This is a genomic window from Faecalibacterium taiwanense, assembly GCF_036632915.2.
Lineage (GTDB): Bacteria > Bacillota > Clostridia > Oscillospirales > Ruminococcaceae > Faecalibacterium > Faecalibacterium taiwanense.
Window position 1 is genome coordinate 1,718,524 of record NZ_CP155552.1, and the last position, 57,671, is coordinate 1,776,194.

Genomic DNA, 57,671 nt, shown 5'->3' on the forward strand with positions numbered 1-57,671 from the left:
AAGGATGTCCACGCCGTGATGCGGGATACCGCAGGTCTCCTCCGGTGTCACCTTTGCCGTGCCTATGTCCAGACCTTTATAGATCTGCATGGAATCACAGCTGATGACCTCGCCGGAAAAATGTTTTGCAAGTTCTACGCCCAGCGCTGTCTTTCCGGTTGCGGTAGGGCCGACGACGGCCACCACGGGATGTTTATACGATGCGTCCAAACTGCTTTTCCAGCTCCTTCCGGGTCAATTTGAGTACGCAGGGGCGGCCATGCGGGCAGAACGGCGGCACCTCGCCGGAAAGGATCTTTTCGGCCAGCGCCAGCAGTTCCTGCGGCGAGGACTTGTCCCCCGCCTTGATGGCCGCACGGCAGGAGATAGAATGCAGCACCCACTCGGTGTGCTCGTTCAGCGCATCATGGCCGCCCTTGAGCAGCTTATTTGCGATCTCCACCAGCAGGCTTTCGGCATTCTGCGGCTCCACATCTGCGGGCACCGCGCGCAGCACCACGGTATTGCCGCCAAAGTCCGCGATCTCAAGGCCCGCATTTTCCAGCAGAGGAATGTTATCCAGCAGGGCCTGCTTTTCCTCCGCAGCAAGGTCGATGGCAGCAGGCTCCAGCAGCATCTGGCTGGGCACATTGCCATAGTTCGCGGCTAGTTTTTCGTACAGCTGGCGCTCGTGGGCAGCGTGTTTATCGATCAGGCACAGCTCGTCGCCGCGTTCTGCAAGGATATATGTTCTGAACACCTCGCCCACATAGCGCAGCGGTTCCGGCTGATCCGCCGTCGGATCAAAGTTCATCTGTTCCGGCTCGGCCAGTACAGTTTCCTGTTCTGCCGCTTCCGGCGCATCCGGTTCTGTTTCTGCACAGGGTGCACTCTCAGGTTCTTCCTTTGGTGCTTCCTGCGCAGGGTTCCACGCTGCCATATGGTCCTGAGACGAATGCAGTTTTGTCTCACCAAATTCCGGTTCCACATCCAGCTGCGTTTCACTTGCCGCCGCACGGAACGGCTCTGGTGCCTTTGTCGTTTCCAGCTTCGGGCTGTGAAGGGTCACGAATGGATCCAGCATATCCTCGTTCTGAGCACTGCCTTTCCAGCGCGGCACACTGGGTGCTGTCGGTATTTGCATTGCAGCAGCCGGGGCAGGCTGCTGCGGTGCTGCGGCGGGTTTTGCCGGTTCCCAATGCTGCTGTGGCAGAACGCCCGGGTCTGCCTGTCCCCGAATGATCGCAGAAAGGCCTGTAAAGTTATTGTTCTTTACATCATTTTTGATTATATCAGCGTCTTTTTTTGAATTTTCAGCTTTTTCTTCTTCTTTGTCCGCTTCAAAGGTAAAAAGCCGTTCACCAGTGCCGGGCTGAGCCAATGCCAGCTTGACGGCATGATACACCACATCAAAAACATCATTTTCGCGGGCAAAGCGGGCTTCGATCTTGGCCGGATGCACATTGACATCCACAAGGTCGGCCGGCATTTCCAGCAGCAGAATGCCGCCCGGGAACTTGCCCTGCATCATGGTACCCTTGAACGCCATCTCCATACCGGCCATCATGGTGCGGTTGCGCACATAGCGGCCATTGATGTAAAAATGCTGCATGCTTCGGCTGGCGCGGCAGCTTTTGGGCGGGGTAATCAGACCGGTGATGCGGTACACGCCCTCCTGATTTTTCAGCTCAATGAGGTCCCGGCTGAACTCCCGGCCCAGCACCGCATAGGCTGCACCGCGCAGCTGGCCGTCGCCGGGCGTGACATACTGCAGCTTGCCCTCACGGATGAACTTGACGCTGACTTCCGGGTGGCTGAGCGCTACATGGGTAACTGTATCCGACACAAAGGTGCCCTCGGAGGAGTCCTTTTTGAGGAACTTCATGCGGGCAGGCGTGTTGTAAAACAGATCCTTTACCCGGATGGTGGTGCCCACAGCTCTGGCACCCGGCTCACGGGAGACCTCTTCCCCGCCCTCAATGCGGTAGACCGTGGCAAACTCGTCCACCTCTGTTCGGGTGGTCAGCTCTACACGGGCCACGCTGGCAATGGATGCCAGTGCTTCACCGCGGAAGCCAAGCGTATGGATGTTGGTCAGATCGTCCGGTGTTTCAATTTTGCTGGTGGCGTGGCGGATAAACGCCGTGGAGATATATTCTGCCTCGATGCCGGTGCCGTTATCGCTGATCTCGATCAGCTTGACGCCGCCGGATTCAATGCTGACGGTCACCTGCGTGGCACCGGCATCAATGGAGTTTTCCAGCAGCTCCTTAACAACGGATGCCGGACGCTCGACCACCTCACCGGCTGCGATCAGCTCGGCTGTGTGCTTATCCAGAACATGGATCACTGCCATGGTGTTTTCCCTCCTTGTATGGTCTGGGTCAGGTAGAGCAGTTTCATCTGTTCAGGCTGCCCTTCAGGGTCTTTTTCAGCTCGTAGAGGAAGTTCAAAGCCTCAATGGGGGTGAGTGTTTCCACATCCAGAGCTTCCAGCTTGTCCATCATCTCGCTGGGCACAGCCGGAGAGTTATACTCCTGCAGGGCATCAAAATCCATCTGCTCTACTTTATTTTTAGGTGCAGTTGCTTCCAGCGCGCGCAGCACCTCATGGGCGCGGCGGGTCACACTGCCGGGCAGGCCTGCCAGCTTTGCCACCTCGATGCCGTAGCTGTCATCCGCCGGGCCGCGCACGATGCGGCGCAGGAAGGTGATGTCCTCGCCGCGTTTTTTTACTGCAATATTGTAGTTTTTTACGCCGTCCACGCCGCCTTCCAGCTCGGTCAGCTCGTGGTAGTGGGTGGCAAACAGAGTCTTGCAGCCAAGGCCCTTGGCGGGGTCTGCAATGTGCTCCACTACGGCGCGGGCAATGCTCATACCGTCAAAGGTGGAAGTGCCGCGGCCGATCTCGTCCAGCACCACAAGGCTTTTGGCGGTGGCATTTTTCAGGATCTCCGCTACCTCGGTCATCTCCACCATAAAGGTGGACTGACCGGCAGACAGGTCGTCCGACGCACCGATGCGAGTGAAAATGGCATCCACCACACCCACATGGCAGCTGGAAGCCGGTACAAAGGAGCCGATCTGCGCCATCAGCGCGATCAGTGCATTCTGGCGCATGTACGTGGATTTACCTGCCATGTTGGGGCCGGTGATGATCAGGCAGCGGTCTGCACCACAGTTCAGGGTGGTATCATTGGGTACAAACAGGCTGCCTTTCAGCATCTGCTCCACCACAGGGTGACGGCCCTCGGTGATGGTCAGCTCGTCACTGTCGTCCACGATGGGACGGCAGTAGTTGTTTTCCGCTGCCACCTGCGCCAGCGCCGTGAGCACATCCAGCTGGGCCACCGCATTGGCCGTGCGCTGGATGCGGTCCAGCTGAGCGCTGATGCTTTCCAGCAGTTCGCTGAACAGGCGGTGCTCCAGCGTGATGAGCCGTTCGTGGGCACCTAAGATCTTGCTCTCCAGCTCTTTCAGTTCCTGCGTGATGTAGCGTTCGCCGGAAGTCAGGGTCTGCTTGCGGATGTAAGTCTCCGGCACCATGCTCTTATAGGAGTTGCTTACCTCGATGAAGTAGCCAAACACATGGTTATAGCCGATCTTCAGCTTGGGGATGCCGGTCTCCTGCCGCAGGCGGGCTTCCAGCTGCGCCAGAACGCCCTTGGTATTGTCGCGGATGGAACGCAGCTCGTCCACCTCGGCATGGTAGCCTTTGGCAATGACACCGCCATCCTTGAGGGTAGAGGGCGCTTCCGGGTCCACCGCCGCATAAATACGGGCCTTGATGTCCTCCAACGGATCGATCTGTACTGCCAGTTCAGCAAGCTCCGGGCAGCCGCAGGCCTCAGCCAGCCTGCGCAGGCCGGGCAGCCGGTCGCAGGTCTGGGCCAGCGTATAGATCTCCTTGGGTGTGGCAGAGCCGTAAACCGTGCGGGTCATCAGGCGTTCCATATCCGCAATGTAACCCAGCTCTTCGGTCAGGTCGCCGCGGGCCATGGTCTGCTTGACAAGGCTCTCCACAGCGTTCAGGCGGTGGTTGATGAGTGCACTGGAAATAAGCGGCTGCTCGATCCAGCTGCGCAGCATACGCTTGCCCATGGATGTACTGGTCTTATCCAGCACCCAGAGCAGCGTGCCCCGCTTTTCGCGGCCGCGCAGCGTCTCGGTCAGCTCCAGATTGGCGCGGGTCACGGGCGAAAGACGCATGAACTGGGCCTTATTATAGGTTATGACCGTTTTCAGACGTTCCACGCCCTTGATCTGGGTATCGTGCAGATATTCCAGCAGTGCCGCCATGGCAAAGCGCACAAGGCCGTCCGCTGCAATGCCGGTGGTCTGCGCCCAGTCGCGGCCAAACTGGTTTTCCAGCGATGCCGCCACAAGGCCCGGTGCATAGCGCTCCTCTTCGATCAGCTCCACCGAACAAGTCATATTCTTTTTGATGTACGCCGTCACCTCGCGGCAGTCCAGCAGACCCGGATTCATCAGTACTTCGCTGGGATGGTAGCGGCACAGCTCCGTAATGACCGCCGGGGCGATCTTGTCTGCATTCAGCTCTGTGATATGGGCCGTACCGGTAGAGACATCCGCAAAGCACAAACCTGCTTTCTTTCCTTTGAGGAAGATACTGGCAATGTAGTTATTGCGGTCATCCTGCAGCATACTGCTCTCAATGACCGTGCCGGGTGTGACCACGCGGATGATGTCCCGCTTGACAAGGCCCTTGGCCTTGGCCGGGTCTTCCACCTGCTCACAGATGGCTACTTTGTAGCCCTTGGCGATCAGCCGCGCCACATATCCCTCGTAGCTGTGGAAGGGCACGCCGCACATGGGCGCTCGCTCTTCCATGCCGCACTGCTTGCCGGTCAGGGTCAGGTCCAGTTCCTTGGATGCCGTCAGGGCATCGTCAAAGAACATCTCATAAAAATCGCCGATGCGGTAAAACAGAATTTCGTCCTTATGTTGTTTTTTGATCTCAAGATATTGCTGCATCATGGGCGACAGCTCTGCCATGGTTTACCCTCTCTCCCGTTCTATGGTTCTGTGCACAAGTTTGCGGCTTGTAACCGCTTTTGCAAACAAAACGCGGTCTGTTTTGCACAGCCGCGTTTTGTTTTTGCCGGTTTTAGTGGCAGCCGCCGCAGGTGGAGCAGCTGCCGGTGCAGGAAGCAGAAGGCTCCTGTACCGTCATGGGGTCGCCGCCATTCATGGCAGTGTTGATGATGGCATCGATATAGTTCACGAGGTTCTCGCAGTCACGCTTGGCCTCGTTGTAAGCCACCATGCCCTCGTTGCCCATGATCTGGCCGTACAGGCTGTTCACCTTTTCGTTCAGTTCGGCGATGCGGGCATCGTTGCGCTCGCTCTTGCCGATCTCATTGTTCAGATCCATGCGGGCGAGGTTGAACTCGCCGATCAGGTTCTGCAGCTCTTCGTCCTTATCGTTTGCCTTGCGGGTCTGATCCAGAACGAGGTAGCGGCTATCGGTCTGCAGCGCAACGGCTGCGCGCTTGAAAAGATCAATGCAATCCATTTGAATGGTCTCCTTCTTATTTATACGTTCAGGGGCACTGCCCCGGAATCACTCAGGCAAGCTCACCCAGCAGCACAGTCGCCCGTGCGCCCGTGAGATGTACGTTGGCATAGCTGCCCATCAGGGAAGCATCTGCCGTGAACTCCACCGTCAGGTTGTTGTCCAGACGGCCGGAGAGGGTGCCCTCATTGCGGCCAAAGCCCTCTACCAGTACCTTCACAGTCTGGCCAACCTGCGCCTTGACCAGCGCCATGGCGATCTCGTCCTGCAGCTTGAGCAGGCGGGTCATGCGGTCGGTCTTTTCCTTGCGGGGGGTGGGGTCCGGCATATCGGCGGCCTTGGTGCCGGTGCGCTTGGAGTAGATAAAGGTGAACAGCTGCATATAGCCCACCTTCTGCACCAGTTCCAGCGTCTTTACAAAGTCTGCTTCGGTCTCGCCGGGGAAGCCAACGATGATGTCACTGGAAAAGGTGATGCCGGGCACCGTTTTGCGAGCGTATTCGATCAGCTCCATGTACTGCTCCACCGTGTAGTGGCGGTTCATCTTCTTCAGCAGTTCATCGGAGCCGCACTGCACCGGCAGGTGCAGGTGCTTGCACAGCTTCGGCTGGGCGGCAATGGTGTCGATCAGCTTGTGGCTGGCATCCTTGGGGTGGCTGGTCATAAAGCGGATGTGATAATCGCCGGGCACCGTGCACAGCAGGTTGAGCAGATCAGAAAAGTCCACCTTTTCTTCCAGACCCTTGCCGTAGCTGTTGACGTTCTGTCCCAGCAATGTGATCTCCTTATAGCCTGCCTCCACAAGACCGCGGAACTCGGCAAGGATATCGCCGGGCTTGCGGCTCTTCTCGCGGCCGCGCACATAAGGCACGATGCAGTAGGTGCAGAAGTTGTCGCAGCCGTACATGATGGGCAGCCATGCGCGGAACTCGCTCTCACGCCGGATGGGGATATTCTCCACGATGACCGGGCGCTGGGCGGGCTCCATCAGCACACGCTTATGCTTCTGCAGCTTCTGGGCAATGAGCTGCGGCAGGGTGTCGATGCCGTCCACGCCAAACACAAGGTCAACGTAAGGATAGCTCTGGCGCAGCTTTTCTACCACGTGCTTCTGGTTGGCCATGCATCCGCACAGGCCGATGATGAGATCATGCTTTTTTTCCTTAAGTCCCTTCAGGGCACCTACGTTGCCGAACACACGCTGCTCGGCATGCTCACGCACGGCGCAGGTGTTGAAGAGGATCAGGTCTGCATCCTCGGGCTTATCGCACAGGCCATAGCCGATGTCCATCAGCACGCCCTTGATCCGCTCGCCGTCGTTCACGTTCTGCTGACAGCCATAGCTGTGCACAAAGGCCAGCGGCGGCGTATCATAGAACTGCTTTACCAGCTCAGCGGCAATGTTATTATGTTCAAAACTAATGTATTCCAATCAAACCATCCTTCTCCGCCGGGCCGAAGCGCCCTGTGCGGCGAAAATCTACTTGCACTTTCTGAAAAGAGCCTTCTCTATAGTATACCCTGTTTATACGCTCCGGGCAAGAGGTTCCGTGCAAATTTTATGGTTCAGTGGGCGTTTTCCTGCGCCTGCTTCTCGCAGCAGGCCTCGCATACGCCGATCAGCACAACAGCGCAGTCCTGCACATGGCCCTTCTGGTTTTTCACCAGCTTCATTACCTGCTTTTCGTCCACCTCGGCATCGGTCACGCTGCCGCACACAGTGCAGTACAGATGGCTGTGCCAGGGCAGCGTGTGGTCAAAGCGGTCAGCCTTGCCTGGAATGGACACCCGGCGCACCCGGCCCGCATCCACCAGACTATTCAGGTTACGGTATACGGTGCCAAGGCTCAGGCCCGGGCATTCCTTGACCGCAGCATCATAAATTTCCTCGGCGGTGGGGTGGTCGCACAGGTTCTGCACCGTCTGCATGACCAGCTCACGCTGTTTGGAATATCGCATAACTTCTCCTTTGCTTTCTCCTCATACAAAAGGTCTTGTTCAGACGTTCTCTTCGCCCTTGATCTTTGCCCAGTAGGCACGGGCCGCCTGCTCATTTTTGTTATCGCCAAAGGTATAATATTTTACGTCCTTGATGGCATCTGGCAGGTACTGCTGCTCCACCCAGTGGTGGGCGTAATCATGGGCGTATTTGTAATTCTGTCCCTTTACCAGCGCATCCTCACCGTCGTAGTGCTTGTTCTGCAGTTGGCGCGGGATCGGCCCGGTACGGCCCGCCTGCACATCCGCAATGGCCGCGTTGATGGCATCATGGGCACTGTTGGACTTAGGACTGGTGGCCACCAGAATGACGGCATCTGCCAGCGGGAGCCGTGCTTCCGGCAGGCCCACCATGTTGGCGGCATCAATTGCCGCCTTCACAATGGGGATGATCTGTGGATAGGCAAGGCCCACATCCTCGCAGGCACATACCATTAGGCGACGGCAGGCCGAGGGCAGATCTCCTGCTTCCAGCAGACGGGCCAGATAATGCAGCGCCGCATCCGGGTCGGAGCCGCGCATGGACTTCTGGTAGGCTGACACGATGTCGTAGTGGTCATCGCCCTCCCGGTCATACCGCATGGCAGTGCGGCGGGTGACCTGCTGGATCATTTCCAGCGTAATGTGCTTTTCCCCATCCTCAATGGGAGCTGCCGTCACCGCAAAATCAAGACAGCCCAGCGCCTTGCGCAGGTCGCCGCCTGCGCTCTCGGCAAGGTAGGCACAGGCATCCTCATCCATGCAGACCTTTGTGCTCTCCCCTTCCGAAAGCTTTTTCAGTGCATTGTGCACCCCACGCTCCACATCCGCTGCCGAAAGTGATTTGAACTCAAACACCGTGCAGCGGGACAGCAGCGCATTATAAATGTAGAAGTATGGATTTTCGGTGGTGGATGCAATGAGCGTCACCGAGCCGTCCTCAATGCATTCCAGCAGGCTCTGCTGCTGTTTTTTGTTCAGGTACTGGATCTCGTCCAGATACAGCAGGATGCCTCCCGCACCTGCCAGCGTGCCGATATCCTTGAGCACCGCCTTGATGTCCCCGGTGCCGCAGGAAGTGCCATTGAGCTTATGCAGCGTCATACCGCTGTTTTCTGCAATGATGCGTGCCACCGTCGTTTTTCCGGTACCGGACGGGCCGTAGAAGATCATGTTCGGGATGCGTCCGCTCTCGATGGTACGGCGGAACACCCTGCCCGGTGCCAACAGATGCTGCTGACCGCAGACATCTGCCAGTGTTTTGGGCCGCAGACGCTGTGCCAGTGGTTCGTTCATCGTGTTTTCCTCCTCCCGTACCGAGGCGCGATTCCCCCAGCATTTTTCTATAGTATATCGCATTTTGGCAGTAAGAGCAAGGTTTTATCTGAAAATCATTCTCAGATAATTTTTGCTCGCAGTTTACAAAAAACGCAAAACATGGTATTATCGTATCAGCTTTTGTCGATAGGAGTGGATGAAATGCCTGTTCGCAAAAAAGCACCAGAAGACCTTACTGCAAAAAAGGCGCTGGCGCTGGAAGTGATCGACCGGTTAAAAAAAGAATACCCAGATGCCGGCTGTACATTGGATTATGACCACGCCTGGCAGCTTCTGGTCAGCGTGCGTCTGGCAGCCCAGTGCACCGATGCCCGCGTGAACATTGTGGTGGAAGACCTGTTTGCTAAATATCCCAATGTTGCTGCGCTGGCTGCTGCAGAACCCGAAGACATTGAAGCCATCGTCAAGCCCTGCGGGTTGGGACACTCCAAAGCGCGGGATATCTCCGCCTGTATGCGGGTGCTGCGCGATAAATACGGTTGTCAGGTGCCCACCACCTTTGAAGAGCTGCTCGCCCTGCCCGGCGTAGGCCGCAAGAGCGCAAACCTTATCATGGGCGATGTGTTTGGCAAGCCTGCTATCGTAACAGACACCCACTGCATCCGGCTGTGCAACAAGATCGGCCTTGTGGACGGCATCAAGGAACCGCAGAAGGTGGAAATGGCCCTGTGGAAGATCGTTCCTCCGGAAGAAGGCAGCGACCTGTGCCACCGCTTTGTGATGCATGGTCGGGCAGTGTGCAATGCGCGCAAACCAGAATGCGAAAAATGTTGTTTGAAGGATATTTGCCGCTTTGCCCGGGAAAACGCCGGGCAGAGCGCAGAGCTTTAAAATTCAGGAGGTAGAATATTATGTTTGGTTTTATTTTCAGTCTGCTGATCGGCGCTCTGGCTGGTTACATCGCCGGCCGCATTATGGGCAGCGAAACTTCCACCGTGCGCAATATCGTGCTGGGCATTCTGGGCGGTTTTGTAGGCAGCATCGTGTTCGGCCTGATCGGTCTGAGCGCTACCGGCATCGTGGGTGAGATCCTCGTTTCCGTTGTGGGTGCCTGCATCTGCATCTGGATCGGCCGTAAGCTGTTCAACTGATTTTTCTTGTGTGCAAGGCTGCTCTTCGAGTTTTTCTCGGAGGGCAGTTATATTTTTGCGTCACAGACTATTTGCACCTGTTCTGCCGCAAAATCAAATCTTGACAGCGCACAGGAAGTATGATAGAATATCTCTCGTTGCAGAACATGCAAGAAAATTTTATCTGCTACTGTGGCTCAGCTGGTAGAGCAGCTCACTCGTAATGAGCAGGTCGCCTGTTCGAATCAGGTCAGTAGCTCCAAAAATCCTACGAATTTACGTTTAGAATCGTAATTTCGTGGGATTTTTTTATTTAGTCTCGCAAGTTTTCGCAAAACCGCAACATCGCCCACAAAACAAGACAAAATAAAACGCCCCGTGACACCATTTCATAGGGCGTTATACGCATTTTTATGCTTTCTTGGGGACAGGCTCCTTGAGTTCACAATGTAGGTTTGTCAATGATGAGTTGGTCACAGGATCTTGCGCAGCTCCTGCACAAGGTCGCCGATCACGATGGGTTTGGACAAAAAGCCGGTCATGCCGCTTTCCAAGGCATTGCGGCGGTCTTCATCGAATGCGTTGGCAGTCATGGCAAGGATCGGGATCTTTGCCAGTGCAGGGTCGGCCAGTGCGCGGATCTGCCGGGTGGCGGTATAGCCGTCCATCACCGGCATCTGCACATCCATCAGCACCAGATCATAGCTGCCCGGTGAGGCAGTGCTTACCTTTTCCACCGCCACGGCACCGTTTTCCGCCGTATCGACCCGGAAGCCGTACTCCCGCAGGATCTCCTGCGCGATCTCACGGTTCAGCTCGTTGTCCTCTACCAGCAGGATGTGCCTGCCCTTGAAGTTGGTGCTCTTTTTCGGCAGAAGCTCCTGCGCCGCATCCGTCTGTGTCTGGCCGATGGCGTTCATCAGGGTCTCGCGCAGGTCGGACATGAACATGGGCTTGGAGCAGAAGGCGGTCACACCGGCAGCCTTTGCCTCCACCTCAATGTCGGACCAGTCGTAGGCAGTCAGGATGATGATGGGCGTATCATTGTTCAGGCTGCGGATCTGGCGGGTGACTTCGATGCCGTTCATATCCGGCAAGCGCCAGTCGATGATATAGGCATGGTAAGCATCGCTCATCTCGATGGACTGCCGTGCACGCAGCACCGCTTCCTTGCCGGAAAGGGTCCACTCGGCACGCATGCCCACCTTGACCAGCATCTTTGTCACGCTGTCGCAGGTGTTGAAATCGTCATCCACCACCAGTGCCTTCAGGCCTTCCAGTTCGGTGATCTTTTCCACCGGACGGTGCTCTGCCTGCGCACGCATGGGCACACGAATGATAAACTCGCTGCCCTTGCCCTGCGCCGTCTGCACCTCGATGGTGCCGCCCATCATATCCACGATGTTTTTGGTAATAGCCATGCCAAGGCCGGTGCCCTGGATCCGGCTTACCGTGGAGGTGCGCTCCCGCTCAAACGGCTCAAAAATCTTTTTGGCGAACTCTTGGCTCATGCCGATGCCGTTGTCCTTGACGCGGAACTCGTACTGCCCGCAGCCGCGCACCGCTCCGGCAAGCTGCCGCACCCGCACCGAGACCGTGCCGCCCGCCGGGGTGAACTTGATGGCGTTGGACAGCAGGTTCAGCAGTACCTGATTCAGCCGGGTCTTATCGCAGTAGACGTCCTCATCGGTCACATCCATGGCATCCATATAAAGCTCCAGCTGCTTTGCGTAGATCTGCCCGCTGACGATGGTTTTCAGGTCGTGCAGCACATCCGAAAGGTTGACTTCCACTTCTTCCAGATGGATCTTTCCGCTTTCGATGCGGCTCATATCCAGCACATCGTTGATGAGGGAAAGTAGATGATTGCTGGAAGCGAGGGTCTTGGCAAGATAATCCTTCACCCGGTCTTTATCGTCAATGTTGCTGAGTGCCAGCGTGGTAAAGCCGATGATGGCGTTCATGGGGGTGCGGATGTCGTGGGACATATTGGAAAGGAAGGTGCTTTTGGCGCGGTTGGCAGTCTCGGCCGCTGCAACGGCATCCGAAAGTGCCTGATTCACCTGCCTGTCGGCGGTGCGGTCGGACAAGACAAGGATATACTTGGTCCTGCCCTCTACCTCGCTGCCCATGGCGATGTTATGGAACCAGCGCCGCTCTTTGGTCTCCCGATGCTCAAACTCGAAATCCCATTCGCGTTGCTGCCCGCTGAGCAGTCCTTCCAGAAAGTTCTTGTCGCGATCCGGGTCATCCTTCGGGTGCAGCGCTGCCAGAGCACGGGCATCCTGCCGCACTTCTTTCCACGGGATGCCCAGCAGCCGTTCGACGTTGGGGCTGACATAATCCACCTTGGAGGTCTTTGCGTCCAGCATCAGGAAAACGTCGTCCACGTTCAGCGAAAGCTTTTGGAACAGCTCGTCCCGGTACAGGATCTCAGTGTCCTTCCGGCGCAGGGTCGTATGGCTTCTGCGCAGGATCAGCAGGATGATCAGCACAGCAAGGCCAAAGGCGATGCCCGCCACGATCTGCACCGTGTGGAACCACAGCTTATCCAGACTGGCATTGACGATGCTGACCGGCACAAGCCCCACCATCGTCCAGTTCTGGACCGCGGTATCCTCGTAGACCAGATAATAACTGGTGTCGCCCAGTTTGACCCGCAGGTTTCCGCTGCGGCCCTGCGCAAAATCATCCGAAAGGGCAAGAATCTGTTCCTCGGAAAGGTCGGAATGGTCGCGCAGCATCGCAATGAAGTTGTAAATAATTTCCTTGCGGTTTACGGAATTGTCAATCACCACCCGCCCATCCGGGTAGATCACATAGTTGCTGGCATTGCCCTGAAAAGCAGAGCTGTCCAGCAATCTCAGCACAGCATCATTATAATAGGTGATGGCAACGGCATCGTAGGCAAAGCCCCGGTAGCTGCCCTGCGTTTCGGGGCAGATGAACGCAAGCATCGGGGCTTTGCCGGGCAGCGCCGTATTCACGACGATATCCTCGCCATCGGAGAGCTTTTCGTCCAGATTGGTCTGCAGGCCAAGGTAGCCGGTTTCCCCGGTCACGGTCGTGTAGTTGCCGTCATAGGAAAGAAAGTAGAAGTTAACAAATCCGGTTGCCTGCTGTGCTTACTCGATATAGGCCTGAATTTCATCCTCATTCGAGGTGTTTTTCAGAAAGCCGTTGCACAGATGCAGATAGGTCATGTTTTTGCGCACCATCTCTTTCAGCATACTATTGGATTTATACAGCACCTCTTCCAGATGCGAGGTGCTTTCCTGATAGATGGTCTGCGACATAAACGAGATGTACCGGACGCTGAAACCGGCTGCCAGAAAGACCAAAAGAAGGATGGCAGCGGCGGCAGGCAGCCACTTGTGCCGGGAATAGCAGCTGTGTTTGGATTCGTGCTTTTCGTCTGCCATTCCGCTCACCTCAGTGTCATGTAGTTTTCCGGCTCTGCAAGCGCTGCGCCGCCGGAGATATAATCGCGCCATGTGTTCTTTACCCACGTATCTTCGCCCACAGACGTGCCGCTATCGCTCGCAAGCAGCGCTTCCATCTGCTTTTCCGTTGCAAGGCAGGTCACGGTAACGGTGTCGTTATCTCCCAGTGGCTGCCCGTTCCGGGTGATGCCGGTCAGGGTATAGCTGCCGTTATTCTCTTTTACCTCCACAGCAATGCCGCTGACCACTGGCAGAGAACCACGGTTGAAGGGCACAAACCCGCCCTCGCAGCCTTCCACAAAGGCGTGGACGGTCTCTTTCAGCTCCGCACCGGTCATGGTGCGCTGGCGGGACATCAGACCGTTCGGCATGATCATGGAAGCTGCCATTTTCTGGTTATAATCCGCCTGCAGCACACTGCCGGTAAAGCTGTTTGCGGTGGCAAGCAGTACATCCGTGCCATACACGCCGCGCAGCGTGTTTGCCATCACGGAGAAGGAAGCGCTGCCGCCGTTTGCGTGGAATACGTTGGAATAGGCCTTCCCGGAGGTCAGCACGGTCTCGTTGTCGGCAGGCTCCTCATCGGCAAGGAGCTGGGCATTGAAGGCCTGATACGCCTGCTCAGCGGTAAGCTCGCCTGCGATCATTTTGGAGACCACATCCTTGGAAACGGCAAAGAAATCGTTGGAGGCGATGCGGATATACATGTGGTTTTCTTCCACCACGCTGCGGACGTCCTTCAGATACTCGGTCAGGCGCAGGGGAACGTTCTGGCTGTAGCTCAGTATGTCCTGCCCCTCCGAGACGATGCGGTTCTGCGCCTGTTCGGAGAGCATGACGTTCAGCACCTTCATGGCTTTTTCGCGGCGCGTGGTGTCCTGCTCCAGATCCCGGTTCAGGGCAACTTGGAAATAGGGGGTGGTCATGATCCACGGTTCGCTGTTCTGGCTGAAGAAGGGCAGAAAGATCGTGTCGATGCCCTCATCCTGAAACATCTTCACGCCGGCAGAGCTGCCAAAGTACATGGCAACTTCTCCGTTCCGGAACATTCCGGTCACATCGTCGTAATTCAACGCAAGATCATCTGCTGTAAGGTGGGTATCCTGAATGAACTGCTCCATCCGCTCAAACGCCCCCGGCCATACGGTGTCGTCCAGACCCACCCGCGCGGTGCTGGCGGGGGCGCTGTAGGTAGTGCGCCACTTGCGCCCCGCGGTGGTGGTAAGCTCGGCAGCGGAAAGCCCCTGCAGGGTTTCCATGCAGGTGTAGTCGTAGGTATAATCGGAGGTAAAGCCGCAGATGCCTACCTTTTCAAAAGCCTGACAGGCAGCTGCAAAGCTTGCGTAATCGGTAGGCAGGGGAATATCGTACTGCTCAAAAAGGCTGCGGTTGACCACAAAGCCGTGGGCATCCGCGCACACCGGCAGCCAGTTCACACTGCCATCCTCGTTTTTGAAGCTGTTGAGGTAGGTGTTGTACACAGCGCCCGCCTCATTGGTCATGGCAAGGTTCATCAGGCTGTCCTTCAACGGTGCCGCATCGTGCAGCGAGAAGCGGCAGCAGGTGATGATATCCGGCAGACCGCCGTTCTGCTGCAAAAACTTGTAAAAATCCAGATCGTTGTTGCCTACGATGAATTCAATGTTCACGTCCGGCAGCTGCGCCTGAACATAGGGCGCATAGTTTTCGTACAGGCTGGTGCTCCACAGATACACCTGAATAGTCTGAGCGTCTTCCTGCTCCTGTGTTCGTTCCGCATTTTTTTCGCTGCATCCGGTGAGCAGGGATAGCCCCATCACCAGTGCCGCAAGCATGGAAAATAGGCGGCGCAATGTTTTTGTTTTCATCCGATCCTTCTCCTCACACTTCTTGGGCAGCCATCGTTTTGCGGTTGGCTGCTTTGGCTTACTGATCATACATCACCGTCCGCAAGAGTGTGCGCTGTAAAACCCACCCACGGAAAGGATGCCGCAATTTTTGCGTCTTTTCTGTTTTTACCGCGAAGGGGCACAGAATGACAGAGACATAAAAATATTTTACCACTACCATGAAAAATATTCAATAAAATTTCATATATTGGTCCATAAAAGCTGTGTGGGATTACAATAGATGTGTCACAAAGTGAAAAAAGACGAATGAGCCGTTCTGTGGTACAGTTAAATTGCTACACCAAACATCACAGAAACTGCCGTTCAGGCATAAGAAATAAAGCACCCGCAGAAATTTGCTCACCGGAGATTCAAAACCTCTGTGGCGCTTGCTGTGGGTGCTTTTGCTTTTGGGCGCTGTTTATTTCAGTACATCTGCAAGGACCTGCAGCAGGTGCGGAATATCCAGCGGCTTTGCAATATGGCCGTTCATACCGGCCTTCAGTGCGTTCTGACGGTCTTCCTCAAAGGCATTTGCCGTCATTGCAAAGATGGGGATGCCAGCCTTTGCGGCATCCGGCAGCGCACGAATCTGCCGCGTTGCCTCGTAGCCGTCCATGTTGGGCATCTGGATGTCCATGAGGATCAGGTCATACTGTCCGTCTGCCGCCTGCTTCATCTTCCGGACGGCGATCTCGCCATCCTCGGCAGATTCCACCTCAAAGCCCGCTTCCTTCAGGATCTCCACTGCGATCTCACGGTTCAGCTCGTTGTCCTCCACCAGCAGGATCTTTTTCCCTTTGAAGGCCTCCGCGTTCAGCTGCACCGGCCTGCAGGCAGGCTCTGCACCGAACGGCTCTGCCAGCACTCTGCGCAGCTCCGAGAGGAACAGCGGCTTTTCACAGAAGGCGGTAACACCGGCCGCACGGGCTTCCTCTTCAATATCGGCCCAGTCGTAGGCGGTCAGGATGATGATGGGGCGGCTTTTTCCAATCACCTTGCGGATCTGCCGCACGATCTCGATGCCGTTCATATCGGGGATCAGCCAGTCGATGATGTAAACGCTGAATTCATCCCCCTGCTCCATGGCATACCGGGTGCGGATCACCGCTTCCCTGCCGGAGATCGTCCACTCCGGCCGCATCCCGATCTTGGACAGCATGGTGCTGACGCTCAGGCAGGTGTCGGTATCGTCGTCCGCCACCAGTGCCCGCAGCCCTTCCAGCTGCGGGAGCTGCCTGAGCTCCACCTTTTGTCCGCTGAGCGCAAAGCAGAGATTCACGATAAACTCGCTGCCCTTGCCCGGCTCGCTCTCAATGGCGATGGTGCCGCCCATCAGGTCCACAATGTTCTTGGTGATGGACATGCCGAGGCCGGTACCCTGAATGCCGCTGACGGTGGAGTTTTCCTCACGGGCGAACTCCTCAAAGATGTGCTTCTGGAATTCCTCACTCATGCCGATGCCGTTGTCCTTGATGCGGAACTCATAGCAGGCCCGGCCCGCAGGCGCACCGTTTTTCTCAGCAATGCGAATGCTGATCATGCCACCTGTGGGAGTGAACTTGATGGCATTGGACAAAATGTTCAGCAGGATCTGGTTCAGCCGCAGCGGGTCGGTGATGATATCCTCGTTCTCCACATCTATGGTATCAATAAAAAGCGACAGCCGCTTTGCCGAAACATTGGGCTGAATGATGGAGCGCACATCGTGGACGAGGTCCGGCAGATGCACCGCTTTTTCCTCGATCTTTACCTTTCCGCTCTCGATGCGGCTCATATCCAGCACATCATTGATGAGGGAAAGCAGATGCTGGCTGGAGGTGGAGATCTTTTTGAGGTAGTCCAGCACCTGTTCCCTATTGTCGATATGGGTCGCAGCCAGCGAAGTGAAGCCGATGATGGCGTTCATGGGGGTGCGGAAATCGTGGCTCATATTGAACAGGAACTCCCGCTTGGCGCGGTTTGCCGCCCCTCGTGCTGAAGCGCGATCTCCAGCTTGCGGTTCTGTTCCTCCAGCTGGGTCTGGTACTTCCTCTCCTGCTCTTTTTTCTGCAGCTCCATCTCCTGCGCGGAGCGGCGGCGCAGCAGCTGAAGGATCATTACAAGCAGGATGTAGCCGACCAGAACCGTCAGGATCAGCAAAAGCGCCTCCCGGAAGATTATTTTTTCATCCGTGTACGCATAGAGATCGAAGGATCTGCCATGGCAGAACATCCCGAAATAGCAGCCGGAGCCGTTCCAGTCCCGGGTATGGGTCAGCTTCTCTGCGGCCCCGGCTTTGCGGATCCCCTGCGCCAGCGGACTGCCTGCAACATCCTGCCCAATCAGCTCCGGGCGGTTTGCGGCAACGACCTGATTGTTCTGCACGATGAACAGCGTGCCGCTGGTTTCTGCCGGGTAGCCATCCAGTATGCTCTGGATGGACAGCGCCGTTTCCTCCACAAATTCCGCCGGGGTGTACCGGTAGGCAAGCAGGAGCAGCTCTGTGCTTTCTGCCCGGTGTGCCGCAACATCCACAGCAGAGCCATCTTCCAGCAGGACGCGCTTCACATAGGTCTTTCGCGGGTAAGATAAAACGTCTAGAACAGCGTCATTTTTCAGCTGGTCGCCAAATCGGTCATAGCCGATGCCGTTGGTCGTGGACTCGCACCGGAGCGTGCCATCCGGTCCCAGAACCGAAATGCCGGTGAGCCAGAGCTTTTCTGTCTGCCTGTTCAGGCACTGCGGGTCGGAGAGGTCAAGCGCAGGATTCTCTGCCAGCTGATGGGCTGCGACCGCCGTGCGGCGGAGTGCCTTTGCCGTGATGGTATCGTTGTGCTTTTCAAAGCTGGTGGACTGGGATTTGACAAACTCAAGGGTCTGGCAAAAGCGTTCCTCTGCTGTGCGCATTGCCCGCCAGCTGGAGAAAAAAGCAACACCGGCCATCAAGAGCACGCCGATGATCAGATAGGCTGTCCATATCCTTTTATCCGGGGTGGTTCTGTTTTTACGCGCCAATTATGTCCACCTCCAGATACTGCGAAGCATTTTCAAGGTATCGGCCAATGATCCGCTCCAGCGTGCCATCCGCGCGCATCTGCGCAAGGGTATCGGTCAGCTGGCTGTCCAGCCCGCGGGTGTCGTTCTTGGCAAAGGCGATGCCCAGCCCGGTGACCAGCAGCGGTTCCTCCAAAATGCGGAAGTCTACGGCATTGTCCTTCATATATTGCAGGATGCCTGTCTCGTGGGCGGCGATGCCGTCCACATAGCCGCAGGCCAGCATTGCGTACTGCACACTGCGGTTTTCGATGCTGAGCACCTCCACCGTCTGCGGGATGCGCGGGTCGGAGCCGCTGAGAAAGATCTCTTCCGGCTTGCCGGTGCTCTGCACGGCGACGGTCTTGCCGGCAAGGTCGCTAAGGGATCGGATGCTGCTGTCGGCATCCACCGCAACCACCTGACGGCTCACCATGTAAGGCCCCGCCCAGCGGTATACCTCTTCGCGTCCATCCATGGAAAAGCAGCCCCAGATGCAGTCGATGGCGCCGCTTTCCACAAGATTTGTTTTCTGCTCCCAGTTGATCGTTTCAAACCGGGCAGCATACCCCATGCGGCGGAACGCCTCGGTGGCGATCTCCACATCGATTCCGGTGGGAACACCGTCATTATTCAGATAGATATAAGGTGGATAGCTGTCGCTTCCCACAACGATTTGTGCAAGACCGCTGTCTTTCGCTTCCTTTTCTCCGCAGGAAGTCAGACTGCTTACGGCAGCAGCTGCCGCCAGCAGCGTGCATCCGTTCAGGAATGCACGGCGTGAGATTCTGTGTTTCATTCGGGCTTTTTATACTCCTGTTTTGATCGCATCCGCAGCTCAGTTGTGCTGCTGTAATTCTTCTTTCAGGGCAGCTTGGATATCCGTCAGGCATTGCGGCAAGAGCGGCTTCCTGTTGATGAAGTTTTTCCAACAGCTGCTGCTCACGCGCTTTGTAATACTCCTCGATCTCGGAAAGTGTATTCACGTTCTAATCTTCTCCTGCATCATTCACATCGTTTGTGTGCTTCCTCTGCGGAAACGCGCTTGTCCGCTATTTATTTTCGGGGGGATAACACGGAAGCGTTTTACCGTCTGCTCCAGCGCAGCAATATCCACAGGTTTGGACAGGTGCTCGTCCATGCCGGCTTCCCTGCTCTTCTGCATATCCTCAAGGAAGGCATTGGCGGTCATGGCAAGGATGGGAATGATCCTGCCCAGCGGATTCTCGCCGCTGCGGATGCGGCGGGTGGCTTCCAAGCCGTCCATCACAGGCATCTGCACATCCATCAGGATCATGTCGTACTCGCCGGGCTTTACGCTGGCAAAGGCATCCACGATTTCCTGACCGTTGGAGCAGATGGTGCAGCTTGCGCCATTGGCTTCCAGCAGCATTTCCAGAATTTCGGCGTTGATGGCGTTATCCTCGGCGCAGAGGAACTTCATGCCGGACAGAGGAGAAGTTTCTTTCTCTTCCTCCGGGAGCATCTGTGCCTCTGGCACCGTATCTGCTTCGGCATCAACGGGAAATTCCAGCACCACCTCAAAGCGAGTGCCCTTGCCGGTGGTACTCTCCACATTGATAGAGCCGCCCATCAGGTCCACAATGTTCTTGGTGATGGCCATACCAAGGCCGGTGCCCTGCACCTTGTTGGTTCCGGAGCGTTCCTCGCGGGTAAAGGGGTCAAAAAGGGTCTTCTGGTAGGCCTCGCTCATGCCAATGCCGTCATCCTGCACCACAAAGCGGTATCGGGCGTAGTGCTCGTTTCGGGGCAGCTCGTCCACCTCAAACCGGATATGCCCGCCGGTGGGCGTATACTTGACTGCGTTGGAGAGGATGTTCATCAGCACCCGATTCAGACGGTTGGGGTCTGCCAGCACGTTTTCGTGCTGCAGATGGGTGTTTACCGTAAAGGTCTGGCTGCGCTGGCCTGCCTGCTGGCGGATGATGCTGTCCAGCTGGCTGATCTGCTGGGGCAGATTCATTTTTTCCACATTCAGGGTGGTCTTGCCGCTCTCGATGCGGCTCATGTCCAGAATATCGTTTATGATGCCCAGCAGCAACTGGCCGGAATTTTCCAGCTTGTCCAGATGTTCGGCCAGCTTTTCCGGCTGGTGCAGCTCGTTTTTCATCAGAGTAGTTATGCCGATGATGGCGTTCATGGGGGTGCGGATATCGTGGCTCATGTTGGCAAGGAAGTCCGTCTTAGCCTTGCTGGCGCGCTCGGCGGACTGTAACGCCTCTGCGGCAATGTCCTGTGCCTGCCGCAGCTCATCGTTTACCTGCGTCAGATGGATGTTGTATTGCTCCAGACGGAGGTTCGCTTCTTTTTCTGCCTGCAGCTCCTGCTGCTGCTTTTGCCGCAGGAGAAACCAGCCGACGAAAACTGTTATGACCGAGAACACCATTGCAATGACGATGATGATGATCATGACGATGCTGACCAGCTTCTGCGTATTCACGGCCACATATTTTGCCGGAACAAGGAACGCCAGTGTCCACTGGGCGTTTTCCATCTGCTTCAGGGCGTAGAAATACTCGGTCCCGTCCAGCACGGCGTTGGAATAACAGGAGCCTGTGCGGTCAAGCCGCTCCTTTGCCTCCGCAAAGGAAGAACCGTGCAGATAGGACATCCAGGATAGCACGGTGTATACATTGTGTCCCTTCAGCAGTTCGGTATCGTTGGCGTTGAACAGCTTGAAACCGTCGTTATCCAGCACATAGACGCTGTTGTTATTTTCGTAGGCATCACAGCGGAAATAATCGTTCAGTTGGGTCATGCTTTGCGAAATACCAAAGTAGCACAGGGTGATCTCTTTTTCTCCGCTTTGCAGTGTGATGGGGGTGGAGAGCTTTTCCAGAAACACCATCCGGGAGTCGTCCACGGTCAGCGAGTTAGAAACGTAGCTGACCCGCTGCGGTGCGCTTTCCAAATACTTCATTCCTCGCAGCAGCCCCATGCGGCCATTCTCAGTATAGTAATGTCCGGCAGAGTCCACGGCAATCAGTTCGATCTGTCTTTCATGGTAATTGGAAAGCTCCGACAGCTTTTTCAGATAGCGATAGAACTCGGTATCGGTCTTTAGCGGGGTGTAGTACAAATAATTGCATTGTACATTCACCTCGTCCCAGTGAGTGTCGATCACATCCTCCAGACTGCGGAACATCTGGTGGGTGACCTCTTCCATCTGGTTCAGCCGCTCATGGTAGACAAGGTTCTGGATGTAGGTCTGGCTCATGATAAAAAGGGTCAGGATGACCGCAACAATGACAAAGCCGGTGCCCCAAAGCAGCTTTTTATATAGTTTGTTGTTCACATCCGGTATCTCCTGTCCGTTCTGTTCAGCTCCATGCAGTGTCTGCCCGGCTGATGGTGGTGTATGCACCAAAGAAGGCTTTTGCAGCATCCATGCCCACCACGCCGCTGTCTGTGACCGTGGTCTCCGCAGCCAACTGGTCGCTCACACCGCAGATGGCAACCTGATAGGTCTTGCCCGCATCCGGCTGCACCGGGCTTACCAGCACATAGGGGTAGCCCTTGCCGTTGCCGTAGGCATCGTAGCCCGTGGCCAGCAGGTCGTTGATCTGCTGCCCGGTCAGGGTAACGGTCTGGATGGTGCGGTTCCAGCCGGTGGGCAGGATCACCGAAAGGTCGTAATCCGTAATGCCCTTGGCGTACAGCTTGGCAGCTACGCCGTGATGGTTCTGATCGGTGGGGTTGCCGGGGATCCATGTGCTCAGCGACACCAGTGCAAGGTCGCTGCCGGTAGCCTGTGCAAAGCAGCGGCCTACCAGCATGGCGCAGTCCTCCTGCGAAAGCTCCTCCGTAACGGTAGTGATGGTATCCGGGGTGTTGTTCACCACACTATCCTGATCCTCGTCCAGCTGACGGACCACATCCTCCATGGTGGCATTGCCCTTCATGAAGTCCAGCATTTTAAGGCCAGTGGTCACGATGGTGTTTTCCCAGCCGGAATAGATAAAGGGCGCGGTGTTGCCTGCATTCAGGGCATCGGCGATGTCGGCATAGTAGGTGCCGTCCGCTTTTGCGTCCTTGAAGGGCAGCAGGCTGCTTTTCAGCGCCGTTGCGGGCTGCAGAGCGCTGGTGCCTGCAACGGTGGAAAGCACACGCATCACCTTGAGCGCATCTTCCAGCTTCTGGGGGTCCTGCTCCAGCTTTTTATTCAGACCGTAGAAGCGGTTCACATTCAGCACAAAAACGTTCTGGGTGCCGTCCTCCGAGAGAAACGGCATCAGCCCGTATTTATCGGCGTTGCCGTCTGCCTCCACGATGCCGTTGGTGCCGCCCATCAGAAACAGGGTGTTGCCCTCGGTCATCCTCTGCCGGGTCACATTGTCGTCAAGAGCATCGCCGGTGTCGTTCAGCATCCCGATGTCCTTCCACTTCTGGACATAGGCCATCGCCCGCATCATGCCGGGGGTATTGCTGACATTCGCCTTACCGGACAGATAATCCCGCTGCCACAGCCTGCCGTCCAGTGTGCCGAGGAAATCGGCGTCCGCAATGTTGCACAGATACTGGAAACCATAGCCCGGATACTGGATCTGCGGCAGACAGAGATCGACCTCTGCTTTCTTGGCCTTTGCAGCCAGTTCTTCCAGCTCAGCGAAAGAATTGGGCAGCTCCCAGCCGTATTTTTTCAGCAGGGTCTTGTTGTAGGTGATGCCGTAGCAGTTGTAGGTCGAGGGCAGCAGGTAGATGGCACCGTTGTCGAACACGTCCTGCAGACGGGACTCCACATAGTTATCCGTAAAATCGTAGCCGGAAAGGTCCAGCAGTTTGTCGGAGACCAGATCGATCCGGGGGTCGTAGTAGGTCAAGGTGCAGACGTCCGGCAGGTCGCCCGCCGCAAACATATTCTGCAAACAGGTGGTGGTGTTATCGCCGCTGTAGGGCACGACCTCGATGTTCACTTCCGGGTAAACGCTGTGTACCTGCTCAATAAAGGCTTCTATCTCCTTATAAGGTGCCATAAAGGTGATGGCTTCGTGCACATCGTCTTTTTTAGCCGTTTCGGTCTTACCGCCGCCGCAGGCAGTCAACGCCGCCGTGGCTGCCGTAATGCCGCAGACCTGCAAAAAAGAGCGGCGGGAGATCTTTTTCATCATATAAATTATACCTCCCTCACATTATCGGAAAGTGCAGTAGCGCAGTGCTGCCCTAGCTATTCTTACACATCCCATAGGAATCCACACACCCGCAGCCTGTCCGCATGGGCTTTGCGCCGAGCTTCCATAAAATAACATTATTATTGTACCATTGCAACAAAAGTGTTTCAAGTTGTTTTTGAAGGCTTTTACATACGAAAGAACTTTTTATATCTGATTCTGCCTTTTGCATGGCATAAAATGCAAAACGACCTATTGAGGAAATAATCGTAGATGGTTAGCATGAATGGAAAAAATGTGCAGGCTCATCATCAACACTAAACCACCCAGTGTGAAGAAGAGCTTTTCACATCCGGCGGCTGCGTGGATCAGCTGCTGCCAAAGGCCCTTTTTCTGCATAAACAAGATCCAGCCCATGGAGGCAATGTAGGCCATGCCGACACCGAGATGACTGAGCATTATCTCCATGTTCTACAACACCGGCACCCGGCTGGGGCTTATCCACGAACTGAGGCTGATGCAATGCTACCTGATGCCGGACGAAACCGCCCTGCGGGAGCTGTCCGAACAGGTCATCGAAAAACTGAAACTGCTGACCGATGCAGAGTTTGCCGAACTGGAATTTCCACTGGACTGATCTTTGCCGCCTGCGGGCGGCGTACATAAAGTATTTTGTTCTTCTAAAAGATATGCTATAATCAAATTAGACAAAATTCCTCTCTTCAAGCGATTTCTCCGCAATTTTCCTGTGGCTCTGCTCGTATCAAAAATAAGGGACCGATTTTTAATTGTCAGAACGGAGGAACCATTATGGCAATCTTTGAAAAGACCATCCGAAACAAGAATTTTGACAAACTGCTTCGGAAGCTGGAACAAGAAATCCCGGACAGCAGTTGGTCGGCAGATTTAGAGGCAGGCAGTGATTTCAAAGAGGGCGATGCCCGGTGCAGTGTCCGTGTGTTTGAACGGTACAGCATGATGGGCGGCAACCGCCTGAGTCTGACACTGACCATGTTCCAGAATGCGGACAGTCCGATTCGGCTGTCTGCCATCACCGCAGGAGGCAGTCAAGCGGTGTTCTTCAAGGTGAACACCCTTGGAGAAGAATCTTTTCTGGACGATGTAAAGAACCTGCTGGAAGAAATTTTGGAGGAATAAGATGTTTTACGCTGGAATTGATATGCTGTTCAGCATTCTGTTTCCCATCCTGTTCCTTGTGGTTTTGGGTATGATCCTATACACCATCATCGGAAATATCAGCACATGGAATAAAAACAACCATTCGCCGCGGCTGACTGTTCCGGCAACGGTTGTGGCAAAGCGCACGGAAGTTTCTCGCCACCATACAGACAATACGATGGCGCATACGTTCACGACCTATTATGTAACCTTTCAGGTAGAGAGCGGCGACCGCATAGAGCTTACCGTAAGTGGTTCGGACTACGGAATGCTTGTGGAGGGCGACATTGGAAAGCTGAGTTTTCAGGGCACCCGCTATCTTGGGTTTGAGCGGAACTAAGCGTTCTCCCACATTATATAGTATCGTATCACATTCACCAATTCTCCTCGGAATGCCTGATGCTGAAATTTTTAGCTTCGACAATGGCACGATTCATCCTTGTCAGTATGAAGATACGGACAGCTACGTTATCACCAAAACATTTGTAAATAATCGGCAGCATTTTTTGAACTAGCTTCTGAACGAAGAAACGTAATGCCGGGAAAGGACATTCCATATGAGTGATTCTACGTTGAAAGAGCTTTGGCAGCAGGTCGCTGAAAAGAAAAGCTGCGAAGCAAAACAGAAAGAACTGACCGCCCAGAGAGATACGCTTGCTGATTGCCTGAAAAAGCTGGAAAAATCCAAGCTGGCAGAGCAGGCTGATGTGGACCGTCTGGAGGGACACAGCCTTGCCGCATTTTTCTATCAAGTGATTGGAAAAATGGATGAAAAGCTGGACAAAGAACGGCAGGAAGCCTATGCAGCCCGCGTCAAGTACGATGCGGCTCTCCATGATCTTTCTTCCGTTGATGCCGACTTGAAGCAGATTCAAAATAGACTGGCACGGCTGTCCGATTGCGAAAGGCAGTATCAAGCTGCTCTTTCCGAAAAAATCAAAAGCATCAAAGTCTCTGCCCACCCTGCCGCACAGCAGATTGTGGAAAGCGAAAGCCGCATTGCCGCACTGAAAGTCCAAAAGCGGGAGCTGCTGGAAGCCATCAACGCCGGAAAGACCGCCTTGCACACGGTCAATGAAGTTCTGGAAACGCTGGATAATGCCGAGGGCTGGAGTACATGGGACGTAATGGGCGGCGGTTTGATGGCTGATCTTGCCAAGTATGAGGAACTGGACAATGCACAGGAGCAGGTGGAACAGCTTCAAGTGGAACTGCGGCGGTTCAAAACTGAGCTTGCCGATGTTGAGATCACCGCAGACCTTCAGGTTGCGGTAGACAGTTTTTTGAAATTCGCAGATTTCTTCTTTGATGGCCTCTTTGCAGACTGGGCAGTTCTGGATCACATCAATCAGGCGCAGAGCAGAGTGGAAAACACCAAGAGCCAAATCAAGCGAGTCCTTGCACTTCTGAAAAAGATGCGCGAAGATGTTGATGTCCAAATCGCTGATGAAAAAGAGAAGCAGGAGCAGCTTGCGGTGGAAACTGAGCTGTAGGGCGATTCCATCAAGGCGGCGGAAACGAGGTTGGCCGAAATCGCCGTGCCGCGCTTCGCAAGTTGGTATCCTCCGTCTATCTGGAAAGCGATTTGAACCTTCCATTCAGAAAAAACGGAAAATTCTTATTCCAACTTGGGTATACTCCTGTTGTGTCCGACATGAAGAAAATCGTTCAGAAAACTGCCGCATTGTCTTTCCCCAAATGGGCGTTAGCCGTATGGGATATGGATACTTCAACATTATATATGGTCAAATACGACAGAAGTCATTGATTTTCTTTGTTTATCTGTGATACCATTCGTTACGAGACCAACGGCGTTGCTCTCTTCGCCTATGGTTGAGACTCCGGCACTCAAAGAAATTTTCCGAAAAACACAACGAGGTGACCATTTTTGAAACGTCGAACTTTTCTTGTCTGCACCGCTGCACTTTTTTGCGGTGCGCTTCTGGCAGGAGGCTGCACTCAAAAAACTTCTCAGCCCGTCCTTCAGCAAATTGAATACTCCAATTTGGCAGATTCGGATACACAAGCTCTTCTTTCCAAGCTTTTGCAGGATGCCGGCGTATCCGACCTACGGATACAGACCTTCTTTGATCATGTGCAAAAGTTCAACAATGCTGTGGACCCGGCATGGCTCACCACAGGGTTTGAAAATGCCAAGCCTTCGGATCTGAAATACGATCCTTACTCCATGCAGGACGCATGGACGGAAAAATATGACACCTTCCCCGGCTGGAACTGTCGGATCACTGCTTGTGGGCTGTTCGGTGATTTTATCACTGTCACGGGCAAGGCAGACCTTGACTCAGCCGAGGACACCCTGTTTATGGACTATGAAACACTGGATTCCGATCCAGAATCCCTTTGCGGCGACGAACGGCAAAAGTTTGATGCGCTTTTTGCCCCGGTTAAAACCACTAATACGACCGATATTCCTACCCATTTGAAAACGATTCAGCAGGAATGGAAGAAACGCGGTCTCTCCTTCGTGGACGATGATAAGATCCGTCTCGTCTCCGTAGTCCTGCACGATCAGTTCTCTGAAACGGACAATTCTCTTATGATCGGTCATGTCGGCGTTATGATTCCCACATCGGATGCGGTATATTTCGTCGAAAAGGTCGCTTTTCAGGAGCCGTATCGCTTGTTGAAGTTCAAAAATCGAACCGAGTTGAGCGATTATCTGATGCTGAAATACGACAACTCGTGGGGACAGGATACCGCCCACACCTTTATTATGGAAAATTCAGACCTGATGGACGGCTGGCGCATTCTTGACGAACAGAAAGACGCAAGCTAAAAGCATCGCATTCGTTGGGAGCCGTTTAGTCTGACAGATCATTCGCCCTCTGATGCCAAAAGGACGCTGCAACCTCTCACCCAGAGGCGGCAGCGTCCTTTTTTATATCGGAATGTTTTGTTCGCAGGGGAACTCCGGGCTTATGACAGGGTATGTATAATGTGCAGAGCCATATCAGCATTTTCTTTGTCCACAAACACCTCTGTGACATACTGCGGTTTTATGCCGAGGGTTCCAATTCTCGCTTGGTCAAATGTGTTATGCCGATTGACATCTTTGGATTTGCAATAGAATTTAATTCCAGCTGCCGCCAACGCATCCGTGATGCGATTGCATTGGTAAGGGTCAGAAACTGTTGCAACTAGCGATTTGAAAAAATGCTCTAACATAAAGAGACCTCCTTGTATACACTCTAATCTCGTACAAAGCCATCCGGCACATAATGGTCGCTGTATCCATTCGGGAGCTGTTCCAACGGTTCGCCGTCAACTTGATATGTCAGGTACATCTCAACAGGCAGGAACTTCTGAATCAAGGAATCTTTCTCATTTTTCAGTAGATTCTTCCAGATTCTTTCGGTACTGTGCCGGACTGACACCATACTCTTTCTTGAATACCCGGCTAAAATAGAGTGGGTTATCATACCCTACGATCTCTGCAATTTCTCCAATATTGTATTCGGTGTTCTCCAATAAGCTTTGTGCATTTACCATCCGAAGGGACAGGATGTATTGTGCAGGGCTTATTTTCATGTACAGCTTAAAATTACGGATAAACCAGTTCGTACTGATATGCAGCGATTCTGCGTAATCGTCCACACTGACCTTTGTGTTATAGTTCTCGTTAAAGTAGGCAACGGCGGCTTCGATTTCTTCCGGGATGCTTGTAGTTGTTTTCTCGCTTTCCTGCTGTTGCCTGCTTACTAAAAGCAGAATGATGTTGAAGAGAGAAGCAATATAGTCTTCATAGCCATATTCGCATTGTTGCAGTTCCCGGATGATCTTTCGGAACAGCATTTTGTAATCCGGCAGTGTGCCGCTGTAAAAAACGTGCTTGTCCAAGGGTATTCCGTGATAGTTCAGGATGTTTTTGACATCGTATCCTGTAAAGTGAATCCAGAACACCTCTGGATGATCTTCTACATAGTAGACATACTTCTGGATTTCTTTCGGCTGATAAAGCACCATGTGTCCAGAAGTCACCACTTCCTCAACACCATCGAACCAGAAATGTGCTTTACCAGATGCCACATAGAGGATTTGATAGTCTCTGCGACCCTTTGCCCAAAAAGTAGGTAGCTTAGGGCGTTTTTTCAAGCGATAAGTGCCGCAGCTGCCTACGACCAGCGGCTTTGAGTAGTCTTTGAAATCCAAACGGGAGTTGTTCAAATATCCTGAGTTGAAATACATCCCTGCGTCCTCCTCATCTTCAGAGATTTTACAGTGATTTGGGAAATGTTCTATCAAAAAATTACAAACTCTTTGATTTTGTGCATATTCTGTTCCATCTTGTCTATATCTTTTCGTTCCATTAGATTCTATAATATTTTCAGACGGAACGCAAGAGATTTGGGCAACTTGCGTAATGAGAATTCCAGTCTGAAGTGCGCAGCAGATTGGTCGCGCCCACACAAAACAAGCAAGATGGGAGAAAGCACAATGACTGAGAAACGTTATCTAAAGTGGTATAATAAAGTCGGCTATGGTTCAGGCGATATTGCAGGCAACGTGGTGTATGCATTCCTGTCCTCCTTCGTCATGATCTATCTGACCAACACCGTTGGCCTGAACCCCGGTATTGTCGGCACTCTGATTGCAGTTTCCAAACTGCTGGACGGTGTGACGGACATTTTCTTTGGTTCTTTGATTGACAAAACGCATTCTAAGATGGGCAAAGCCCGTCCTTGGATGCTGTACGGCTACATTGGCTGTGCCATTACGCTGGTGGCAATTTTCGCCATCCCGACCAATCTGGGACAGTTTGCACAGTACGCATGGTTCCTGATCGCATATACTCTGCTGAACGCTGTATTCTACACTGCCAACAACATTGCTTACTCTGCACTGACTGCTCTCGTCACGAAGAACAGTGCCGAACAGGTCGAGATGGGTTCCTGGCGTTTCATGTTCGCCTTTGCCACCAGCCTGCTCATCCAGTCCATCACGCTGGGTGCTGTTACGGCATTGGGCGGTGGTGCTGCCGGTTGGCGCACTGTTGCAATCATCTACGCCATCATCGGTCTGCTTGTCAACACCCTCTCCGTTCTCTCCGTGAAGGAACTGCCGGAAGGCGAATTGGTGGATACCACCAACAAAAAGGAAATCGAGCAGGACGAAAAGTACAATCTGGTTCAGGCTGCAAAGCTGCTTGCTGGTAACAAATATTATATGATGATTTGCGTCACCTACATTTTGCAGCAGATCTACGGTGCCATGATCAGCATGGGCACCTACTATGCAACCTACATCCTTGGCAACCAGAATCTGTTCGGTGTATTCTCTTGGGCAATCAACATTCCTCTGATCATCGCACTGGTGTTCACCCCGACCTTGGTTGCAAAGTGGAATGGAATGTATAAGCTGAATGTGATGAGCTATACTCTGGCAACGATTTCTCGTGCACTGGTTGCTGTAGCTGGTTACATGGGCAGCGGCAATGTGACCTTGATGCTGCTCTTTACTGCAATCGCAGCTCTTGGTCAGGGTCCTTGGCAGGGCGATATGAACGCTGTAATCGCAGCCTGCTCTGAATATACTTGGCTGACGAAGCATAAGCGCGTGGATGGCACGATGTACTCCTGCACTTCTCTCGGTGTGAAGCTGGGCGGCGGTCTGGGTACTGCCATCACCGGCTGGCTGCTGGCAGCAAGCCATTTTGACAGCGCTCTGACCGTTCAGCCGGATTCCTGCATCAATATGCTGAAGATCATGTATCTGGTGATTCCGTTTGCTCTGGATGCCATCATCACCTTCATTCTGTCTCATCTGAAAGTTGAAGAAGCAAATGAAAAACTGCGTGCAGCAGTCTGATAACAAGCCATTATCATTTCTCCTTCATCTGCTGTTCCCCGGAGGAATCCAGCGATTCCTCCGGGGAGGCTGGAGAAATATTATAAAATTATAAAAGGTAAATGAGGAAATACTATGGCTGCATTTGATTTTGCAAAAGTAAAAGACCCCACCTTTTTCAAGGAAAACGTGCTGAATGCTCATGCAAGTTTCCGTACTTACGCTTCCCGCGAAGAATATCGGACAGGCTCCTCTTCTTTGGCGCTGAAGCTGGACGGTATCTGGAAATTCGCCTACGCAAAAAACTACACCAGTGCCATCCCCGGCTTTGAAAAGACAGATTACGATTGCAGCGGCTGGGATGACATTCATGTTCCGGCACACATCCAGATGGAGGGCTACGACATTCCCCAGTACGCGAATATTCAGTATCCGTGGGATGGCCGTGAAGAAGTACAGCCGGGTGAGATCCCGCAGCGGTTCAATCCGGTGGCAAGCTATGTAAAATACTTCGAGCTGCCGGAATCCATGCAGGGCAAGCCCGTCCACATCGAGTTCGAGGGTGTGGAAAGCGGCATGGCTCTTTGGCTGAACGGGTCTTATGTGGGTTACACCGAGGACAGCTTCTCCGCACACGCATTCGATCTGACTCCCTATCTCCAGCCGGGCGTGAACAAACTTGCTGTGCAGGTGTTCAAGTGGACTTCCTCCAGCTGGTGCGAAGATCAGGACTTCTTCCGCTTCTCCGGCATCTTCCGCAGCGTGTGGCTGTACGCCATCCCCACCGTGCATCTGGAAGATGTATCCGTCAAAACGCTGTTTGCCGGGGATGATTTTACTCATTCCACGCTGGAAGTTGCATTGCAGGTGGAGGGTAAGGGCGCAGCCCGTCTGACCCTGCGCCGCAGTGAGCTGGAAGTGTTCTCCGAAGAAATCGCACTGAACGGCGGTTCTGCTCTGTTCAGCCATGCGGTGGAGAACCCCCACCTGTGGAGTGCAGAGGACCCGGCTCTGTATGAACTGGAAATCGAGCTGCTGGACGATGCAGGCCATCTGGTAGAGGTGACCGGGCAGAAAGTCGGTTTCCGCAAGTTCGAGCTGAAGAACAATCGGATGCTGCTCAACGGCAAGCGCATCGTGTTCAAGGGTGCCAACCGTCATGAGTTCAGCTCCATTACGGGTCGTGCTGTGGGCGTACACACCCATGAGGAACTGCTTCGGGACATCATCACCATGAAGCAGAACAACATCAATGCCATCCGCACCAGCCATTACCAGAATCAGGATGCACTGTACGACCTGTGCGACGAGTATGGTCTGTATCTGATTGCAGAGAACAATCTGGAATCCCATGGCACATGGGATATCCATCAGGCGGGCTTTCGCGACATCGAGGGCGTTTTGCCCAATGATAAGCCGGAGTGGAAAGCTGTCTTGTTTGACCGCATGAATTCCACTTACCAGCGTGATAAAAACCATCCTGCTGTTCTGATCTGGTCTCTGGGCAACGAATCGTTTGGCGGTGAGACCCTGCTCCAGATGGCAGAGATGGTCCGCCGCTTTGATGACACCCGTCTGGTGCATTACGAAGGTGTGGTCAATGATCCCCGCTTCCTCAAAACCACCGATATCGAGAGCCATATGTACAGCACTGTGAAGGACATTAAAGAGTATCTGGCACAGGGCGATAAGCGGCCTTATATCGAGTGCGAATATTCTCATGCTATGGGCAACTCCAACGGTGCTTTGCACAAGTACACGGAACTTGCCGACCAGAAGAACTGCGGCTATCAGGGCGGCTTTATCTGGGATTACATCGACCAGTCCATCTGGAAAAAAGACCGCTACGGCAAGTGGTTCCAAGCCTACGGCGGCGACTTCGGTGAGCGTCCTACCGACTATAATTTCAGCGGAAACGGCATTGCCTATGGTGGTGACCGTGCTCCTTCTCCCAAGATGCAGGAGGTCAAGTTCTGCTATCAGAACATCGCCGTTTCCATCGACAACTCTGGCTTTGAAGTCTGGAATAAGAACCTGTTCACCTCTACGGATGCTTTCGACTGCGTTGCACTGCTGCATCGTGATGGAAAGTTGTATCAGCAACAGGAACTGACCAATATTGATGTTGCTCCCGAAGAACGTTCCAGCTTCCCGCTGCCGTTTATGGTCCCTGCGCTCCCCGGTGAATATGCAGTGACCATCAGCTTCCGTTTGAAGGAGGACACCAGCTGGGCAAAGAAAGGTCATGAAGTCGCCTTTGGACAGGGTGTGATCGCTGTGGTTCGTTCCATTCCCAGCAAGAAGGTCACGCCGTTTACCGTTACGCACGGTACACACAACATCGGTGTCCGGGGCGAGAATTTCGATGTTTTGTTCTCCGATCTGAACGGCGGTCTGACTTCCTACCGCTATGCCGGCAAGGAGATGATTCAGGAGATTCCCCGTCCCAACTTCTGGCGCGCTCCCACCGACAACGACTGCGGCAACAACATGGGCGGCGTTCGCGGTCAGTGGAAGCTGGCAAGCCTGTACGCTACCGCCAAGGGCATCGGCAAGGAGATCCCGTCTGTTCATGGCGGCACCATCCTCCAGAACCCCACCTGCGAGGTGGAAGCCGACAGCGTAGTCGTGACCTATCTCTATAACCTCCAGACCAGCCCCGCAGCAGAGTGCAGCTTACAGTACCGTGTGTTCGGTGATGGCCGCATCCAGACCACCCTGCACTATGACCCGGTGGAAGGACTTGCAGCAATGCCGGAGTTCGGCGTACTGTTCAAGATCGACGCTGACTACGACACGGTGGAGTGGTACGGAAACGGCCCTGCGGAGACCTACTGGGATCGTCAGCATGGTGCAAAGCTGGGCATTTACCAGAACAAGGTCGCAGACAACATGGCACAGTACCTTGTGCCGCAGGAGTGCGGTGCAAAGACCGCTGTGCGCTGGGCAAAGGTAGTGGACCGCAAGGGTCGCGGGCTGCTGTTTACCGCAGATGCCGCAAAGCCCATGTTCTTCTCTGCGCTGCCCTACACTCCCCATGAAATGGAGAGTGCCAAGCATCCCTACGAGCTGCCCCCGGTCCATTACACGGTCATCCGTGCTATGGGCGAGCAGATGGGCGTTGGCGGCGATGACAGCTGGGGCGCCAATGTCCACCCGGAGTATATTCCTGATGTGACCAAGCCTGTGGAGTTCACCTTTACGTTCCGTGGCATCTGATGATTGCCCGCAAATGAGGTGTTCTCTGTGAAAAAAGCGAAAGATCAGCCTGAATCTGAACCAGCCGAACTAGCATCCCTTGTTGGAGAACGAATCAGAAAGATCCGCAAAGAAGAGGGGTTAAGCCTAGAGCTTTTTGCTTTAAGCCATCAATGAGCCACCAGCCGCAAGTGCAGGGTGGAAAACTTCCGCGCCCTTGCGCCTGATAAAAATTGGAACTTTGATTTTCTCGCCCGACTTTGCCACGGTGGGACGATCAAAGGAGCGTGCGTTTGAACAAAAAGAAAAAGTCCATAAATACTTCCCCTTATCCCGATGAAGTCATTGACCGTCTGGCGCGGGCATTCTACCCGGCCATCCTTGTCTGCTGGAACAGCGCGGAAGGCCAGCGGTCACTTGTCGGGGCGGAGGCCCCTCCATCTTGCTAACGCAAGACCGTTCGGTCGCTTAAAAGCCCCACTGGGGCTTTCATTGCTCCGCTGCGCTGCGCAAACGCGAGCTTGCCTATGGCAGGCGGAACAGGCCCATCATGCAAACAACGAAAAACAGGAAGTTCCCACTGGGGAACTCCCTGTTGTACATATCGCTATCGTCTGTGGCTTTTGGCAGGGTGCGTCCGGGTGCTGGGTATTCGTAAAACAGTTTTCGAGAAATGACACGGCAACTGCCTGTCAGGATTGGTTACGAGTACCCGGCTAGGCCAAGGAAGCATCAAGTCCCATGTCCGCACCGTCAAGGTATTGGATATGGGACTTTTTGCATTTCAGGAACGTGTACACCTCTGGAAAGGTGTAACACACTAGACTTTGTAGCAAAGTTGTGTGCCAAGGGTGCTGCGCCCCTTTAGAATCCCTGCTCACATCGCCTGTGGGCGATGTGGATTCGCCGCATAGAAAGCTCTCACAAAGGCGCACCCGGCTGTTTGCGGCGAGGAAAAGGCACTTCTGCGGAAGTGTAATAACCCACTATGACACTTTCATCCCTGCGGCCTGCAAAGTGCCGTGGGCTCTCCGAGGGGGAACGGTTGTATAAGGTACGTTTCGGACGAATCGCTGCGTACGTGCGTACGGAAGGTTGGTACGCACGTACGCAGTAAAACAGCCAAATTCTCGTATATATGGGTGGTCATTTGACCACGAGTGTGGTATACTTCACTTGGAAAACCAATTAAGGTAGATATAATGCACAGGGATGTGCTTTATATAATAAAAGCAGGATAAAAACGCAACGCATTTCTTTCTGAGAGATGCCAGAGCTGGTAGGTAGCCCAGCCGTCTACACCGCACGGTGTAGGTAAGTAACCTTCCCCTCCGGGTTGTCCGTTCCTGTAAGGATTTATTTCAGGAGGGTTTCGTTATGGATATTGATTCTACAAAGCTGACTGTATTTTTTGAGGCTCCATTCTGGATTGGAGTATTTGAACGTATTGAGAGAAGAAAGCTTTCAGTGTGTAAAGTCGTGTTTGGTGCAGAACCAAAGGACTATGAAGTCTGGGAGTATCTGCTCAAAAATTACAGTCGGCTGCGCTTCAGTCCATCTGTTGAGACAGTTGTAAAGAAAGAGTCTGTGAACCCAAAGCGATTGCAACGGCAAATCCGAAAGGAAACAGTTGCCACAGGAATCGGTACAAAGTCACAGCAGGCGTTGCAAATGCAGCGAGAAGAAAACAAGCTGGTGCGAAAAGCACTTAGCCGTAAACAACGCGAAGCAGAAAAGCAGCGTCAGTTTGAACTGAAACAGCAGAAGCGAAAGGAAAAGCATCGGGGCAGATAATGCCCCTTTGCTTTTATCTAGCAGGGTTTGGGGCAGGCACGCCCCAACAAGAAGCAGTCCCAAAGGGGCAAGAATTTTCAAGTATTGAAAATTTGTGGCCACGGGACGATTCTTGCTCTCACGAAAACCCACACTTTTTGAAAATCCGCTTTTCACAGCCAAAGGAGGATGCACCATGAAAAAAGAAATCGAAGCCTTTGTCAATGCAGCCAGTGAGCAGGAGTTGGATGCTGCATGGAACAACCTCTCGGCAGAGGAACAGCGAGTTTTCGAGCAACTCATGGAGGAAGAACCACCCGAAGATGCATTGGCGTTTTTCGCACAGCTGTATGACGATACCCCGAAGGAGCAAGCCAGCGAAACCGTGAGCATCTCCGAAAATGAAATCTATTTCAAGCGGCAGCCCTTGACCGAAGAGCAGAAGAAACACGGCTCCTATGTAGATGAGAACGGCAATCTCCATGTCAAGAACCTGTCTGCATTCTGGATTCCTGAACTGACCACCACGGAGAAAGTCGGTCACACCACCTACACCGTGACCGGCAGCTATGAGGGCAAGGAATCCTTTTTGAAGAAGCTGGAGCGCATTGTTGCCAAGAACGCCCAGCAAAAATTTGAAGATGAGGGTGCAGACGAATGACAACTGCGTCCAATTCTGCTATACTTGACCCGGTAACCAATCCTGTACCGACAGTTGCTCCACAGAGTAAGGAGGACACAACAATGTCTGGAGCAACGAATAAAATCACCGCACTTTACTGCCGACTGTCGCAAGAGGACGCACGGCTCGGTGAAAGCCTGTCCATTGAGAACCAGAAGGCCATCCTTCTGGAATACGCCAAAAAGAACCACTTCCCGAACCCGGTGTTCTTTGTGGATGATGGCTACTCCGGCACGAACTATGACCGTCCCGGCTTCCAGAGTATGCTGACCGAGATCGAAGCGGGACATATAGGAATCGTTATCACGAAGGATTTGTCCCGACTGGGGCGCAATTCCGCCTTGACTGGTCTGTACACCAACTTTACCTTTCCCCAGTATGGCGTTCGCTACATTGCCATTAATGACAACTATGACACCATTGACCCGAACAGCATAAACAACGATTTTGCAGGCATTAAGAACTGGTTCAACGAGTTTTACGCCCGCGATACCAGCCGCAAGATTCGGGCCGTTCAGAAGGCCAAGGGAGAGCGTGGAGTACCGCTGACGGTCAATGTGCCGTACGGCTATGTGAAAGACCCGGAGAACCCGAAACATTGGCTTGTTGATCCGGAAGCGGCTGCGGTCGTGAAGCGCATCTTCTCCATGTGCATGGAAGGCCGTGGCCCGACCCAAATTGCAAACCAACTGTGGGTGGACAAAGTTCTGACTCCTACCGCCTACAAGTTGAGCCATGGCCGGAGTACAAACGCACCTGCCCCGGAAGACCCTTATCGCTGGGATAAAAGAGCAGTAAGTTTGATTCTGGAACGCCGGGAGTACACTGGCTGCACAGTCAACTTCAAGACCTATACTAACTCTATCTGGGATAAAAAGAAACATCTGAATCCTGTGAAAAATCAGGCTATCTTCTCGGATACACATGAGCGCATTATCGACGATGATGTGTTTGAAAAGGTTCAGGAGATTCGTAGTCAGCGTCACCGCATGACCCGGACAGGCAAGAGCAGCATTTTCTCCGGTATGGTCTACTGTGCTGACTGCGGTTCCAAGATGCAATATGGTTCGTCCAATAACAGGGACTTCAGTCAAGACTTCTTTGATTGCTCTCTGCACAAGAAGAACGGGAGCAGGTGCAAGGGACACTTCATCCGGGTAAAGGTTCTGGAAGGCCGTGTGCTGAACCATATCCAGCAGGTGACAGACTACATCCTTTGCCATGAAGACTACTTCCGCAAGGTCATGGAGGAACAGCTTCGGGTGGAAAGCAGCGAAAAGCTGACTGTCCTGAAGAAGCAGCTTGCCCGAAATGAGAAGCGAATCGCAGATCTCAAACGGCTGTTCATGAAAATCTACGAGGACAACGCCAGTGGAAAGCTGAGCGATGCCCGCTTCGACATGATGAGCCAGAGTTACGATGCCGAGCAGAAGCAGCTGGAAGAGGACGTCCTCTCTTTCCAACAGGAAGTCGAAGTACAGGAACAGCAAATTGAGAATATTGAAAAGTTCGTCCAGAAAGCGCACAAGTACGTCCATATTGAAGAACTCACCCCTATGCTCTCCGTGAACTGGTGTCGGCTATCTATGTGGATGCCCCGGATAAGTCCAGCGGAAAGCGGGTGCAGCACATCCATATCAAGTACGATGGGCTGGGGTACATCCCTCTGGATGAACTGGAAGCAAAAGAAAAGGCATGACCGAAGTCACGCCAAATCTTCCCCATTTAGGGAACTTTTGCAAATACTGTTTTATGGGAACTCTGCTGGTGGACGCACCCTGTTTTTGTTTCATCATGGTTGGGTGTACGTCAAAACGCATCACCGCAACTCCTTATAGGTTTCTTCCGGCACCGGCTCGCACCACTCGTTAGAGGTGCCTTCGCCGGGTACTTCCACTGCCAGATGAGAGAACCAGCAATCGGGTGCAGCACCGTGCCAGTGCTTGACCTCCGGGGGAATGTTCAACACATTGCCCGGATGCAGCTCCTGCGGCGCTTTGCCCCATTCCTGATAGTAGCCCCGGCCTGCCACGCAGACAAGGATCTGCCCGCCACCCTTTGCGGCATGATGGATGTGCCAGTTGTTCCGGCAGCCCGGCTCAAAGGTGACGTTGTAAATGCCAACCTGTGCGGTGGACAAGGGTGCCAGATAGCTTTTTCCGCTGAAATATTGTGCAAAACCGTCGTTGGATGCACCGATGGGGAACACCATTTCACTCTGGTGCTTTGCCTTGGCATCCTCTGCAGCGTCCTCTGCCCAGACTTCCTTGGCCATACGGAAAGCCGCCCACGCCTTGGGCCAACCCACATAAAACGCCGCATGGGTCAGGATCTCTGCAATCTCAGTCCGGGTAATACCGTTGTTTTTCGCTGCCGTCAGGTGATACCGAAACGAGGAGTCCGTCAGTCCCTGCGCCATCAGTGCCACCACCGTCACAAGGCTGCGGTCCCGGAGGGAGAGTTTATCCTCTCGGCTCCACACCTGCCCGAATAGTACCTCATCGTTAAGTTCCGCAAATTTTGGCGCAAATTCGCCCAGAGCATCCCGCCCTGCTGTCTGTTTCACTGCCATTATACGTTCCTCCCCATCTCGTAAGCCTGTGCCATGGCAGGCGTACCGCACACTGCACCCGGCTCGTAAACGCCACCTGCTACAAGGACTCCCTTTTCCACGGCACCTTCCACGCAGTCTGCATAGCCCCGGAAGCAGGCCAGCGTAGTATCTGCAGAGGATTTTTCCTCGTCTGCCATGGTGGTGATGTAGTAGAATTCCTTGTCTTTGACCTCAAGCCACCGTGCCACGGTACGGTCGATTACTGCCTTCAACTGGGCACTGATGGAGTAGAAGTATACCGGGCTTGCCAGCACAATGACATCGGCATCGATCATCTTTTGCAGGATGTCTGCCATATCATCCTTGTGGACGCAGGCTCCGCCGTGGGTGCTGCAATAGTAGCAGCCGGAACAGGGAGCCACCTTTTTCTCAGCGACCCGGATCTTTTCTGCTTTGTGCCCGGCATCCTGCGTTCCACGCAGAAATTCATCGCATAGAATATCAGAGTTACCGCCCTTCCGGGGACTTCCAGACAAAATCAATACCTTCTTGCTCATAGGAACCTCCTTGACAGCGGAGTGCATCCGCATTATGATGTTGATAAAGTTTGATTTTATCATACAACTTAAAGCGCACTTTAAGTCAAGGGCTTTTTGAAAAAACGGAGGTTTCAGATGATCTATACCGTAGGTGAAATGGCACAAAAGCTGGGCGTACCTGCCTCCACCCTGCGCTACTACGACAAAGAAGGGTTACTTCCCTTTGTGGAGCGTTCCTCCGGCGGCATTCGGATGTTCCGGGAAAACGACTTCGAGTGGCTGCAGGTCATCCGTTGCATGAAAAAAGCCGGAATGTCCATCAAGGATATCCGGCAGTATATTGAGCTTTCCATGCAGGGAGACGACACCATTGACACCCGGCTGGAAATGTTCCGGCATCAGCGCGAGGTGCTCACCCAGCAAATCCAGCAGTTACAGCACACGCTGGAGACCGTGGAGTATAAATGCTGGTTCTATGAAGCCGCCAAAGCTGCTGGGACAGTGGATGTCCCCGGTGCGATGACCGATGCGGATGTGCCGGAGCAGTTCCGTGCCATCCGGCAGGAGCCTCGGGGACAGAAGATTCCGAATGGCGAAAAATAAGAAATGCCGTTCCAGTTGCTTTTGGAACGGCATTTTTCTTAATCTTCTAACCCATGGCTCCCGGTTACGTTTTTCAAATATTCCTCCGGATCACCATTCAGAATCAAATCCGCATAACCCAGTGGATCATTGCAGATGAGATAATCCAACTCCGACCTCTGCGCCATGGTCACGTCCAGTGCATTCTCGACCCCGGTGCAGTCGATGGAGATCATTCTCCCATCCCGGAGCAGCAGTTCCACGCACACGGTGTCCATGTTGAAATGACAAGCACTTGCATCGTACTTCATGTTCGTTTCCTCCTGAAATCATGTCGTAGCTTATGTCGGTCAATCTATGATTTCGGATTTCATCTTCCACGGACACCTGCATGGAACTTGTCGGGGCAAGGCCCCTCCATCTGCTAACGCAGACCGTTCTGTCGCTTAAAAGCCCCTCTGGGGCTTTCATTGCTTCGCAAACGCTAATTTTCCGAAGAAAACAAATAATCCGAACCCATCTCCTATTGGAAACAAGTTCGGATTATTTTTGCTTGGTCCGAGTGGCGAGAATCGAACTCACGGCCTCTTGAACCCCATTGTGCTTCTCTCAAAAACGCAATGGACACTCCGATACCACTTGTACGCAGTATCATCAAATTTCAAAATTATTTTATCATTCTGTTTCGTTAGATGTCAAGATGTTTCGTTTCTTTTGTGGTCAAATTGTGGTCAACCGACCCTGACAAATGACCATTCTCCCCTACTAAGTTACATGGCGCAATTCCGATTTTCAAAAATCGAGATTGCGCTTTTTTGTTTGCACGAATTATTCATAAGGAGGATTTGTCAACCATGTCAATGAAACATCGTCATTTTTTCATCCTTGACAGAATTGTATGACGCTCGACTACTTCTATGGACAGGCCGGAAAACTTTTTTCGTTCTATCGCATCCCCAAAGCACTGTTTCAGGAGCAGCGGTTTCAAAATCTGTCAACCGATGCCAAAACACTCTACGGCATCCTGCTTGACCGCATGAGCCTTTCTGTTAAAAATGAATGGTTCGACAAGCAAGGCCGGGTGTTCATCATTTTCACGATCGAGGATGTCAAGAGGGCTTTGTGTTGCGCAGACAACAAAGCGACCAAGCTACTCAGGGAACTTGAAAATTTTGGTTTAATTGAACGAAAACGCCGTGGACTGGGCAAACCGAGTTTGGTGTATGTGAAAAACTTTTCGTCAGACCTTTCAAATGAGCGTGTCCAGAATCGTGAAAATCACGAATCTGGAAGTCCTAAAAACGCTTGTCAAGACCCGCCCAAATCACGATGTAATAAGAATAAAAAGAGTAAGACAGAGCGGAATAATACGAATCCTATCCTTTCCGATGAATTGGAGAAAATGAAGAATCGTAAACTGCTCGAAGAATATTTTTCACATTCTTTGGAGATAGAACTTCTTCTCCGGCTTTACCCGGATGATGAAGATACCATCTATCAGATCGTAGATTTGCTGGTGGACACCTGTGACAGCAAGCGTAAACTCATAAGAATCGCTGGCGATGATAAGCCCGCCGAAGTTGTGCTCAGTCGGCTAAAAAAGTTGAATGCAGACCACATCCGCTTCGTACTGGACTGTCTGGCAGCGAACACTTCCCCGATACGGAATATGAAGCAGTACCTTCTGGCCGCACTATTCAATGCTCCAACCACAATACAGCTCTATTATCAAAACAAAGTCAACCATGATTTAGCAGCTCGGAGGTGATGAAAATTTCCAAAAAGGCAACAACGATAGCCGTTATCAACCAGAAAGGCGGCACGGGCAAAACCACCACCTGTGAAAATTTGGGCGTAGGGCTTGCAATGGAGGGCAAGAAAGTTCTGCTTGTGGACGCTGACCCACAGGGTTCGCTTACTGTCAGTATGGGCTGGCAAGACCCGGATGCACTGCCCACTACACTCTCTACTCTTATGCAGAAAGCCATGAACGACCAGTGTATTCCACCCGGCGAAGGGATTCTGCACCATGCGGAGGGCGTTGACCTTATCCCGGCCAACATCGAACTGGCCGGACTGGAAGTGGCTCTGGTGAATACCATGAGCCGGGAGAAAGTGATGAAACAGGTGTTGGAAAGCGCAAAACGCGAGTACGACTATATTCTGATTGACTGCACTCCCTCTCTCGGTATGCTGACGGTCAATGCGCTGGCAGCGGCAGATTCCGCACTGATTCCGGTGCAAGCACAATATCTTTCGGCAAAAGGGCTGGAGCAGTTGCTTCAAACCGTGCAGAAAGTAAGGCGGCAGATAAACCCGAAACTGAAAATTGAGGGCATCCTGCTCACCATGACGGACAGCCGCACCATCTATGGGCAGCAAATCAGCAATCTGATTCGGCAAGCCTACGGAAAGCATTTGAAAGTGTTCGACCAGACAATTCCCCGTTCTGTCCGCGCTGCCGAAACCAGCACGACCGGAAAAAGCATTTTCCAGTATGACCCGAAAGGCAAAGTGGCAGAAGCCTATCATTCCATCGCAAAGGGGTGTTGGCCGATGCCGAAAAACGGCTTAAACGTCAGTTTGAACAGCTACGATGATATTTTTTCCACCGAAGAAACGCGGCAGGAAGAACAGCGCGAACAGGTACAGCAAATTCCCATTGATGAGTTGTATCCGTTCAAAGACCATCCCTTTAAGGTGATTGATGATGAAGCTATGCAGCGCACAGTAGAAAGCATAAAGCAGTTGGGTGTCACAAATCCGCTGATTGCTCGTCCGCGCCCGGATGGTGGCTACGAAATCATTTCCGGCCATCGCCGCCAACACGCTGCACAGCTTGCTAGACTGAAAACCCTGCCGGTTATCGTCCGTGATATGTCGGACGATGCCGCCGTTCTGCTCATGGTTGATTCCAATCTTCAGCGCGAACAGATTTTGCCGAGTGAGCGGGCATTTGCCTATAAGATGAAACTGGATGCACTGAAAAGGCAAGGTGCTAGGTCAGATTTAACTTCATCCCAAGTTGGGATGAAGTTGCAAGCTCTTGATATTGTTGGACAAGAAGCTGGTGATAGCCGCAACCAAGTACACCGTTTTATCCGCTTAACCAATCTTATCCCGGAACTGCTGGACATGGTAGACGAAAAGAAAATCTCATTTAACCCTGCGGTGGAACTCTCTTATCTTGATGAAAGCCAGCAGCGAGATTTTCTTGAAGCTATGGCTGACACGCAAAACGCCCCATCGCTTTCACAGGCGCAACGGCTCAAAAAGCTGGCGCAGGAAGGTCATTTCTCGTATGACGTTGCCTTTGCCGTGATGGGTGAACCGAAAAAGGACGAATTGGACAAAGTTGTTATCAAAAACGATACCCTGCGGAAATATTTTCCCGAAAGCTCTACTCCGAGAGAGATGGAAGAAAAAATCATTGGGCTTTTGGAAGAAAGTAAAACCGAAAAAGTTGTATTCAGGAGCGATTCTATCAAAAAATATTTTCCGAGCAACTATTCGTCAGAACAAATCGAAAATTCAATTCTCAAGATGCTCGACCAGCGCATGAAAAAGCGCAAGCATGAAGCTGAACGCTGACGATCAGATAAAACGCAAGACCCACTTTGGTCTTTTTCTTTGCAAACATGGAGGAAAAAGCCTATGAACAACACCGCTACTCGTATGATTCGTTCCGAGGAGATCACCATTGATATGCGCATCTGCACCATTCTGGCAGGTGGCAAGAAGCCCGGTGAAGTCTACTTTGCCGCCATTGCGCCGGATATGGAACTGACTGTTATTACTCTGGATGAAGCCCCTGACATTCTGCCCTGCTTCGATGAAAGCGATGCCAGCATCCATCTTCCCGACACTTCGCTGCTGCTCTGCTACAATCCGGCACAGGTTCTGAAGATGGCGGGCAAGCGTTACCTGACTGGCCCGGTCATTCTGGTACGCACCAACATGGACGGGAACTTCATTTCGCTTACCATTGATGACGTGTACCGTTTCCAGAAGTTTCTGGCGAGCCACAGCGTCACACTCATGGCAGACGATCAGAAGCTGCCCTGCATTTGCATCGTCTGAGGTGTGCCATGCTGAACTTTTTCATCGGTTTCGCACTTTTTGAGGCAGGTGCCATTTTCGGCTTCTTCGTGGCGACTCTGCTGAACGCCGCCCATGTCGGGCAGGAGAGCACCATCTTTGAGGAGAATGATAATGGAACAGAATGAAAATACCCTTTCGGTGCTGAAAATTGCACCGGGACAGCATCCGCAGCAGGTCGAGATTGACAACAACCTGAAAGCCTTGCAGGAAGCGGTGGGCGGCTCGATTGATGCTGTTTACCCCTTTGCAGACCCGGTGGCCATCATCTGCAATGACGAGGGCAAGCTCATGGGACTGCCGTTGAACCGTGCCCTGCGGGATGAGAACGGGCAGATGTACGATGCCGTTGCCGGAGACTTTCTAGTGGTGGGATTGGGCGAGGAGGATTTTGCATCCCTGACCCCGGAGATGGCGCAGAAGTATGAGCAGCTTTTTCATCAGCCGGAAGCCTTTCTGAAGCTGGGCAACCGTCTGCTGGTGCTGCCGGTGCCCGATGAACCTCCCGCAGAAAAGCCCCGCACCAAGCCCCCGGCAGAGCATGACCGCTAAAATCACCCTGCTGCACGGGAGGTGATGGCAGTGCAGGAAGAAATCGAACAGAAGTCATTCAACATTATGATCTCCACCACGAAGCTGTCTGCCCGGACTGTCCTGCGGGCAGTTAAAGCGGCGTTTCGGCTGTACCAGTCCAAGGCATCCCAAGGTAAGCAGAGCGTCCGCACTCTTCTGCGGCAGAACCGGGGCGTGTCCAGCGTGGAGATCAGCAAGACCGGCATCCGTGGTCTGGAACGCTATGCCAAAAAGTACGGCATCGACTACGCCATCCGTAAGGACACCTCCGAGGTGCCGCCCCGGTATCTGGTCTTTTTCAAAGCCCCGGACGCAGAAGCCTTCAACTCGGCGTTCAAAGAGTATTCGGCATCCCTGCTGAACAAGGACAAACGCCCCTCCGTATTGGCAAAACTGCATGAACTGGTGCAGGCTGCGGCAGAACTCCCCGGCAAAGTCCGGCACAAGGAACAGGAGCGAGGACTGTGACCACGAAAAAGCTGACAAAGCTGCTGGCGCTGTGTCTGCCCTATATCCTGCTGGGTCTGGTAGCAACGAATTTCGGAGAAGCGTGGCGGCTTTCCGAGGGCAAGGAACTGGGCGATAAGATCATGTCCATGATGGGCACAATCTCGGTGGCATTTGCAAACCCTCTGCCCAGCCTGCATCCGCTTGATTTGCTGGTGGGCTTGTGCTGCGGTGCAGGGTTACGGCTGGCGGTTTATTTGCGTGGAAAAAACGCCATGAAGTACCGCCACGGCATGGAGTACGGCTCTGCCCGGTGGGGCACCGCCAAGGATATTGAGCCGTTCATGGCTCCCAAATTTGCCGACAACATTATCCTGACCAAAACGGAACGGCTGATGATGTCCAACCGCCCACCGGACCCCAAAAACGCCCGGAACAAAAATGTGCTGGTGGTGGGCGGCTCCGGCAGCGGCAAGACCCGGTTTTGGCTCAAGCCCAACCTTCTACAATGTCATAGTTCCTATGTGGTCACTGACCCGAAAGGGTCACTATAATAAGGATAGAAAGGTCGTGAAAATACAAAACAGGAGGTTACACACATGAGGAAGCAGGAGCAAAAGGGTAAAATCACAGCATTGTACGAAAGGTTATCTCACGACGATGGGCGGTCTGACGAGAGCGTGTCCGTAGAAAATCAAAAGCGCATCCTGGAGGACTACGCCCGAAAAAATGGCTTCACTAATGTCCGCCACTTCACCGATGACGGGGTGCGGGGAACGACCTTCAAGCGGCCCGGCCTGGACGCTATGGTGGACGAGATACGGGCCGGAAATGTGGCTACCGTCATTGTCAAAGACCAGAGCAGAATAGGCCGTGACGTGGTGGAGGTCGGCTTGCTCAAACGCACCTTTGACGAGTACAACGTCCGCTTTATCGCCGCCAATGACAACCTGGACACCGCCAATGGATTTGATATTATGTCCATCTTCCGGGATGTGATAAATGAGTGGTACGTTGCTGACACCAGCCGCAAAATCAAGACCGTTTTCAAGTCCAGAATGGAAAAGGGCCTGCGCTGTTCGGGGGCCGTCCCCTATGGCTATCTCGCCTCAAAAGAAGAAAAGGGCGAGTGGGTGATCGACGAGGAAGCTGCCGCCGTTGTGCGCCGCATCTTTCAGATGGTCATGGACGGTCAGAGCGTCAACGGCATCGCCCGAACGCTGCGGGCCGAGCAAATCCCCATCCCTTCCGAACACTGGAAGCGTATCGGCTGTCCTGTTCGAGCCAACAGCTACCGCGACCCCTACGCATGGTCTGCCACCACCCTGGGTTATATTCTTAAAAGGCCGGAGTACCTGGGGCGCAAGGTGCTGGGCAAGACTGTCTGTGAGAACTACAAGACTAAAAGCACCCGCAGGACAATGCCAGAGGAACAATTTGTATTTGAGGGAGCCGTCCCCGCCATCATTGACGAAGAAACGTGGCACAATGTTCAGCGTTTGCGGGAAACCAAGCGCCGGACACCCAAGCGGAGTAATGCCCCTAACCGTTTAACCGGACTGCTCTACTGTGCCGACTGCGGCGCAAAGCTGACCCACCACAACAGTCTTGTCCAAGGCAAGTACATTGACGATGCTTTCACCTGTTCCAGATACCGGGCACCTATGGAGGATTGCACCATTCACTATGTTGCCACGCAAAAGCTGGAAGCGGCGATCCTCTCCGCCATCCAGCGGATAAGCTGGTATGTCCGCAACAACGAGCAGGAGTTTGTTCAGCGGGTTCGAAAGGCATCCAGTCTGCGCCAGGAGGAAGCAGTCAAGGATTGCCGGAAACAGATTGTCCAGGCGAAGAAGCGCCACGCCGAACTGGACGGACTGGTGAAGAAGCTGTACGAGGCCAACGCCACGGGCAAGCTGCCGGATAAGCATTTCAGCCGTCTCCTTGCCGAGTATGACGAGGAACAGGCCGCGCTGGAAGCCTCCATGACGGAGTGGCAGGGCTTGCTGGACAACTGGAACGCCGACCGGGTGAGAATGACGGAGTTTATCGACCTTGCCAAGCGGTACACCGATTTTTCGGAACTGACTACGCCCATTCTCAATGAGTTTATCGAGAAAATCGTTGTCCATGAGGGCAACGGACGGGGAAAGCAGCGCCGTCAGCGGTTAGATTTCTATTTCAATTTCATTGGCGCGTTTGAGGTTCCCGCCGACATTGTGACCCCGATGGAGCAGGAGGAAGAACGCCGCCAGCAGGAGGAACAGGCAGAGAAAGAGGAACGCTCCCAGGTGCTTGCCCAGGTTCGGTATGAGAGGTACAAGCAGGAGCGCCGGGAGTTTACCGCGAGGAAGCGGGCGGGCCTGTTGACCCCGGAGGAACAGGCGGAGGAAGAACGGCGGTTAGAGCGCAATCGGGCCTATCAGCAGAAGCAACGCGACAAGAAAAAGGCCAGTCAGCCAGAGAAGCCTCGCAAACGCTCACTGAAGGAACTCGCCAAGCTGGATGGAGCCGATCTCACCCCGGAGGAAGCGGAGCGGCTTGCGGCGCACCGCCAGAAGAAAGCCGAGCAGCACAAAGCGTGGCGTGACAGGCAGAAGTCCGCACAGCCCCCGAAGCCCCAACAGCGGACGTTGAAAGAACTTGCCAGATGTGCCGAGGCAGGTTTGCCTCTCACCCTAGAAGAAGCGGAACGGCTGGAAGCCCATCGCAATCGGAAAAAGGCGGCTTTGCAGGATTTGAAAGCCCGCGCCGAAACCGACCCGGTAGCGGCGGCAGAGTTGGCGCAGCAGAGAGCGCAACAGTCAGAAGCGGTAAAGAAGTCCCGTCAGAAAATGTATGCGGACGCTGCCGCCGGAGATCCCGAAGCCCAGGCCCGGTATGAACGTATGCTTGCCGCGAGGCGGGAGAACTACCACAGGAAGAAACAGGCAGAAGCCGAAGCTGCTCAAGTCAGCTAACGTAGATACAGAAAACGCCAGGGACAACGATAGTCCGTGGCGTTTTTGTCATTACTGCCGTTCCAGCAAATCCATATATTTCTGACGTTCGCCCTCCGGGACTTTCAGCGCCGCCATAGCCTGTTCAATGGTCAGCCCCATCGTTTCCATGAGGTTTTTGATAGAGGACAAGATACCTTTAGCAACGCCTTTTTCCTCAACGCCCTTGCTCAAATTACACATGACCGACACCTCCCTTTCCATTGTCTGCGTCATTTGAATGTCGTAATCGTCCTGCAAAATTTTCCGCTTTTCCGCCTCGCTGGTTTCGTTGGAGAGAAGCACATCCAGCATCCGCAATACGCCGTCATAATTTGACCCATCCGGCCCGCCAAGGCACAGCATGATGATGGACAGCAAATCATAATTCCTGATGGGTTCTTTGCCCTCGCCGACCAGATATTCTTCCACCAGCCGATACCGGGTAATGGTGTTCTCTCGATACTGCGGCGGTTTCATGCAAATCCAGATGGAGTAGACCTTCTTGATTTTCTCATAATGGGAGCCAGTGAACTCCCTGCCGTACTGGGAAGAAATCATGCGGCAACAGTAGTATATGCCACGCTTTATCAGCGGATAGCCGGGGTAAAAATCGTTCTGGGCCTCCACGTTGATGATGAGGGCAATTTGTTCCTCGGAGTCGGGAACGATGGCGCGGAAGCGAATGTCATAGGTGACTGTCCCCTCGCGCACCGATTTGTCCTCGGTGTCCATGCCGCTGATGACTGTGCCACCCTCGTCCGGCAGCACCGGGACGGCGGACACCTGGGGTTGGCCCTCAATGTACTTCTCGGCAATATCATTGACATCGCAATCCTTGTATTCTTCCAGGCAGGACTTCATAATCCGCGCCAGGATTGCCTTTTCAGACAGGACACGCTTACAGGCGGCATCATAACCCGCGCTGTCATCTGTGACGTGCAGTCCCTGGGCGATTGTCGTTTTGAGCTCCACCATCCTCACCTTCTTTCGTTTCATTCTACCACAGCTTTGCCAGCGCGTCCACTTCTTTTTGAAAAGAGTTGCGTATGGCGTATACACGAGAGAGATATGGAGGTGCAGTGACAGAAAAAATTTATCTTAACAGGGTTGCTTTTGGGAATTTGATATGCTATACTATAAAAAAATCCAAGCAAAGGAGTTTATCAATATGCGGCAAGGTATTCTTAAATAAAATTTGATAATGGGAACAAAGACAAACGTCCTCAAGGAGAGGGCTTGGTTTTTGTACCCAATTTAAGAATACTTTTGCCTTTTCATTTCATATCGTGATAGACAACGGCCAGCCTTGGCCGCAGTTTTCATGTGTGTCCTACCTATCATCCCCAGCGGTAAAAGTATTTGTCGCTGGGGATTTTTGCGCCCTTCTGGGCCTTGTATGGAGGACAATCATATGAAAATCATCAATATTGGCATTCTTGCTCATGTAGACGCAGGTAAGACGACCTTGACGGAGAGCCTGTTATATACCAGCGGAGCAATCGAGGCGCCCGGCAGTGTGGATCAGGGAACAACGAGAACGGACACCATGTTTTTAGAGCGGCAGCGTGGAATCACCATTCAAACGGCGGTCACTTCCTTTCAGTGGCACGATTGTAAGGTCAACATTGTGGATACTCCTGGGCATATGGATTTCTTAGCGGAGGTCTATCGCTCCCTTGCCATTCTTGACGGAGCGATTTTGGTTGTTTCTGCAAAAGACGGCGTTCAGGCGCAGACCCGTATTCTGTTTCATGCTCTGCAAGTAATGAAAATCCCAACTGTTATCTTTATTAACAAAATCGACCAGGACGGGATTGACCTGCCAGGTGTGTATCAGTCTATCCGAGATAAGCTCTCCGCAAATATGATTATTAAGCAGAACGTGCAGCTTTCCCCGGATATATCCATCATGGAAAACATGGGGCTGGAGAATTGGGATACCGTGATTGCGGACTGTGATGAATTGTTGGAGAAATATATTGCCGGAGAACCAATGGACAAAGAAGAACTTCTGCGGGAGGAAAACAGGAGAATCCAAAGCGTCTCTCTGTTTCCGGTCTATCATGGCAGTGCCAAGGTAAACTTGGGAATCCGACAACTCATTGAAGCGGTCACAGATACATTCCAATCACCCACCGGGCAGAACAGCTCTGAATTGTGCGGAACTGTGTTCAAAGTTGAGTACGCAAACCAGAGCCAACGCCTTGCCTATCTGCGGTTGTATAGCGGTACGCTTCATTTGCGGGATTCCGTAGCCTTGGCAGGGAAAGAAAAACTGAAAATTACGGAAATGCGTATCCCCTCAAAGGGTGAGATTGTCCGAACAGAGATTGCCCATGCGGGCGAGATCGTCATTGTACCCTGCGACAGTTTGCGGCTGAATGATGTGCTGGGAAACAAACTGCTGCTGCCCCGTGAAACGTGGAGCGACAATCCTCTCCCTTTGCTGCGGACAACAATTGCACCAGAGAAACCAGAACAGAGGGAACGCTTGTTAAACGCCTTGACAGAAATTGCGGATACCGACCCGCTTCTGCGCTATGAAGTAGACGCTGTGACCCATGAGATCATTCTCTCCTTTTTGGGCCGGGTACAATTGGAAATTATCTCTGATCTTCTGGTGGAAAAATATCAGCTCAACACAACTGCAAAAGAACCTACCGTCATCTATATGGAGAGGCCATTGAAAGCGGTAAGTCACACCATTCATATCGAAGTGCCGCCCAATCCATTCTGGGCGTCCATCGGGCTGTCCGTCACCCCTCTCCCCCTTGGCACCGGAGTGCAGTATGAGAGCAAAGTTTCCGTTGGATACTTGAATCAGAGTTTTCAAAACGCTGTATTGGATGGTATCCGCTACGGTCTGGAACAAGGCGTGTATGGATGGAAGGTAACGGACTGTAAAATCTGTTTTGAGTATGGGCTTTATTATAGTCCGGTCAGCACTCCCGCAGACTTTCGGTCATTGGCACCTATTGTATTGGAGCAGGTGTTGAAAAAGGCGGGGACGCAGCTATTGGAACCATATCTTTCTTTTACACTCTATGCGCCGCAGGAATATCTCTCCAGAGCTTATCATGACGCACCAAAATATTGCGCGAGTATTGAAACGACCCAGGTTAAAAACAGCGAGGTGATTTTTACTGGCGAAATCCCTGCCCGCTGTGTGCAAGAGTACCGCAATGACCTCACCTTTTATACAAACGGGAGAAGCGTTTGTTTAACAGAATTGAAGGGGTATCAAATCGCCAGCGGCGAACCAGTTTTTCAGCCACGCCGCCCAAACACCCGGATTGATAAGGTGCGCCATATGTTCAACAAAATTCTCCCATCAATGATGGACTTATAAAATCCCTTTGGAACAAAGGGCGCACTTCTATACATGGTCTGCGACCATGTATCGTGCGCTCTGCGAGGCTACGGCCCGGACTTCCGAAAGTCCGGGCCGTTTGCGTCGCTCCGCTCCGTACAAGGGGCTGCGCCCCTTGCGCCGCTTTGCGGCTATCCCTGCGCCCTCGCTGGAAAGGTACATCCGCTCTGCGTCTGCACCTTTCCAGCGAGGCTAAAACCGAATACCGTTACCCTTGACCGTTTACCCGACACAGCAGGTAGACGGTCTTTTGTTTTGCCAAGAAGGAGGTCAAACACGATGGACAAGTCACGCGAAGAATTAGAGAAAGAGTATGCTGAGGCCACCGCTAAGTTGGAGCAGTACCAGCACAGAGGCCAGCGGTATGAGAACCGCATCCGCTACTACACCCAAGGCGAAAGGAAGAAGCGAAACCACCGACTTATCACCCGTGGCGGAGCGGTGGAGAGTATCGCCCCGGAGGTGCGCGGCATGAGCGAAAGGGCCTTTTTTCTTTTGATGGAAAAGGTCTTTTCCCTGCCGGAAGTTGCCGCCCTGGTGAGCCAAGCCACTGACCAGCAGGAAAGCGGATAATTGGCCCTGTTCCATCTCCACGTTACCCAGGTCAAACGGAGCGCGGGACAGTCTGTTGTCACGTCCGCCGCCTACCGAGCCGGGGAGAAATTGTATAGCGAATACTATGGCGAGGTCAGCGACTACACCCACAAGGGCGGCGTGGTCTGCACAGACATTCTCCTGCCGCCCCAGGCCCCCAACCAGTACCAAGACCGCGCCACCCTCTGGAACGCCGTGGAGAAGGCCGAGCGCGGCAAGAAAGCCCAGCTTGCATATAGCTTTGACATTGCCTTGCAGAACGAGTTTTCATTGGAGGAAAACATCGCTCTTGCAAGGCAATTTGTTTCGGAGCAGCTTGTGGGCCGGGGCATGATTGCCGACTTTGCCATCCACCAGCCGGACAAGGAGGACGGCGGTATTCCTAACCCGCACTTTCATGTTCTCTGCCCCATCCGGCCCATTGAGCCAGACGGCAAATGGGGGTGCAAGCAGCGCCGCCGCTACCGTCTGGACGAGGACGGGAACCGCATTATGGGAGAGGACGGCAAGCCCTCTTTGACGCTGTTCCCACTACCGACTGGGGAAGCCCGGAAACACTGGAACATTGGCGGGAGGCGTGGGCCGCTATGGTGAACGCCAAGTTTGAGGAAAAGGGGCTGACCTGCCGCATCGACCACCGCTCCTATGAGCGTCAGGGCCTTGACCTGCTGCCCACCGTCCATGAGGGCGTGGCCGTCCGCCAGATGGAGGCCAAGGGCATCCCCACCGACAAGGGCGATCTGAACCGCTGGATAAAAAAGGCCAACAACATTCTGCGGGATATTCGGAAGAAAATCGCCGGCCTGACGGATTGGATTAAGGCCATAAAAGAAGAATTGAGCAAGCCCCAGGCCCCGACCCTTGCCGCCCTGCTGACCGACTACTATGAGGGCCGGAACGCCGGAGCATGGAGCCGCAACGCCAGGATTGGAAATCTTAAAGGTTTTGCCGAGGCCATCAATTTTCTGACCGAGAGGGCATCGCTACGCTGGAAGATTTAGAGACCCATATCGCCGCCCAGAGTGAACGAACGGAGGCCATCAACACATCCATGAAAGCGAAGCGTGACCGTCTGAACGAATTGAAGGAACTGCTTCGCCTTGTTGACCTCTACCGAGACACCAAGCCCGTCTATGACGAGTTGCAGGGTATCAAGTGGAAGGGCAAGCGGGAAAAATTCGAGAGGGAGCATGAGAACGAGTTGAGGACGTTCCACATGGCCCGCCGGAAGCTGGACAAGCACCGTTCCCCTGCTGGTAAAATCCCCGTTCATGCGTGGGAACAGGAACAGGCGAGGCTTCACCAGGAGTACACAGCCGAGTATGAGCAGTACAAGCCTATCCAAGACGATTTGCGGCGGCTTCAACAGGTGAAGCGGAACGCCGATGCTGCCATACACCAGCAGGAGCAGACCCAGCAGAAACGCCGGGAGGTGGAGCGGTGAACGGCATTCCCCGACTGACCTACCAGCAGTACCGAGCCGTCCGGCGGCTGGTGCATGACTGCTGCAATTATGACGGCGGCAACTGTCTTGCTCTTGATGACGGCTGGGAGCCTTGTGTCTGCGTCCAGAGTATCACCTATTCCCTGGTCTGTAAATGGTTCCGCGCCGCCGTCCTGCCAACAGACAAGGGGTTGTGTGCCGCCTTGCTCCACCGAGGACAGGCGCGGCCCTGTGCCGAGTGCGGGGCGATGTTCGTGCCGCGCTCCAATCGGGGCAAATACTGTGACGAGTGCGCCGCCAATGTGCGCCGGAGAAAGAAAGCTGCCAGCGAACGGGAACGCCGCAGGCGTGGACATTTAGAGGCTGAAAAGCCTTGCAATCAGGGGGCTTGTGGACAGTCCTCAAAGGGGACTAATACATTCCCCTTCCCCCACTCCAACGTGGGCGGCAAAATGGCGCTCACGTGGATTAACTTTGATGAATGATGAAAGGAGAGCCTATGACCTACGACCCCAGCATGACGATCACCAGCACCATCCCCGCCCCGGAGGGGAGCGACAGCACCAGCAGAGAGGGCAAGGCCATCCCCTGCCCGTGATGGCGGGCGGCAACGCTTCACCCGCCCCGGACGTACCGCCACCCGATATGGTAAAGACCGTTGGCGGTACGACCTTTGATATTTATTTCCATTTCAGCCAGACCAGCCGGGAAACCTTTACCGACAAGGTACTGCGCCTTATTCAATCCGATGTTGTAACCTCATAAAAATAATTTACTTTTTCTCTATCCTTATTGACAAAACCCGAAAGGCAGTATCGTGGTCGAGTGCGGGAACGCCCTTCTGAAGAACGGTTACAAGCTGAAAATCCTGAACACCATCAACTTCAAAAAGTCGATGCACTATAACCCCTTCGCCTATGTCCACAGCGAAAAGGACATTCTGAAACTGGTCACAACCCTGATGACCAACACCAAGGGCGAAGGGTCCGGCGGCGATCCATTCTGGGAGAAAAGTCGAAGCGTCTTTTGCTCACCGCCCTGATCGCTTATCTGCATTATGAAGCCCCGGCCGAGGAACAAAACTTCGCTACTCTGCTGGAGATGCTGAACACCATGCAGGTACTGGAGGACGACGAGGAATACCAGAACCCGGTGGATCTGCTGTTTGAAGAACTGGCAAAAAAGAAGCCCAACTGCTTTGCCGGGCGGCAGTACAAACTTTACAAGCTGGCCGCAGGAAAGACCGCAAAATCCATCCTCATTTCCTGTGGTGCCCGGTTCGCCCCCTTCGACATCCAAGAGCTGCGGGATCTCACCATGTACGATGAACTGCAACTGGACACGCTGGGCGACCGGAAGACGGCGCTGTTCCTCATCATGTCGGACACGGATTCAACCTTCAACTTCCTGATTTCACATGGTTTACACCCAGCTTTTCAATTTACTGTGCGATAAAGCAGATGATGTGTACGGCGGCAAGCTGCCCATCCATGTGCGGTGCCTTATCGACGAGTGCGCCAACATCGGCCAGATTCCCAATCTGGAAAAGCTGGTGGCAACCATCCGCAGCCGTGAAATCTCTGCCTGCCTTGTTTTGCAGACGAGAAGTCAGCTGAAAGCTATCTACAAGGACAATGCCGACACCATCGTCGGCAACATGGACAGCCAGATTTTTCTCGGCGGTTCAGTGAGCCCGACTACCCTGAAAGACCTGTCCGAAATGCTGGGCAAGGAAACAATCGACTCGTTCAACACTTCGGACACCCGTGGCAACAGCCCCAGTTACGGCACTACGTTCCAGAAGATGGGGCATGAATTATTGAGCCGGGACGAGCTGGCGGTGCTGGACGGCGGCAAGTGCATCTTGCAGTTGCGCGGTGTGCGCCCCTTCCTTTCGGACAAATACGACCTGACCCAGCACCCCAACTATAAGCTGACTTCGGATTACGACCCCAAAAATATCTTCGATATTGAAAAATATCTGAACCGAAAAGAAAAATCCACCCCGGTGATGAGTTCATCGTGGTGGACGCTGATTCGCTCCCGCCTGCCTGACTCGGTAGGCGTTTTTAATTTATCCCGGTCAGAAAAGTGCACCAGCAAATCAACCTTGCTGCGGTTATGCAGTGTAAAACAATAAGATTTCGGGTGTGTACAAATGATCGAAAACGCTTTATAATAAAGGAGAAAAGACTATGGAATTCTTCAACTCTGCTATCGAAGTTCTTCAGACTCTGGTCGTGGCTCTGGGTGCCGGTCTCGGCGTTTGGGGTGCCATCAACCTGCTGGAAGGTTATGGTAACGACAACCCCGGCTCCAAGTCTCAGGGCATGAAGCAGCTCATGGCTGGCGGCGGCGTTGCGCTGGTCGGCATTACCCTGATTCCCCTGCTGAGCGGCCTGTTCGGTTAAGAACGGCAGGCGGCGGTTGCCGCCCGGTACATATTATAATAAGGAAATCCATAGTAACCATCTCACATACAGAAGGTGACGCAGATGAGCGAGATTTTATTGTATCATGGCAGTAAAGAAGAAGTTGTCTATCCCGAAATCCGTATCACACGGTATACAAAGGACTTTTCTTGGGGATTCTACTGCACGAACAACTATCAGCAAGCCTACCGCTGGGCAGACCGCCGTTCTGCCGACGGCCTTGTGAACGTCTACCGCTATGTAGAAAATCCCGACCTGAAAATCCTGCGTTTCCCTGAAATGTCGGACGAATGGCTGGATTTCATTGCAAAATGTCGTGCAGGCGAAACCCATCCCTACGATATTGTGGAGGGACCCATGGCAGACGACACCATTTGGGATTACGTCAACGGATTTACGTCCGGGCAGATCAGCCGTGAAGCATTTTGGGCCTTGGCGAAATTCAAGCATCCAACACACCAGATCAGCTTTCACACCGTAAACGCTTTGCACTGCCTGACCTTTGAGAGGAGTGAACCCATCCATGACCGAAAAGCAGAAAAATGATGTTCTCTATGTTTGCAGCCTGATTGAGACCATTGCCCGCAAGACCAAAAATCATCGGCAGGATGTGATCCGTCACTTTACAAAAGCCGACATCGAACGGCAGCTCCGGCTGGCAGAAGTAAACCATTGCCTGTCCTTTGAGCAGGTTTCGGATGAGCTGATTGAAGATCTCAACATCCCGGAGGGGGATTTTGATACCGCCGCAGAGTGCCGCTACACGGTTCCTTCTGCAACCTCCATCGGAATGCTGTACCAGGGGCTGGTGCTGTCCACCATGAAGGATGATGATGCAGCACAGGCAATTCTGGATGTTTTTTCGTCGTTTATCACGGATGAGATCTCCGATTTCAATTCCAACGTATACTACACCAATCCTGATTATCTCCGCTGCTCCTATCTGGAGGGCAAAATGCTTGCATAACTGAATTATTGTCCTATGCCGATTGCCAAAAAGCAGTCGGCATTTTTGTTTTCATCGGCTTCTGAGGCGATTATTCCATACAGCGGCTTGAGCAGCAGCGGAAAGCCCTCTGCGGTTTGCAGTTTTATTGAATGTCCGTGCCCCAAGCCGTGTTTTTTATCCACCCATCAGTGAAAGGCGGTGTCTTATGCAGTTTTTGACCCACATTATTTTTCTCCTGAACCTTCTCAAGACCCTTATCAACCACTTCAGCTAAGGACGGTGACTGCTGAATGGAAACCGTTCTTAAAGCCATTGCCGACTGGATCAAAGGCATCCTGACGGCAGGCATTATGTCCAATCTTTCCGGCCTGTTCGACGATGTAAACACGCAGGTGGGCAACATCGCACAGCAGGTGGGCACCAAGCCCTCCAGCTTTGAGCCGCGCGTTTTTGCGATGATCGAAGCTCTTTCTCGGAATGTGGTGCTGCCCATTGCAGGCATCATCCTGACCTTCATCGCCTGTTACGAGTTGATCGAGATGATCACCCAGCACAACAACATGGCGCAGTTTGAGCCTGCCCTCATCATGCGCTGGATTTTTAAGACCGCTGTTTCGGTGTGGCTCATCAGCAACACCTTCGATATTGTGATGGCGGTGTTCGACATCACCCAGAAGGTAGTGTCCGATTCCAGCGGCATCATTGCCGGAAACACCCGTGTCAATGACATTGGTTTGTCCATGCTGCAATCCAGCCTGATGCAGATGGATGTAGGCCCCCTGTTCGGGCTGTTTTTGCAGTCCTTCTTCATCGACATCACCATGCGGATATTGAGTATCATCATTTTTGTCATCGTCTACGGGCGTATGATTGAAATCTACTGCATGGTGAGCCTTGCGCCCATCCCCATGGCAACATGGGGCAACCACGAGCAGTCGCACATGGGGCAAAACTACCTGAAATGCCTGTTCGCATTGGGCTTTCAAGGCTTTCTCATCCTCATCTGCGTGGCAATTTACGCTGTGCTGATCCAGAGCGTGGCGATTTCCGGGGATGCCATCAACTCCATTTGGAGCATTGTGGGCTACACCGTTCTGCTTTGTTTCAGCCTGTTCAA

General features: G+C 53.2%; 50 protein-coding genes, 1 tRNA gene and 7 pseudogenes (2 of these 58 only partly in view). 35 read left to right on the forward strand and 23 right to left on the reverse strand.

Features of this window, described 5'->3' with window-relative positions; genetic code table 11:
• The 7 genes from miaA to PXT33_RS08615 all read right to left on the reverse strand — a co-directional run.
• Nucleotides 1–186 carry the start of a tRNA (adenosine(37)-N6)-dimethylallyltransferase MiaA gene (miaA, locus tag PXT33_RS08585; RefSeq protein WP_405002405.1) on the reverse strand. 735 nt of this gene lie to the left of the window's left edge, so 186 of the gene's 921 nt are visible here — the first part of the coding sequence; it begins with the start codon at nucleotides 184–186; the stop codon falls past the left edge of the window.
• A gap of 7 nt (nucleotides 187–193) precedes the next feature.
• The gene (gene mutL / locus PXT33_RS08590; protein WP_294647377.1) at nucleotides 194–2,335 is read right to left on the reverse strand and encodes a DNA mismatch repair endonuclease MutL; all 2,142 of its coding nucleotides are present in this window, start codon (nucleotides 2,333–2,335) and stop codon (nucleotides 194–196) included.
• A gap of 43 nt (nucleotides 2,336–2,378) precedes the next feature.
• Nucleotides 2,379–4,994, reverse strand: a complete 2,616-nt coding sequence (gene mutS, locus PXT33_RS08595) for a DNA mismatch repair protein MutS (protein WP_154255719.1) — start codon at nucleotides 4,992–4,994, stop codon at nucleotides 2,379–2,381.
• A 112-nt stretch (nucleotides 4,995–5,106) separates the two neighbouring features.
• Nucleotides 5,107–5,514 carry a YlbF family regulator gene (locus PXT33_RS08600; RefSeq protein WP_097775655.1) on the reverse strand — a complete coding sequence of 136 codons (408 nt, stop codon included), beginning with the start codon at nucleotides 5,512–5,514 and terminating at the stop codon, nucleotides 5,107–5,109.
• A 52-nt stretch (nucleotides 5,515–5,566) separates the two neighbouring features.
• Nucleotides 5,567–6,946, reverse strand: a complete 1,380-nt coding sequence (gene miaB / locus PXT33_RS08605) for a tRNA (N6-isopentenyl adenosine(37)-C2)-methylthiotransferase MiaB (RefSeq protein WP_332376346.1) — start codon at nucleotides 6,944–6,946, stop codon at nucleotides 5,567–5,569.
• Nucleotides 6,947–7,080: 134 nt separating this feature from the next.
• A complete protein-coding gene (locus tag PXT33_RS08610; protein WP_097777727.1) occupies nucleotides 7,081–7,473 on the reverse strand; it encodes a transcriptional repressor in 393 nt (130 codons plus the stop codon).
• Between the two features lie 39 nt (nucleotides 7,474–7,512).
• Nucleotides 7,513–8,787, reverse strand: coding sequence for a replication-associated recombination protein A (locus PXT33_RS08615; protein ID WP_044953659.1), 1,275 nt, complete (start codon nucleotides 8,785–8,787; stop codon nucleotides 7,513–7,515).
• 183 nt (nucleotides 8,788–8,970) lie between these two features.
• Between PXT33_RS08615 and nth the strand changes: the two genes are divergently transcribed.
• The 3 genes from nth to PXT33_RS08630 all read left to right on the forward strand — a co-directional run bounded on the left by nth (nucleotide 8,971) and on the right by PXT33_RS08630 (nucleotide 10,161).
• Nucleotides 8,971–9,660, forward strand: coding sequence for an endonuclease III (gene nth, locus PXT33_RS08620; protein WP_332376347.1), 690 nt, complete (start codon nucleotides 8,971–8,973; stop codon nucleotides 9,658–9,660).
• Between the two features lie 20 nt (nucleotides 9,661–9,680).
• The gene (locus PXT33_RS08625) at nucleotides 9,681–9,920 is read left to right on the forward strand and encodes a GlsB/YeaQ/YmgE family stress response membrane protein (RefSeq protein ID WP_005941717.1); all 240 of its coding nucleotides are present in this window, start codon (nucleotides 9,681–9,683) and stop codon (nucleotides 9,918–9,920) included.
• Between the two features lie 165 nt (nucleotides 9,921–10,085).
• Nucleotides 10,086–10,161, forward strand: a tRNA-Thr gene (locus tag PXT33_RS08630).
• Nucleotides 10,162–10,372: 211 nt separating this feature from the next.
• On the opposite strand, the gene PXT33_RS08635 is transcribed toward PXT33_RS08630, so the two are convergent.
• The 9 genes from PXT33_RS08635 to PXT33_RS08675 form a co-directional block, all read right to left on the reverse strand.
• Complete coding sequence (locus PXT33_RS08635; RefSeq protein ID WP_405002380.1) at nucleotides 10,373–12,961, reverse strand: response regulator; 2,589 nt, start codon at nucleotides 12,959–12,961, stop codon at nucleotides 10,373–10,375.
• Nucleotides 12,962–13,024: 63 nt separating this feature from the next.
• Complete coding sequence (locus tag PXT33_RS08640) at nucleotides 13,025–13,321, reverse strand: hypothetical protein (protein ID WP_345786149.1); 297 nt, start codon at nucleotides 13,319–13,321, stop codon at nucleotides 13,025–13,027.
• 5 nt (nucleotides 13,322–13,326) lie between these two features.
• Complete coding sequence (locus PXT33_RS08645) at nucleotides 13,327–15,189, reverse strand: ABC transporter substrate-binding protein (RefSeq protein ID WP_332376348.1); 1,863 nt, start codon at nucleotides 15,187–15,189, stop codon at nucleotides 13,327–13,329.
• 442 nt (nucleotides 15,190–15,631) lie between these two features.
• Nucleotides 15,632–17,143: a response regulator gene (locus tag PXT33_RS08650; protein WP_347070284.1), complete on the reverse strand. Its 1,512-nt coding sequence runs from the start codon at nucleotides 17,141–17,143 to the stop codon at nucleotides 15,632–15,634.
• On the reverse strand, nucleotides 17,140–18,207 hold the full coding sequence (locus PXT33_RS08655; RefSeq protein ID WP_347070285.1) for a hypothetical protein: 1,068 nt from the start codon (nucleotides 18,205–18,207) through the stop codon (nucleotides 17,140–17,142). Before PXT33_RS08655 ends, PXT33_RS08650 begins: the two co-directional genes overlap by 4 nt.
• Nucleotides 18,197–19,024, reverse strand: a complete 828-nt coding sequence (locus PXT33_RS08660) for a transporter substrate-binding domain-containing protein (RefSeq protein WP_332376350.1) — start codon at nucleotides 19,022–19,024, stop codon at nucleotides 18,197–18,199. The genes PXT33_RS08655 and PXT33_RS08660 overlap by 11 nt, the downstream gene beginning before the upstream one ends.
• 210 nt (nucleotides 19,025–19,234) lie before the next feature.
• A complete protein-coding gene (locus PXT33_RS08665) occupies nucleotides 19,235–21,541 on the reverse strand; it encodes an ATP-binding protein (protein WP_332376351.1) in 2,307 nt (768 codons plus the stop codon).
• A 25-nt stretch (nucleotides 21,542–21,566) separates the two neighbouring features.
• Nucleotides 21,567–23,354, reverse strand: a complete 1,788-nt coding sequence (locus PXT33_RS08670; protein ID WP_347070286.1) for an extracellular solute-binding protein — start codon at nucleotides 23,352–23,354, stop codon at nucleotides 21,567–21,569.
• 252 nt (nucleotides 23,355–23,606) lie between these two features.
• The gene (locus PXT33_RS08675) at nucleotides 23,607–23,822 is read right to left on the reverse strand and encodes a hypothetical protein (RefSeq protein WP_173015221.1); all 216 of its coding nucleotides are present in this window, start codon (nucleotides 23,820–23,822) and stop codon (nucleotides 23,607–23,609) included.
• Between PXT33_RS08675 and PXT33_RS08680 the strand changes: the two genes are divergently transcribed.
• The 5 genes from PXT33_RS08680 to PXT33_RS08700 all read left to right on the forward strand — a co-directional run bounded on the left by PXT33_RS08680 (nucleotide 23,821) and on the right by PXT33_RS08700 (nucleotide 27,330).
• The gene (locus PXT33_RS08680) at nucleotides 23,821–23,991 is read left to right on the forward strand and encodes a transposon-transfer assisting family protein (protein WP_332376353.1); all 171 of its coding nucleotides are present in this window, start codon (nucleotides 23,821–23,823) and stop codon (nucleotides 23,989–23,991) included. The two genes, PXT33_RS08675 and PXT33_RS08680, sit on opposite strands and share 2 nt — an antisense overlap.
• Before the next feature lie 173 nt (nucleotides 23,992–24,164).
• Nucleotides 24,165–24,512 (forward strand): DUF6054 family protein, encoded by a 348-nt coding sequence (locus tag PXT33_RS08685; protein ID WP_158405469.1) that lies wholly within the window; start codon nucleotides 24,165–24,167, stop codon nucleotides 24,510–24,512.
• Between the two features lies 1 nt (nucleotide 24,513).
• Nucleotides 24,514–24,873 carry a DUF2500 domain-containing protein gene (locus tag PXT33_RS08690; protein ID WP_097775663.1) on the forward strand — a complete coding sequence of 120 codons (360 nt, stop codon included), beginning with the start codon at nucleotides 24,514–24,516 and terminating at the stop codon, nucleotides 24,871–24,873.
• Nucleotides 24,874–25,090: 217 nt separating this feature from the next.
• On the forward strand, nucleotides 25,091–26,026 hold the full coding sequence (locus PXT33_RS08695) for a hypothetical protein (protein ID WP_217297631.1): 936 nt from the start codon (nucleotides 25,091–25,093) through the stop codon (nucleotides 26,024–26,026).
• 395 nt (nucleotides 26,027–26,421) lie between these two features.
• Nucleotides 26,422–27,330, forward strand: a complete 909-nt coding sequence (locus PXT33_RS08700; RefSeq protein ID WP_332376354.1) for a DUF4300 family protein — start codon at nucleotides 26,422–26,424, stop codon at nucleotides 27,328–27,330.
• Between the two features lie 140 nt (nucleotides 27,331–27,470).
• Here the strand turns inward: PXT33_RS08700 and PXT33_RS08705 are convergent, their stop codons facing one another.
• From PXT33_RS08705 to PXT33_RS08715, 3 genes and pseudogenes are all read right to left on the reverse strand, one after another.
• Entirely contained in the window at nucleotides 27,471–27,719 is a 249-nt protein-coding gene (locus PXT33_RS08705; protein ID WP_005941557.1) for a hypothetical protein, read from the reverse strand.
• Between the two features lie 26 nt (nucleotides 27,720–27,745).
• A pseudogene (locus PXT33_RS08710) lies at nucleotides 27,746–27,868 on the reverse strand (Tat pathway signal sequence); the annotation flags it as partial.
• Nucleotides 27,869–27,875: 7 nt separating this feature from the next.
• Entirely contained in the window at nucleotides 27,876–28,739 is an 864-nt protein-coding gene (locus tag PXT33_RS08715; RefSeq protein ID WP_005941554.1) for an AraC family transcriptional regulator, read from the reverse strand.
• 249 nt (nucleotides 28,740–28,988) lie between these two features.
• Between PXT33_RS08715 and PXT33_RS08720 the strand changes: the two genes are divergently transcribed.
• From PXT33_RS08720 to PXT33_RS08750, 7 genes and pseudogenes are all read left to right on the forward strand, one after another.
• Nucleotides 28,989–30,359, forward strand: coding sequence for an MFS transporter (locus PXT33_RS08720; RefSeq protein WP_097775450.1), 1,371 nt, complete (start codon nucleotides 28,989–28,991; stop codon nucleotides 30,357–30,359).
• Between the two features lie 114 nt (nucleotides 30,360–30,473).
• Nucleotides 30,474–33,557 (forward strand): glycoside hydrolase family 2 TIM barrel-domain containing protein, encoded by a 3,084-nt coding sequence (locus tag PXT33_RS08725; protein WP_332376355.1) that lies wholly within the window; start codon nucleotides 30,474–30,476, stop codon nucleotides 33,555–33,557.
• Nucleotides 33,558–33,584: 27 nt separating this feature from the next.
• Nucleotides 33,585–33,713 (forward strand): hypothetical protein, encoded by a 129-nt coding sequence (locus tag PXT33_RS08730; protein ID WP_275541411.1) that lies wholly within the window; start codon nucleotides 33,585–33,587, stop codon nucleotides 33,711–33,713.
• A gap of 1,200 nt (nucleotides 33,714–34,913) precedes the next feature.
• The gene (locus tag PXT33_RS08735) at nucleotides 34,914–35,330 is read left to right on the forward strand and encodes a YjdF family protein (RefSeq protein WP_117534678.1); all 417 of its coding nucleotides are present in this window, start codon (nucleotides 34,914–34,916) and stop codon (nucleotides 35,328–35,330) included.
• Nucleotides 35,331–35,505: 175 nt separating this feature from the next.
• A complete protein-coding gene (locus PXT33_RS08740) occupies nucleotides 35,506–35,970 on the forward strand; it encodes a hypothetical protein (protein WP_117534679.1) in 465 nt (154 codons plus the stop codon).
• 83 nt (nucleotides 35,971–36,053) lie between these two features.
• Nucleotides 36,054–37,127, forward strand: a pseudogene (locus PXT33_RS08745) (recombinase family protein); the annotation flags it as partial.
• Between the two features lie 452 nt (nucleotides 37,128–37,579).
• The gene (locus PXT33_RS08750; protein WP_242985090.1) at nucleotides 37,580–37,690 is read left to right on the forward strand and encodes a hypothetical protein; all 111 of its coding nucleotides are present in this window, start codon (nucleotides 37,580–37,582) and stop codon (nucleotides 37,688–37,690) included.
• Nucleotides 37,691–37,810: 120 nt separating this feature from the next.
• Here the strand turns inward: PXT33_RS08750 and PXT33_RS08755 are convergent, their stop codons facing one another.
• Both PXT33_RS08755 and PXT33_RS08760 read right to left on the reverse strand, forming a co-directional pair.
• The gene (locus PXT33_RS08755; protein ID WP_332376357.1) at nucleotides 37,811–38,563 is read right to left on the reverse strand and encodes a carboxymuconolactone decarboxylase family protein; all 753 of its coding nucleotides are present in this window, start codon (nucleotides 38,561–38,563) and stop codon (nucleotides 37,811–37,813) included.
• Nucleotides 38,563–39,102: a flavodoxin family protein gene (locus PXT33_RS08760; protein ID WP_332376358.1), complete on the reverse strand. Its 540-nt coding sequence runs from the start codon at nucleotides 39,100–39,102 to the stop codon at nucleotides 38,563–38,565. The genes PXT33_RS08755 and PXT33_RS08760 overlap by 1 nt, the downstream gene beginning before the upstream one ends.
• Nucleotides 39,103–39,219: 117 nt before the next feature.
• On the opposite strand from PXT33_RS08760, the gene PXT33_RS08765 reads away from it, so the two are divergent.
• A complete protein-coding gene (locus PXT33_RS08765) occupies nucleotides 39,220–39,687 on the forward strand; it encodes a MerR family transcriptional regulator (protein WP_332376359.1) in 468 nt (155 codons plus the stop codon).
• Nucleotides 39,688–39,725: 38 nt separating this feature from the next.
• Here PXT33_RS08765 and PXT33_RS08770 read toward each other — a convergent pair whose 3' ends face one another.
• The gene (locus tag PXT33_RS08770; RefSeq protein ID WP_332376361.1) at nucleotides 39,726–39,977 is read right to left on the reverse strand and encodes a DUF6061 family protein; all 252 of its coding nucleotides are present in this window, start codon (nucleotides 39,975–39,977) and stop codon (nucleotides 39,726–39,728) included.
• 587 nt (nucleotides 39,978–40,564) lie between these two features.
• On the opposite strand from PXT33_RS08770, the gene PXT33_RS08775 reads away from it, so the two are divergent.
• The 9 genes and pseudogenes from PXT33_RS08775 (at nucleotide 40,565) to PXT33_RS08815 (ending at nucleotide 47,744) form a co-directional block, all read left to right on the forward strand.
• Nucleotides 40,565–41,434 (forward strand): DUF6017 domain-containing protein, encoded by an 870-nt coding sequence (locus PXT33_RS08775; RefSeq protein ID WP_112121921.1) that lies wholly within the window; start codon nucleotides 40,565–40,567, stop codon nucleotides 41,432–41,434.
• Nucleotides 41,434–42,266: pseudogene (locus tag PXT33_RS08780) on the forward strand (ParA family protein). The gene PXT33_RS08775 and the pseudogene PXT33_RS08780 overlap by 1 nt, the downstream one beginning before the upstream one ends.
• Nucleotides 42,223–43,257, forward strand: a complete 1,035-nt coding sequence (locus tag PXT33_RS08785) for a ParB/RepB/Spo0J family partition protein (protein ID WP_112121920.1) — start codon at nucleotides 42,223–42,225, stop codon at nucleotides 43,255–43,257. Before PXT33_RS08780 ends, PXT33_RS08785 begins: the two are co-directional and overlap by 44 nt.
• A gap of 63 nt (nucleotides 43,258–43,320) precedes the next feature.
• Nucleotides 43,321–43,746 carry a hypothetical protein gene (locus tag PXT33_RS08790; protein WP_015565006.1) on the forward strand — a complete coding sequence of 142 codons (426 nt, stop codon included), beginning with the start codon at nucleotides 43,321–43,323 and terminating at the stop codon, nucleotides 43,744–43,746.
• Nucleotides 43,747–43,754: 8 nt separating this feature from the next.
• Nucleotides 43,755–43,892 carry a hypothetical protein gene (locus tag PXT33_RS08795; protein WP_332376363.1) on the forward strand — a complete coding sequence of 46 codons (138 nt, stop codon included), beginning with the start codon at nucleotides 43,755–43,757 and terminating at the stop codon, nucleotides 43,890–43,892.
• Entirely contained in the window at nucleotides 43,879–44,316 is a 438-nt protein-coding gene (locus tag PXT33_RS08800; RefSeq protein WP_332376365.1) for a DUF3846 domain-containing protein, read from the forward strand. The genes PXT33_RS08795 and PXT33_RS08800 overlap by 14 nt, the downstream gene beginning before the upstream one ends.
• 30 nt (nucleotides 44,317–44,346) lie before the next feature.
• Nucleotides 44,347–44,805 (forward strand): PcfB family protein, encoded by a 459-nt coding sequence (locus PXT33_RS08805; RefSeq protein ID WP_097785568.1) that lies wholly within the window; start codon nucleotides 44,347–44,349, stop codon nucleotides 44,803–44,805.
• A pseudogene (locus tag PXT33_RS08810) lies at nucleotides 44,802–45,335 on the forward strand (type IV secretory system conjugative DNA transfer family protein); the annotation flags it as partial. The gene PXT33_RS08805 and the pseudogene PXT33_RS08810, both read left to right, overlap by 4 nt.
• A gap of 48 nt (nucleotides 45,336–45,383) precedes the next feature.
• The gene (locus tag PXT33_RS08815) at nucleotides 45,384–47,744 is read left to right on the forward strand and encodes a recombinase family protein (RefSeq protein WP_021631982.1); all 2,361 of its coding nucleotides are present in this window, start codon (nucleotides 45,384–45,386) and stop codon (nucleotides 47,742–47,744) included.
• Between the two features lie 51 nt (nucleotides 47,745–47,795).
• Here the strand turns inward: PXT33_RS08815 and PXT33_RS08820 are convergent, their stop codons facing one another.
• Nucleotides 47,796–48,740: a hypothetical protein gene (locus PXT33_RS08820; protein WP_117810788.1), complete on the reverse strand. Its 945-nt coding sequence runs from the start codon at nucleotides 48,738–48,740 to the stop codon at nucleotides 47,796–47,798.
• A gap of 436 nt (nucleotides 48,741–49,176) precedes the next feature.
• On the opposite strand from PXT33_RS08820, the gene tet reads away from it, so the two are divergent.
• From tet to PXT33_RS08890, 10 genes and pseudogenes are all read left to right on the forward strand, one after another.
• Complete coding sequence (gene tet / locus PXT33_RS08825) at nucleotides 49,177–51,114, forward strand: TetM/TetW/TetO/TetS family tetracycline resistance ribosomal protection protein (RefSeq protein ID WP_035300359.1); 1,938 nt, start codon at nucleotides 49,177–49,179, stop codon at nucleotides 51,112–51,114.
• Between the two features lie 300 nt (nucleotides 51,115–51,414).
• Entirely contained in the window at nucleotides 51,415–51,708 is a 294-nt protein-coding gene (locus PXT33_RS08830) for a DUF3847 domain-containing protein (RefSeq protein ID WP_021631985.1), read from the forward strand.
• Nucleotides 51,709–53,173: pseudogene (mobQ, locus tag PXT33_RS14825) on the forward strand (MobQ family relaxase).
• Nucleotides 53,170–53,547: pseudogene (locus tag PXT33_RS08850) on the forward strand (cysteine-rich VLP domain-containing protein); the annotation flags it as partial. The pseudogenes mobQ and PXT33_RS08850, both read left to right, overlap by 4 nt.
• Before the next feature lie 271 nt (nucleotides 53,548–53,818).
• Nucleotides 53,819–53,938 (forward strand): transposon-encoded TnpW family protein, encoded by a 120-nt coding sequence (locus PXT33_RS08855; protein WP_347070289.1) that lies wholly within the window; start codon nucleotides 53,819–53,821, stop codon nucleotides 53,936–53,938.
• 34 nt (nucleotides 53,939–53,972) lie between these two features.
• Nucleotides 53,973–55,228: pseudogene (locus tag PXT33_RS14775) on the forward strand (VirD4-like conjugal transfer protein, CD1115 family); the annotation flags it as partial.
• Between the two features lie 140 nt (nucleotides 55,229–55,368).
• Nucleotides 55,369–55,584: a Maff2 family mobile element protein gene (locus PXT33_RS08875; RefSeq protein ID WP_055186938.1), complete on the forward strand. Its 216-nt coding sequence runs from the start codon at nucleotides 55,369–55,371 to the stop codon at nucleotides 55,582–55,584.
• Nucleotides 55,585–55,668: 84 nt separating this feature from the next.
• Complete coding sequence (locus PXT33_RS08880) at nucleotides 55,669–56,151, forward strand: DUF3990 domain-containing protein (RefSeq protein ID WP_005943070.1); 483 nt, start codon at nucleotides 55,669–55,671, stop codon at nucleotides 56,149–56,151.
• Entirely contained in the window at nucleotides 56,129–56,572 is a 444-nt protein-coding gene (locus PXT33_RS08885) for a hypothetical protein (protein WP_112122232.1), read from the forward strand. Before PXT33_RS08880 ends, PXT33_RS08885 begins: the two co-directional genes overlap by 23 nt.
• A 272-nt stretch (nucleotides 56,573–56,844) precedes the next feature.
• On the forward strand, nucleotides 56,845–57,671 hold the 5' portion of the coding sequence (locus tag PXT33_RS08890) for a VirB6/TrbL-like conjugal transfer protein, CD1112 family (RefSeq protein WP_112122160.1). Its footprint extends 40 nt past the window's final position; the window shows 827 of its 867 coding nt (coding positions 1–827); the start codon lies at nucleotides 56,845–56,847; its stop codon lies off the right edge, out of view.

Coding starts and splice junctions, on each gene's coding strand:
- mutL (WP_294647377.1), bottom strand. CDS start 2,335: ATGGCAGTGATCCATGTTCTGGATAAGCACACAGCCGAGCTGATCGCA.
- mutS (WP_154255719.1), bottom strand. CDS start 4,994: ATGGCAGAGCTGTCGCCCATGATGCAGCAATATCTTGAGATCAAAAAA.
- PXT33_RS08600 (WP_097775655.1), bottom strand. CDS start 5,514: ATGGATTGCATTGATCTTTTCAAGCGCGCAGCCGTTGCGCTGCAGACC.
- PXT33_RS08610 (WP_097777727.1), bottom strand. CDS start 7,473: ATGCGATATTCCAAACAGCGTGAGCTGGTCATGCAGACGGTGCAGAAC.
- PXT33_RS08615 (WP_044953659.1), bottom strand. CDS start 8,787: ATGAACGAACCACTGGCACAGCGTCTGCGGCCCAAAACACTGGCAGAT.
- nth (WP_332376347.1), top strand. CDS start 8,971: ATGCCTGTTCGCAAAAAAGCACCAGAAGACCTTACTGCAAAAAAGGCG.
- PXT33_RS08625 (WP_005941717.1), top strand. CDS start 9,681: ATGTTTGGTTTTATTTTCAGTCTGCTGATCGGCGCTCTGGCTGGTTAC.
- PXT33_RS08640 (WP_345786149.1), bottom strand. CDS start 13,321: ATGGCAGACGAAAAGCACGAATCCAAACACAGCTGCTATTCCCGGCAC.
- PXT33_RS08645 (WP_332376348.1), bottom strand. CDS start 15,189: ATGAAAACAAAAACATTGCGCCGCCTATTTTCCATGCTTGCGGCACTG.
- PXT33_RS08650 (WP_347070284.1), bottom strand. CDS start 17,143: ATGAGCCACGATTTCCGCACCCCCATGAACGCCATCATCGGCTTCACT.
- PXT33_RS08660 (WP_332376350.1), bottom strand. CDS start 19,024: ATGAAACACAGAATCTCACGCCGTGCATTCCTGAACGGATGCACGCTG.
- PXT33_RS08670 (WP_347070286.1), bottom strand. CDS start 23,354: ATGATGAAAAAGATCTCCCGCCGCTCTTTTTTGCAGGTCTGCGGCATT.
- PXT33_RS08680 (WP_332376353.1), top strand. CDS start 23,821: ATGTTCTACAACACCGGCACCCGGCTGGGGCTTATCCACGAACTGAGG.
- PXT33_RS08675 (WP_173015221.1), bottom strand. CDS start 23,822: ATGGAGATAATGCTCAGTCATCTCGGTGTCGGCATGGCCTACATTGCC.
- PXT33_RS08685 (WP_158405469.1), top strand. CDS start 24,165: ATGGCAATCTTTGAAAAGACCATCCGAAACAAGAATTTTGACAAACTG.
- PXT33_RS08690 (WP_097775663.1), top strand. CDS start 24,514: ATGTTTTACGCTGGAATTGATATGCTGTTCAGCATTCTGTTTCCCATC.
- PXT33_RS08695 (WP_217297631.1), top strand. CDS start 25,091: ATGAGTGATTCTACGTTGAAAGAGCTTTGGCAGCAGGTCGCTGAAAAG.
- PXT33_RS08705 (WP_005941557.1), bottom strand. CDS start 27,719: ATGTTAGAGCATTTTTTCAAATCGCTAGTTGCAACAGTTTCTGACCCT.
- PXT33_RS08715 (WP_005941554.1), bottom strand. CDS start 28,739: ATGTATTTCAACTCAGGATATTTGAACAACTCCCGTTTGGATTTCAAA.
- PXT33_RS08720 (WP_097775450.1), top strand. CDS start 28,989: ATGACTGAGAAACGTTATCTAAAGTGGTATAATAAAGTCGGCTATGGT.
- PXT33_RS08725 (WP_332376355.1), top strand. CDS start 30,474: ATGGCTGCATTTGATTTTGCAAAAGTAAAAGACCCCACCTTTTTCAAG.
- PXT33_RS08735 (WP_117534678.1), top strand. CDS start 34,914: ATGGATATTGATTCTACAAAGCTGACTGTATTTTTTGAGGCTCCATTC.
- PXT33_RS08740 (WP_117534679.1), top strand. CDS start 35,506: ATGAAAAAAGAAATCGAAGCCTTTGTCAATGCAGCCAGTGAGCAGGAG.
- PXT33_RS08755 (WP_332376357.1), bottom strand. CDS start 38,563: ATGGCAGTGAAACAGACAGCAGGGCGGGATGCTCTGGGCGAATTTGCG.
- PXT33_RS08760 (WP_332376358.1), bottom strand. CDS start 39,102: ATGAGCAAGAAGGTATTGATTTTGTCTGGAAGTCCCCGGAAGGGCGGT.
- PXT33_RS08765 (WP_332376359.1), top strand. CDS start 39,220: ATGATCTATACCGTAGGTGAAATGGCACAAAAGCTGGGCGTACCTGCC.
- PXT33_RS08770 (WP_332376361.1), bottom strand. CDS start 39,977: ATGAAGTACGATGCAAGTGCTTGTCATTTCAACATGGACACCGTGTGC.
- PXT33_RS08775 (WP_112121921.1), top strand. CDS start 40,565: ATGACGCTCGACTACTTCTATGGACAGGCCGGAAAACTTTTTTCGTTC.
- PXT33_RS08785 (WP_112121920.1), top strand. CDS start 42,223: ATGCCGAAAAACGGCTTAAACGTCAGTTTGAACAGCTACGATGATATT.
- PXT33_RS08790 (WP_015565006.1), top strand. CDS start 43,321: ATGAACAACACCGCTACTCGTATGATTCGTTCCGAGGAGATCACCATT.
- PXT33_RS08795 (WP_332376363.1), top strand. CDS start 43,755: ATGCTGAACTTTTTCATCGGTTTCGCACTTTTTGAGGCAGGTGCCATT.
- PXT33_RS08800 (WP_332376365.1), top strand. CDS start 43,879: ATGGAACAGAATGAAAATACCCTTTCGGTGCTGAAAATTGCACCGGGA.
- PXT33_RS08815 (WP_021631982.1), top strand. CDS start 45,384: ATGAGGAAGCAGGAGCAAAAGGGTAAAATCACAGCATTGTACGAAAGG.
- PXT33_RS08820 (WP_117810788.1), bottom strand. CDS start 48,740: ATGGTGGAGCTCAAAACGACAATCGCCCAGGGACTGCACGTCACAGAT.
- tet (WP_035300359.1), top strand. CDS start 49,177: ATGAAAATCATCAATATTGGCATTCTTGCTCATGTAGACGCAGGTAAG.
- PXT33_RS08830 (WP_021631985.1), top strand. CDS start 51,415: ATGGACAAGTCACGCGAAGAATTAGAGAAAGAGTATGCTGAGGCCACC.
- PXT33_RS08855 (WP_347070289.1), top strand. CDS start 53,819: ATGGTAAAGACCGTTGGCGGTACGACCTTTGATATTTATTTCCATTTC.
- PXT33_RS08875 (WP_055186938.1), top strand. CDS start 55,369: ATGGAATTCTTCAACTCTGCTATCGAAGTTCTTCAGACTCTGGTCGTG.
- PXT33_RS08880 (WP_005943070.1), top strand. CDS start 55,669: ATGAGCGAGATTTTATTGTATCATGGCAGTAAAGAAGAAGTTGTCTAT.
- PXT33_RS08885 (WP_112122232.1), top strand. CDS start 56,129: ATGACCGAAAAGCAGAAAAATGATGTTCTCTATGTTTGCAGCCTGATT.